Here is a 56,768-nt window from a genome sequence, read left to right on the forward strand (position 1 = left end):
TTCCGGTGAGGCGCTGGAACGGCCGCACCGCCTGCGCCGACGAACACCGGTGCCGCCCTCGCCCCAGGCGGAACCGGTCGACGCCCGGCTCGTGGCCTAGCCGACAGATCCGCAGAGATGCCCCGGTCCGCGCGCGGCGGGCCGGGGCGTCTGTGCCTACAGGCCTGCGGCCTCAGTCGGTGATGATCGACGGGTCGCTGACGCCGGGCAGGCCGTTCTCGACATGGCCGACGAAGCGGCGCAGGAAGATCGGCATGGTGTCGGAGGTGACGGTCAGGTCGTACCAGCGGCGGCTCTCCGTCAGGTCGACCGTGAGCCGCACGGTGGCGCCGGCGGGCACCTTCACCGCGCGGGGCTGACCGCTGTAGCCGTCGTTGAGCCTCAGCTGGGCGGTGAGGGAGCCCTTGTTGGTGAAGGTGAGCTCGATGTGGTCGCCCGTGTGGCGCGCGGTGACCTCGGGCCCCGCCTGCTTGCCTGGCCCGCGGAAGACCCGCAGGAAGCCGTTGGGGCCGTGCACGGTCAGGTCGTAGAAGTTGCTGGAGTACGCCGTGTTCCAGGTGTCCGAGACGGTCTTGCCGGCCTCGGTGGTGTACGTCCAGGGGCCGTCGGTGCGGTTGCCGCCGGTGACCCAGAACTGGGCGCCGGCCCGCGCGCCGGAGGCGAAGGTGAGCGTGTACTTCCCGGCCGCCGCGTCCAGGGCGCCGTCGACCGCGGGGGCGTACCGCAGCGGGCGGGCCGGGCGCAGGCCGCGCTCCTGGCGGGGCAGGCTCGGGTCGGCGGGCGGGGTCGGGCTGTAGTCGGGGTGACGTTCGCGGTCCTTGGGGGCGTACTCGCCGGTGTCCGGCAGGGACGCCGGGCGGCTGTCAGGGCGGGAGAAGTCGAAGGCCGAGGTCAGGTCGCCGCAGACGGCGCGGCGCCACGGCGAGATGTGCGGTTCGCGCACCCCGAACCGGCTCTCCATGAACCGGATGACCGAGGTGTGGTCGAAGGTCTCCGAGCAGACGAACCCGCCCTTGCTCCACGGCGACACCACCAGCATCGGCACCCGCGGGCCAAGCCCGTAGGGGCCGGCCGGGCGCCTGCTGTCGCCCGCGTAGAGGTCGAGCGAGACGTCGACGGTCGACCTGCCCTGCGCGGCCGACTGCGGGGGCAGCGGGGGCAGCACGTGGTCGAAGAAGCCGTCGTTCTCGTCGTACGTGATGAACAGGGCCGTCTTCGCCCACACCGCCGGGTTGGAGGTGAGCGCGTCCAGGACCTGGGCGATGTACCAGGCTCCGTAGTTGGAGGGCCAGTTGGAGTGCTCGGAGAACGCCTCGGGCGCGGCGATCCAGGAGATCTGCGGCAGCTTGTCCGCCTGGACGTCCGCCTTCAGCCGGTCGAAGTAGCCCTCCCCCGCCTTGGCGTTCGTGCCGGTGCGGGCCTTGTCGTACAGCGGGTCGCCGGGCTGCGCGTTGCGGTACTTGTTGAAGTACAGCAGCGAGTTGTCGCCGTAGTTGCCGCGGTAGGCGTCGGAGATCCAGCCCCAGGAGCCGGCCGCGTCCAGGCCGTCGCCGATGTCCTGGTAGATCTTCCAGGAGACGCCCGCCCGCTCCAGGCGCTCGGGGTACGTCGTCCAGTCGTAGCCCAGTTCGTCGTTGCCGAGGACCGGGCCGCCGCCCTGGCCGTCGTTGCCGGTGTGGCCCGTCCACACGTAGTAGCGGTTCGGGTCGGTGGAGCCGATGAAGGAGCAGTGGTAGGCGTCGCAGACGGTGAAGGCGTCGGCGAGGGCGTAGTGGAACGGGATGTCCTCGCGGGTCAGGTACGCCATGGTCGTGGTGCCCTTGGCGGGCAGCCACTTGTCGTAGTTGCCGCCGTTGTACGCCTGCTGCCCGTCGGTCCAGCCGTGCGGGAGGCCCTCGAGGAACTGCATGCCGAGGTCGTCGGCCTCCGGGTGGAAGGGGAGCACCTCCCGGGTGCCGTCGCTCTGGTGCCAGACCGACTTGCCGTTGTCGAGCCGTACCGGGTGCGGGTCGCCGAAGCCGCGGACGCCCCGGAGCTTTCCGAAATAGTGGTCGAACGAACGGTTCTCCTGCATCAGGACGACGATGTGCTCGACGTCCTCGATCGTGCCCGAGCGGTGGTTGGCCGGGAGCGCGGCCGCACGCTCGATGCTGCCCGCCAACGCGGTGAAGGCCGTGGTCGCGCCCGCGAGTTGGAGGAATTTGCGTCGGTTGACCTCAGGCATGTGTGGGGGACACCAACCTCTCGTGCTGATGGAATGTGCGCGAAAGGAGTGTTCCAAGAGCAGCAAACGTCAGGGAAGGGTGTGGTGGCGTTTGCGTGAAAGTCACCCGTACGCAGAGGGGCGGGGCGCGCCCGGCCCCCTTGCGCCGATCGCCGCCCTCGGGTACCTCAGCCCTCGGGGGTCGACACCACCGTCAGGTGGCCCGCCGGTCGGCGGTTGCGCCGGTGGCCCGCGCGAGGGGCGGGGCGACGGCCCTGGGGGAGCATCGTCAGGCGCGTGTAGCCCAGGACATGGAGGGACTTGGGGGTCTCGTCGACGATGCGGCAGTCGGTGGCGCCCCAGCTGGGGTCGGGGTGGAGCAGGGGCCGTACGGCGCCGTCGTGCTCCACGGCCGCGTCGCCCATGGCGCGCATCCAGTGCGGCAGGCCCTGGCGGTAGGCGGCCTCCATGAGCGGGTCCTGGGCGATCTCGCGGCGCACGGCCTGCAGGGCGGGGTCGTGGCCGTGCCGCTCCAGGGCCGACGCCAGGTGGGCCAGCATCGGCAGACACCAGCGGGCCTCGTGGTCGCCGAGGACGGACGCCGCGTCGGGGTGGAACAGGACGAACCTCAGGAAGTTGTCCCCGGGCATGGCCGACGGATGCGGGCCGACACCCCGGAAAAGTGTCTCGAACGCGCTGTTGGCCAGGACCACGTCCCAGCGGTGGTCGACGACGAGTGAGGGAAAGGGGACGGACTCCACGAGCGCGGCGTAGTCCCGCAGATACTCCTGGGCCTGGGGACTGACGGGGGCGGGCCACGGCGCCGGCCGCTGCCCACCTGCCTGATATGCCATCGGGAGGTCACCCCTCTTGCCTCTGCGGCCTTCTCGCGGCGCCCCGATCCTGCTGCTCAGACCGTAGGCATGTCAACTATCGTGGCATTCCGTGACTGTTGACGGCTGAAATTGGCCACAGTTGTGGCGAGCCCTGGATGTGAGTTCGAAGCACCCGCTACGCTCCGGGAAGTTCACGGAGACCACATGCGAGATGGCTGTGCGAGACGTAGGAGACACGTCGGTGACGGATGGCTACGAGGTTCCGGGCGGCACGGCGTCGGCTGTCCTGGCGGCCGTCGTCGCTCGTGTCACCGCGCTCGCCGACCGGCTCGGCGTGCCGCACACGGAGGTGTTCGACACGGCGCGGCTGTCCGTGGCCTCCGGTGTCCCCGAGCCGGTCGTGAAGGACCTCCTCCAGGGCCGCCAGGCGGGTGAGCCCGATGTGCAGGCCCGTTTCGTGCAGCGGCTCGATCTGCTGCGCCGCACGCGGCTCAAGCCCAACGGCCGCCGCTACACCCAGCAGGAGATCGCCGACGGCGCGGGCATGTCCCGGCAGCAGGCGGGGGCACTCATCAACGGCGACCGGCGCCCGACCATGGAGCACTGCGACGCCATCCAGCGCTTCTTCCGTGTCCACGCCGGTTTTCTGACCGCCGAGGACGGCGAGGCGCTCGCCGGTGCCCTCCAGCGCACCGAGCAGGATCTGCTGCAGAAGCTCGCCGACCGTGAGCGGGAGGCCGCCGCCTCGGCTCCCGAGGACCCGCTGGAGCGGCTGCTCCAGGACCACGGGGTGCGCGGCATCGCCTGGCGGGCCGCCCAACTGCCCACCGACCAGCACCGTGACAAGGTCGCGGAGTGGCTGGACATGCTCCTGGAGAGCGTCAAGCGCCCGGAGGCGTGAGCCGTTCGGCCGGATTGTCAGTGGTGGCGGGCAAGCTGGAGGGTGCGCAAGCGCATCCGACACGGGGAGACCGACCCATGACCACATCCGTGCTGACCGACCGTGAACGCACCGCCGTCCAGGCGTATCTGCGCCTGCTGCACACCGTACGGGCCGCCTTCGACCACTCAGGTGGTGACGGCCCTCCGGGCTCCGGCCGGCCACCCGTCGTGCCGCCGGCCGTGCTCGCCGAGGCGGAGCAGGCGCTGGCGGAGGCGGGTCTGAGAGGCAACGAGGAGCAGTTCTTCCGGCTGCTGCAGAGCTGCGAGCCCAGAGGCTGACAAGTCAGCCCTGCCCGGTCCGCCCGGCCGGCTCGATCCGCGTGCCCCGCTCGGGCGACTCTCGCGGCAGGATCGGGCGGGGGATGCCCGGCGGCCGGTCGCGGCGGCGCCATTCGCGGGGGTAGCCGAGGGAGACCTCCTCGAAGGGGACTGACTCCAGCACGGTGCTGCGGGGGATGTGCAGATGGCCGTACACCATGGCGGCCACCCGGAAGCGGCGGTGCCAGTCCGCGGTCAGCGTGGTGCCGCACCACATGGCGAACTCGGGGTACCACAGGATGTCCATGGGGTGCCGGTCCGTCGGATAGTGGTTGACCAGCACGAGCGGCAGGTCACCCGCCTCCTCGGCGAGCCTGCGCTCGGTCAGCTCGACCCGCGCCCGGCACCAGGCCTCGCGCGTGGGATAGGGGTCGGGGTGCAGCAGGTGCTCGTCGCTGCACACGATGCCGGTGCTGTGCGCGTAGGCCAGCCCCTCGGCCTTGGTCGCGCAGTCCTTGGGCAGGAAGGAGTAGTCGTACAGCAGGAACAGCGGCGCCACCAGGGCCGGACCGCCCGGGCCCTCCCACACCGGGTAGGGGTCCTCGGGGGTGAGCACGCCGAGGTCCCGGCACATCGCGACCAGGTGCTCGTAGCGGGCGACGCCGCGCAGGGTGACGGTGTCGCGCGGGTGGGTCCACAGCTCGTGGTTGCCGGGCGCCCAGACGACCTTGCGGAAGCGGTCCGCGAGCAGTTCCAGGGCCCAGTGGATGTCCTCGACCGTCTCCGCCACGTCCCCGGCGACCAGCAGCCAGTCGTCCTCCGAATCCGGACGCAGCTTCTCCACCAGCGCCCGGTTCTCCGCATACCCGATGTGCAGGTCGCTGATGGCCAGCAGCCGCCCGCCCCCGCCGGCCCTCGACGCCACGCGCCTGCCCCCTCGTCGGCCTCGGTCGGCCCTCGCCGTACCTCTTCGTCCACCGTTCGTCACTACAACAACACATCCCGCGGGCGAGCGACAAGGCGTTCGGGTCCGCGCGCCACGGGCACCCTCCGGGCCGCCGAATCCGTAACACGCGCGTTGCACGCGGCACCCCGGGAAAGCCGTATGATCCCCCCAACACCACCGCCCCGAAACTCCCTTCGCCAGGGCGGTTCGGTGACCCTCCCTCCATCCTGCCCGGGCACGGGCCGCTCCGCCCTGCCCGCGAACCGTGAAAGGCGGCCTGCATGGTCTCTCGCGTACGCGTCTGGCTCAACCGCACGTACGCGGAGAACGTGTTCTTCATGGATCAGCTGCGGCGAAATCCCAGCGACCGGGCCGTCGAGATCCATGCCACGCACGGTGACCCGGACTCGCCGGTGCTGGCCGCCGCCGACACCGCCGAGCTGGAGCCGGAGGGCCTGTCCCCGGCCGGGTACGTGGAGTACGCCCTGGACCAGTGCGCCCGGCGCGGCATCGACGTGTTCGTGCCCCGGCTGCACCAGGCGGCGATCGCCGCGCACCGCGCGGAGTTCGAGGCGATCGGTACGGCTCTGCTGGCGCCGCCGCCGGAGGCGATCGCCGTCTTCGAGGACAAGATCGTCGCGTACGAGGCGGTCCAGGCGATCGGGCTGCCCGTGCCGCCGTGGTGGCGGGTCCGCGACGCCGACCAACTCCTCGCCGCGGTGGAGGAGTTGGAGGCCGGCGGGCACAAGGCGTGCTTCAAGCCGGCCTCCGGGGCGGGCGGGGTCGGCTTCCGGGTCGTCACGCGCGCGCCCTTCTCGCTGGTGCACCTCAGCGGCTTCCCGAGCCCGTACGTGCATCTCGACCTGGTCGTCGAGGCGCTGCGGCAGGCCGAGGAGCCGGTGGACTGGCTGGTGATGCCGCGGCTGGAGCAGCCGGAGGTGTCGGTGGACTGCCTCACCGGGCCGGACAACCGGGTGCGGCTGGCCGTGGGCCGTACCAAGAACGGGCGGCGGCGCGGGTTCACGCTGCACGAGCAGTGGCTGGAGCCGGCGCGGAGGATCGCCGAGGGGTTCGGGCTGCGGTATCTGTCCAACATCCAGTTCCGGATGTTCGGGGAGGTGCCGGTGCTGATGGATGTCAACACGCGGCCTGCCGGGGGCCTGCATCAGCTGTCCCTGTGCGGGGTCAATGCGCCTTGGCTGGCTGTGCAGTTGGCGCTCGGGGAGGACCCCGGGGAGGTCCAGCCGCCGTTCCTCGGGCAGGACTACACGGTGGTTTCCGGGCCGCGGCCCTTGCGGGCTGTGTCCTTGCCTCAGCAGCGCGTCGAGGGGGCGGCGTTGTTGCCGGCCTTGCCGGCGCCGATGGAGTCCGTCGAGAGTGCGGCCACCGTCCTGCCGCTCTAGATCGTCCGCCGGGTGCGGGATTCGTGTGGTTGCTCGCCCAGTTCCCCGCGCCCCCGAACGGCCACGTCCTGCTCAGGTATGGACCAATCCCGCGCCTTCTCTTGACAGCGCGATTGGTCCATACCAACTTTGTTGGCGCACTTCTCTGCACCCCTGTGCACTCCCGAACACCCCACACCCCTCAGGGAGATCGCGTGCGCCACTCACTCCTCAGTCGCTCCAGACGCAGACTCCTCGCGCTGTGCGGGGCCGTCGGACTCGCGGTCGGCGGGGCCGTGGCCCTGCCCGGTACCGCTCATGCGGCCAACATCCTCAGCAACTCCGGCTTCGAGTCAGGGGCGTTGTCGCCCTGGTCCTGCTCCGGGAACCTCGGGTCGGTCGTCTCCTCCCCCGTCCAGGGCGGGTCCCGGGCCCTCCAGGGGGCCGCGAGTTCCAGTGACAACGCCAAGTGCGGGCAGACAGTCGCGGTCCAGCCCAACACGACGTACTCGCTCAGCGGTTGGGTGCGCGGCTCCTATGTCTACCTCGGGGTGGACGGCGGGGCCTCGACCTGGACGACCTCCCCGTCGGCGTACAGCCGGCTGAGTCTGTCCTTCACCACCGGCGCCTCGCAGACCAGCGCGCGGGTGTATGTGCACGGCTGGTACGGGCAAGGGACGTACTACGCCGACGACATCAGCCTCGACGGACCCGGCGGCGGGGGCGGCGGGGACACCCAGGCGCCGAGTGTGCCGGGCAGCCTGCGCTCCACCGGCAAGACGTCGTCCAGTGTGTCGCTGACGTGGAACGCCTCGACGGACAACGTCGGCGTCACGGCGTACGACGTCTTCAGCGGCTCCAACCAGGTCCTGAGCGTGTCGGGGACGAGCGCCACGGTCTCCGGGCTCGCGGCGAGCACGTCGTACACCTTCACCGTGCGGGCCAGGGACGCGGCGGGGAACAGCTCCGGCGCCTCCAACGCCGTGACCGTGACGACCGACGCCGGCGGTGGCGGGGGCACCGGCTTCAAGCAGGCCGCGCCCTATCTGTACCTCGGCTGGGGCGACCCGCCCAGCGCGACCTCGGTGATGAGCGCGACCGGGATCAAGTGGTACACGATGGCGTTCATCCTCTCCTCCGGCGGCTGCAACCCCGCCTGGGACGGCAGCCGGCCGCTGACCGGCGGCAACGACCAGAGCGTCATCAACTCCATCCGTTCCGCGGGCGGCGACATCGTCCCGTCGATCGGCGGCTGGAGCGGCAACAAGCTCGGCCCGAACTGCTCGACGCCGGAGGCGCTGGCGGGCGCGTACCAGAAAGTCATCGACGCGTACGGGCTGAAGGCGATCGACGTCGACATCGAGAACACGGACGAATTCGAGAACGCGGCCGTGCAGGACCGCATCCTGGGCGCGCTGAAGATCGTGAAGGCCAACAACCCCGGTCTGCGCACGATCCTCACCTTCGGCACCTCGACGACCGGCCCGACCTACTGGGGCAACCGGCTCATCGACCAGGCCAAGGCGCTCAACGCGAACATCGACGTGTTCACGATCATGCCGTTCGACTTCGGGGGCGGCTCCGACATGTACGGCAACACCGTGAACGCGAGCGAGGGGCTGAAGAACAAGCTGAAGTCGGCCTTCGGCTGGGACGACGCCACCGCGTACGCGCACATCGGGATCTCCGGCATGAACGGGCTGTCCGACCAGCAGGAGCTGACCTCGACCGCGATCTGGACCCAGATCCGCGACTGGGCGAACTCCCACCACATCGCCCGGCTCGCCTACTGGGCGGTCAACCGTGACCGGCCGTGCCCGGGCGGCGGCGTGACCAGCAACTGCTCCGGCATCAGCCAGAACAACTGGCAGTTCACCTCGATCACGGCCGGCTTCACCGGCTGACCATCGCGGTGCCGAGGGGCGTCCCCACCGGGGCGCCCCTCGCGCGCGTCTCTCACGCAGGGTCCTCGCCCAGCTCCTCGAACAGGGTGAGCTGAAGGGCGGCAGGGGCCTCGAGGCGGGAGTTCAGGGAGTTCCAGGGCGTGCGGGTCGGCTCGGCGATGACCTCCGCGCCGGCGGCGGCCAGCTTCGCGGTGACGGCGGCGGAGTCGCCGACCTGGAAGGCGACCCGGATCTGTCCGGCGACCCTGCGGCCGACCTCGACGTCGTCGATGAACGCGGCGTGGTTCGGGTCGGTGATCTCCAGGGTGGCCCGGCCCGCCTCCAGGATGGTGACGTGGCCGCCCGGCGAGGAGAACGCGGCGCGCTCGGGCAGCCCGAGGACGTCCCGGTAGAAGTGCAGCGCCGCCTCGTAGTCGTCGGCAGTGACGACCAGGCGCAGTTCGCGGACGGCGGGTTCGTCGGACATGGGGCTCCTTCTTGATCACGAGTGCCTCTCGGTGAACTCCACGCGGACTCCGGATGATTCCCGGCGCCGTGCTTCACCTCTTGACGACCCGCGCGACCGAGAGGACATTGAGCGCACCTCTGAGAGCGCTCTCAAAGCTCCCCGCACCGCGCGCCCCGCACCCCGCACCCCGTATCCGCAATCCCGTGTCCCAGACGTACGAGAGGCACCCCCACATGGACCGCACCTCAGGCACACCCGGACGCCGCCCGCTGCGGCGGGCCCTCGTCGCGGCCGTCGGCACGCTCGCCCTGGCCGCGGCCGCCGCCACGACCGTCACCTCCACGGCGAACGCCACCGCGCCGACGCCCCCGTCCGGCTGGACGCAGGTCTTCGCCGACGACTTCGACGGTCCGGCCGGGTCGGGCGTGAACACCGCCAACTGGCAGTACGCGACCGGCACGTCCTACCCCGGCGGCGCCGCCAACTGGGGCACCGGCGAGGTCGAGACGATGACCTCCAGCACCAACAACGTGGCGCTGGACGGCAGCGGCAACCTGCGCATCACCCCGCGGCGCGACGCGTCCGGCAACTGGACCTCGGGCCGTATCGAGACCAACCGCACCGACTTCCAGCCCCCGTCCGGCGGCAAGCTGCGCGTCGAGGCCCGTATCCAGATGCCGAACGTGACCGGCGCCGCGGCCAAGGGCTACTGGCCGGCCTTCTGGATGCTGGGCGCGCCCTTCCGCGGCAACTACTGGAACTGGCCGGGCGTCGGTGAGCTGGACATCATGGAGAACGTCCAGGGCCTGAACACCGTCTGGGCCACGATGCACTGCGGCACGAACCCCGGCGGCCCCTGCAACGAGACGACCGGCATCGGCGGTTCGACGAGCTGCCCCGGCACCACCTGCCAGGCAGGCTTCCACACCTACCGCATGGAGTGGGACCGCTCGACGAGCCCCGAGCAGATCCGCTTCTCCGTCGACGGCACCAACTACCACACGGTCAGGGCCGATCAGGTCGACGCGACCACCTGGTCGAACGCCACGAACCACGGCTTCTTCGTCATCCTGAACGTGGCGATGGGCGGCGGCTTCCCCGGCGCCTTCGGCGGCGGCCCGGACTCCGGCACGGTCCCCGGGCACGCGATGGTCGTCGACTACGTCCAGGTGCTGTCTTCCGGCGGCGGAGGCGGCACCACTCCGCCGCCCACCGGCAACCGTGACGCCTACTCCCCCATCCAGGCCGAGTCCTACGACGGCCAGTCCGGCGTGATGACCGAGGGCACCACCGACTCCGGCGGCGGCCAGAACATCGGCGCGGTCGCCAACGGCGACTGGGTCCTCTACCGGGGCGTCAACTTCGGCTCCTCGGCGGCCCGGCAGTTCTACGCCCGGGTCGCGAGCGGCGCGGGATCGGGCGTGAGCGGCCTGGTCGAGGTCCGCCTGGACAGCCGTACCAACGCACCCGTCGGCAGCTTCGCGCTCGGCAACACGGGCGGCTGGCAGTCCTGGCGCACGGTCCCCGCCAACATCAGCGGCGTCACCGGCACCCACGACGTCTACCTGACCTTCAGCAGCGGCCAGCCGGCCGACTTCGTGAACGTCAACTGGTTCGATTTCGGGCACTGAGCACCGCCCGCGAGGGGGCTTCACGCACGCGTGAGGCCCCCTCTACGCTGCGCGGGTGACGGAGATCGTGACGTACGTCGAGATGACCGGACGGGACGAGCTGGAGCCCGCGTCCGCGGTGCCCGGGCTGAGCCTGGAGCCTCCGGAGCGGGACTCGCCCCTGGTCGTCGACCTGCTGGCCGGTGTCGGCGCGCCGCACGGTTGGAAGAGCGCGCGCCGGACCCCCGAGGAGTGGGGTGCCTGGTTCGCCGCGGCTCCGGAGCGGACGTTCTGGCTGCTGTCCTTCGAGGGCACACCTGCGGGCATCGTCACCTACGACCCGCATCCGGGCGGCGAGGTGGAGATCAAGTCCTTCGGTCTGCTGCCCGAGTTCGTCGGCAAGGGCCTCGGCGGGTTCGCCCTGACGCTCGCCGTGCGGGGTGCCTGGGAGCTGGCCCCTGCGGTGAGCCGGGTCTGGCTGCACACCTCGTCGTCGGACCACCCCCGCGCGCTGCCCAACTACCGCCGCCGGGGGTTCCGTCCGTACCGGACCGAGGAGGCCGGACGCGGCTGAGACGCCTCAGCGCAGTTCCGTGCGGAAGGCCGCCGGGGTCATGTCCGTGTGCTGGTGGAAGAACTTGGAGAAGTTGGCCGCGTCGGGGAAGCCGACCGCGGCGCCGACGCGGCCGATGGGCAGGTCGGTGTGGGCGAGCAGGCGCTTGGCCTCCAGGACGACGCGTTTGTCGATGAAGCCCTTGGGGGTCTCACCGGTCGCGGCGCGCACCGCGCGGACCAGGGTGCGGCGGGAGATGGCGAGGCTGTCGGCGTAGGTGCTGACGCTGTGGTTGGTGGCGAAGCCCTTCTCCACGGCGTCCCGGAACAGGGTGAACGTGGTGTCGGAGGGGTGCCGCTCGGCCTCGGCGGAGCGGGCCGCGAGGTGGGCGAGGCGCAGCAGGAACGCGGTCAGGGAGTGGCGCAGCACGGCGGTGTGCAGGCTCAGCGGGAGGGTGCGGTCGTCCTCGTACTCGCGGCGGAGCTGGTCGAGGGAGGCCGTCAGAGCGGCGAGCTCGCTCTCGCCGGGGTGCAGCAGCGGCGGCAGGTCGTAGCGGTAGAGGCCGGTGGCCTCGACGGTGGCGCGCGGCAGGAAGCCGGGCTGCATGGTCAGGACGGTTCCGCGGTACTCGGCGGCGGTCGAGAAGCGGTGCACCTGTCCGGGGCGGATCCACAGCAGGTCGCCCGCCCGGGCCTCGTACTCGGCGAAGTCGATCATGTGGCGGACGGGGCCGGCGGAGAACAGCATCACCACGTGGAAGTCGATGCGGTGGACCTTGTCGAGCGGTGCGTCGGGGTGCCAGGTGCGGGCGCCGCCCATGGGGCCGACCTGCATGCCGACGCCGCAGACGCTGTGGTCGGAGGGGAAGGCGAAGGTTCTGATGCCGTCGCCGTCGGCCGCGTCCGCCCGCCGGGGGGTGGTTCTGTCCGCCATGTCCTTCTCGCGCTGACTCGTCCGTACGGGTGATGTCCCACTTTCACCAAAGGCTGACACACGCGGACCTGGCCTCGTAAAAGTCAGACTTTTAATGTCTAACGCGTCCGACCAGCAATCCCGCTCTTTCAGAGGACTTCTTGAAGATGAGCACGCAGACGCCCGACAGCTTCGAGTGGACCGAACTCGACCGGCGTGCCGTCGACACGGCCCGCCTTCTGGCCGCCGACGCCGTACAGAAGGTGGGCAACGGCCACCCCGGCACGGCGATGAGCCTGGCCCCGGCCGCGTACACGATCTTTCAGAAGGTGATGCGCCATGACCCGGCCGATCCGGAGTGGACCGGCCGTGACCGCTTCGTGCTCTCCCCCGGCCACACCTCGCTGACGCTGTACACGCAGCTCTTCCTCGCCGGCTACGAGCTGGAGCTGGACGACCTCAAGGCGTTCCGCACGCAGGGCTCCAGGACGCCCGGCCACCCCGAGTACGGCCACACGGCCGGTGTCGAGACCACGACCGGCCCCCTCGGCCAGGGCGTCGCCAACGCGGTCGGCATGGCGATGGCCGCCCGCTACGAGCGCGGCCTGTTCGACCCGGACGCCCCGCAGGGCACCTCGCCCTTCGACCACACGATCTGGGCGATCGTCTCCGACGGCGACCTCCAGGAGGGCGTCTCCGCCGAGGCCTCCTCCCTCGCGGGCCACCAGAAGCTCGGCAACCTCGTCTTCCTGTACGACGACAACCACATCTCCATCGAGGGCGACACGGCGACGGCGTTCTCCGAGGACGTCCTCGGGCGGTACGCGGCGTACGGCTGGCACACCCAGCGCATCGAGCCGACCGCCGAGGGGGACGTCGACGTCCACGCGCTGTACGCGGCCCTGAAGGCGGCGCAGGCCGAGACCGAGCGGCCGTCGATCATCGCGATGCGCACGATCATCGCCTGGCCCGCCCCGAACGCGCGGAACACCGAGGCCTCCCACGGCTCGGCGCTGGGCGAGGAGGAGATCGCCGCCACCAAGCGCCTCCTGGGCTTCGACCCGGAGCGCAGCTTCGAGGTCGCCGACGAGGTCCTCGCCCACACGCGCCGGGCGCTGGACCGGGGCGCCGAGGCGCACGCCGCCTGGGACAAGCGGATCGGCGAGTGGCGGACAGCCCTGCCGGAGCGTGCGGCGCTGTTCGACCGGGTCGTGGCCGGTCAGCTGCCCGAGGGCTGGGAGTCCTCGGTCCCCGTCTTCGAGGCGGGCAGGTCGGTCGCCACCCGTGCCGCCTCCGGCAAGGTCCTGCAGTCGCTCGGCGCCGTGCTGCCCGAGCTGTGGGGCGGCTCGGCCGACCTCGCGGGCTCGAACAACACCACGATCGACAAGACCTCGTCGTTCCTGCCCGTCGGCAACCCGCTGCCCGAGGCCGACCCGTACGGCCGTACCGTCCACTTCGGCATCCGCGAGTTCTCCATGGCCGCGGAGATGAACGGCATCGCGCTGCACGGCAACACGCGCGTCTACGGCGGCACCTTCCTGGTGTTCTCCGACTACATGCGCAACGCGGTGCGCATGTCGGCGCTGATGCAGCTGCCGGTGACGTACGTGTGGACGCACGACTCCATCGGTCTCGGCGAGGACGGCCCGACCCACCAGCCCGTGGAGCACCTGGCCGCGCTGCGCGCCATCCCGGGCCTGAACCTCGTACGCCCCGCCGACGCCAACGAGACGGCGATCGCGTGGGCCGAGATCATGCGCCGGCACTCCACCGAGCCGGCCCCGCACGGGCTGGCCCTCACCCGGCAGGGCGTGCCGACCTACGCGCCGAACCCGGACGCCGCGCGCGGCGGTTACGTCCTCGCGGAGTCCTCCACCGAGACCCCCGACGTGATCCTGATCGCCACCGGCTCCGAGGTCCAGCTGGCCGTCGGCGCGCGCGAGCGGCTGGAGGCCGAGGGGATCGGGACGCGGGTGGTGTCGATGCCGTCCGTGGAGTGGTTCGAGGAGCAGCCGCGCGAGTACCGCGACAGCGTGCTTCCGCCGTCCGTGCGAGCCCGTGTCGCGGTCGAAGCCGGGATCGCCCTCACGTGGTACCGGTTCGTAGGTGACGCAGGACGCATCGTCTCCCTCGAACACTTCGGCGCCTCCGCCGATGCCAGCACCCTGTTCGCCGAGTACGGCTTCACCGCACAGAACGTCGCCGCCGCGGCCAGGCAGTCGCTGGCCGCAGCGCGTGGTTGATCCGACCGCCAGAAAGAAGATGATCGAGAAATGACCGAAGCACCCGTCCTCAAGCGCCTCTCCGACGAGGGCGTCTCCATCTGGCTGGACGACCTGTCGCGCAAGCGGATCACCACCGGCAACCTCGCCGAGCTGGTCGCGACCAGGCATGTGGTGGGCGTGACCACCAACCCCTCCATCTTCCAGGCCGCCATCGGCTCCGGCGAGGGCTACGAGGAGCAGCTCGCCGACCTGGCCGTGCGGGGCGTCACGACCGACGAGGCCGTGCGGATGATGACCACCGCCGACGTGCGGGCCGCCGCCGACATCCTGCGGCCGGTGTACGACGCGACAGGCGGCCGGGACGGCCGGGTCTCCATCGAGGTCGACCCCCGTCTCGCACACGCCACGGCGGCCACGATCGCCGAGGCCAAGCAGCTCGCGTGGCTGGTGGAACGCCCCAACGTCATGATCAAGATCCCGGCGACCAAGGCGGGCCTGCCGGCCATCACCGAGGTGGTCGCGCAGGGCATCAGCGTCAACGTGACCTTGATTTTCTCCCTGGAGCGCTACCGCGAGGTCATGGACGCCTACCTCGCGGGCCTGGAGAAGGCGCAGGCCGCGGGCCTGGATCTGTCTAGCATCCACTCTGTGGCCTCATTCTTCGTGTCGCGCGTGGACGCCGAGATCGACCGCCGCCTGACCGCGCTGGGCTCCGACGAGGCCCTGGCGCTCAAGGGCCGGGCGGCGCTTGCCAATGCCCGGCTGGCCTACGAGGCGTACGAGGACGTCTTCTCGGCGGAGCGCTGGCTGGCGCTGGCCGGCACGGGCGCCAACAAGCAGCGCCCGCTGTGGGCGTCGACCGGTGTGAAGGACCCGGCGTACAAGGACACGCTGTACGTCGACGAGCTGGTCGCGCCCGGCACGGTCAACACCATGCCGGAGGCCACGCTGAACGCCACCGCCGACCACGGCGTGATCACCGGTGACACCGTGACCGGCGGCTACGCGCAGGCCCGTGCGGACCTCGCGGCCGTCGAGCGGCTCGGCATCTCCTACGACGAGGTGGTGACCCGGCTGGAGGACGAGGGCGTGGCCAAGTTCGAGGTGGCCTGGCAGGACCTGCTGGACACCGTGACGAAGTCCCTTATGAGCAAGGGAGTTGACGGGGAATGAGCAACGAGAGTGCGGAACCGGCGGTGGCGGCCCCGGTGAGTGTGCCGGCCACCGACTGGTCCAACCCGCTGCGGGACGGCAGGGACCGCCGGCTCCCCCGGATCGCGGGCCCCTCCGGGCTCGTCATCTTCGGCGTCACCGGCGACCTGTCCCGCAAGAAGCTGATGCCGGCCGTCTACGACCTGGCCAACCGCGGCCTGCTGCCGCCGGGCTTCTCCCTGGTGGGCTTCGCCCGCCGCGACTGGGAGGACCAGGACTTCGCGCAGGTCGTCCACGCCGCGGTCAAGGAGCACGCCCGCACGCCGTTCCGCGAGGAGGTCTGGCAGCAGCTCGCGGAGGGCATGCGGTTCATCCCGGGCGACTTCGACGACGACACGGCGTTCAAGACGCTGCACGACACCGTCGAGGAGCTGGACGCGGCCCGCGGCACCAGCGGCAACTACGCCTTCTACCTCTCGGTGCCGCCGAAGTTCTTCCCCAAGGTCGTGCAGCAGCTGAAGAAGCACGGCCTGGCGGACGCCCCCGAGGGGTCCTGGCGGCGGGCGGTCATCGAGAAGCCGTTCGGCCACGACCTGGGAAGCGCGCGGGAGCTGAACGCGCTCGTGCACGACGTGTTCGACCCGGAGCAGGTCTTCCGGATCGACCACTACCTGGGCAAGGAGACGGTCCAGAACATCCTGGCGCTGCGCTTCGCCAACCAGATGTTCGAGCCGATCTGGAACCGCTCCTACGTCGACCATGTGCAGATCACCATGGCCGAGGACATCGGCATCGGAGGCCGTGCCGGCTACTACGACGGCATCGGCTCGGCCCGTGACGTCATCCAGAACCACCTGCTCCAGCTGATGGCGCTCACCGCGATGGAGGAGCCCGCCTCCTTCGACGCGGGCTCGCTGCTCACCGAGAAGCTGAAGGTCCTCAAGGCCGTGAAGGTGCCGGACGACCTGGGCCGGCACACCGTGCGCGCGCAGTACGCGGGCGGCTGGCAGGGCGGCGAGAAGGTGCGCGGCTACCTCCAGGAGGACGGCATCGACCCGGCCTCCACCACCGACACGTACGCGGCGATCAAGCTGAACGTGGACAACCGCCGCTGGGCGGGCGTGCCGTTCTATCTGCGCACCGGCAAGCGGCTCGGCCGACGGGTCACGGAGATCGCGGTCGTCTTCCAGCGCGCCCCGCACTCCCCCTTCGACTCCACGGCCACCGAGGAGCTCGGACAGAACGCCATCGTCATCCGGGTGCAGCCCGACGAGGGCATGACGGTCCGGTTCGGCTCCAAGGTGCCGGGCACGTCCATGGAGATCCGGGACGTCACGATGGACTTCGCCTACGGCGAGTCGTTCACCGAGTCCAGCCCGGAGGCCTACGAGCGGCTCATCCTGGACGTCCTCCTCGGGGACGCCAACCTGTTCCCCCGTCACCAGGAAGTGGAAGAGTCCTGGAAGATCCTCGACCCGATCGAGGAGTACTGGGCGACGCACGGCCGTCCGGCGCAGTACGCGTCGGGCAGCTGGGGTCCCGAGGAAGCCGACGAGATGCTCGCACGAGACGGACGGAGCTGGCGCAGGCCATGAAGATCGACCTGACCGACACCACGGCAAGCAAGATCAACAAGGCGTTGGTGCAGGGCCGCCGCGCCATCGGGACCCCGGCTGTGGGCATGGTCCTGACGATGGTGATCGTCACGGACGAGGAGAACGCCTACGACTCGATCAAGGCGGCCGAGCAGGCCTCGCACGAGCACCCCTCGCGCACCCTGGTCGTCATCAAGCGGCACGCCCGCACCCCGCGCGACCGCACCGCCTCCCGCCTCGACGCCGAGGTGCGGGTAGGCGCCGACGCGGGCACCGGCGAGACCGTCGTGCTGCGCACCTACGGCGAGGTGTCCGACCACGCCGACTCGGTCGTGCTGCCGCTGCTGCTGCCCGACGCCCCCGTGGTCGTGTGGTGGCCCGTCGACGCCCCCGAGGTGCCCGCCAAGGACCCGCTCGGCGCGCTCGCACAGCGCCGCATCACCGACATGTACGCCGTCGAGCACCCGCTGCAGGCGCTGGAGACGCGCGTACGGTCCTACGCCCCGGGCGACACCGACCTCGCCTGGACCCGGCTGACGCCGTGGCGCTCGATGCTGGCCGCGGCCCTGGACCAGGCCCGCGAGAAGATCGTGTCGGCCGCCGTGGAGAGCGAGGCCGACAACCCCAGCGCCGAGCTGCTGGCCCGCTGGCTGGAGGCCCGCCTCGGCGTCGACGTCGACCGCGTGGTCACGGCGGGGCCGGTCGTCACGGCCGTACGCCTGGGCACCGAACACGGTGAGGTCGTCATCGACCGCCCCGAAGGCCCGCTGGCGACGCTGTCGCTGCCCGGCCAGCCCTCGCGCACCCTCGCCCTGAAGGTGCGCTCGACCTCCGAACTCATCGCCGAGGAGCTGCGGCGCCTCGACGCCGACGAGATGTACGCCATCGCCCTGCGCGGCGAGGCCGGCAAGGAGACCCCTTCTCATGTCTGACTCCCCCAAGCTGACGCGGCGCCCGGAGTGGACCGCCCTGGAGGACCACCGCGCCGAGGGGCAGCCGCATCTGCGCGAGCTGTTCGCCGCGGACCCCGGGCGGGCGGAGCGGTACGTCGTACGCGTGGGTGACCTGCGCATCGACTACTCCAAGCACCTGATCACCGACGAGACCCTCGCCCTGCTCCAGGAACTCGCCACCGCCACCGACGTGTTCGGGCTGCGCGACGCGATGTTCCGCGGCGAGAAGATCAACATCACCGAGAAGCGCGCCGTGCTGCACACCGCGCTGCGCGCCCCGCGCGACGCGGTGATCGAGGTCGACGGCGAGAACGTGGTGCCGAAGGTGCACGCCGTGCTGGACAAGATGGCCGACTTCGCCGGGCGGGTGCGCTCGGGCGAGTGGACCGGCCACACCGGCAGGCGCATCCGCAATGTCGTCAACATCGGCATCGGCGGCTCCGACCTCGGCCCGGCGATGGCGTACGAGGTGCTGCGGTCGTTCACCGACCGCGAGCTGACCGTCCGCTTCGTGTCGAACGTGGACGGCGCCGACCTGCACGAGGCGACCCACGACCTCGACCCGGAGGAGACGCTGTTCATCGTCGCCTCCAAGACCTTCACCACGATCGAGACGATCACCAACGCCACCTCCGCGCGGACATGGCTCGTGAACGGCCTCGGCGGCGAGGAGAAGGCGGTCGCCAAGCACTTCGTCGCCCTGTCGACGAACGCCGAGAAGGTCACCGAGTTCGGCATCGACACGGCCAACATGTTCGAGTTCTGGGACTGGGTCGGCGGCCGGTACTCCTACGACTCGGCCATCGGCCTGTCCCTGATGATCGCCATCGGCCCGGACCGCTTCCGCGAGATGCTCGACGGGTTCCACCTCGTCGACGAGCACTTCCGAAGCGCCCCCGCCGAGGCCAACGCCCCGCTGCTGCTCGGCCTGTTGGGCATCTGGTACGGCAACTTCCACGACGCCCAGTCGCACGCGGTGCTGCCGTACAGCCACTACCTGTCGAAGTTCACCGCCTACCTCCAGCAGCTCGACATGGAGTCCAACGGCAAGTCGGTGGACCGTGACGGCGACCCCGTGGAGTGGCAGACCGGCCCGGTCGTGTGGGGCACGCCCGGCACCAACGGGCAGCACGCCTACTACCAGCTGATCCACCAGGGCACCAAGCTGATCCCGGCGGACTTCATCGGCTTCGCACGGCCCGTGGCCGAGCTGAGCGACGAACTCAAGGCGCAGCACGACCTGTTGATGGCGAACTTCTTCGCCCAGACGCAGGCGCTGGCCTTCGGCAAGACGCCCGAGGAGGTGCGCGCGGAGGGCGTGGCCGAGGAGCAGGTGCCGCACCGCACCTTCCGCGGCAACCACCCCACCACCACGATCCTGGCGCGTGAGCTGACCCCGTCGGTGCTCGGCCAGCTGATCGCCCTCTACGAGCACAAGGTGTTCGTGCAGGGCGCGGTGTGGAACATCGACTCCTTCGACCAGTGGGGCGTGGAGCTGGGCAAGGTCCTGGCCAAGCGCATCGAGCCCGCTCTGACCGAGGGCGCGGACGTGCCCGGTCTGGACGCCTCCACCGCCGCCCTCGTCGCGGCCTACCGCGACCTCAAGGAAGTGAAGTAACCATGCAGCTCGGTCTCATCGGTCTCGGCAAGATGGGCGGCAACATGCGCGAGCGCATCCGCCGCGCGGGCCACACCGTCATCGGCTACGACCGCAACCCGGACCTCGCCGACGTCGGCAGCATCGCCGAACTGGTCGACAAGCTCGAGGGCCCCCGTGTGGTGTGGGTGATGGTCCCGGCCGGCGGCCCGACCCAGTCGGTCGTCGACGAGCTGGGCAACCTGCTCTCCCCCGGCGACATCGTCGTCGACGGCGGCAACTCCCGCTGGACGGAGGACGAGAAGCACGCCAAGGAGCTCGGCGCGAAGGGCATCGGCTTCGTCGACGCCGGTGTCTCCGGCGGTGTGTGGGGCCTGGAGAACGGCTACGCCCTGATGGTCGGCGGCGACGCCGCGAACATCGCCCGGGTCCAGCCGGTCTTCGACGCGCTCAAGCCGGAAGGCCCGTACGGCTATGTCCACGCGGGCCGGGTCGGCGCGGGCCACTTCGCCAAGATGGTCCACAACGGCATCGAGTACGCCATGATGCAGGCCTACGCCGAGGGCTGGGAGCTGCTGGAGAAGGTCGACTCCGTGGACAACGTCCGCGAGATCTTCCGCTCCTGGCAGGAAGGCACCGTCATCCGCTCCTGGCTGCTGGACCTCGCGGTCAACGCCCTGGACGACGACGAGCACCTGGACAAGCTGCGCGGCTACGCCGAGGACTCGGGCGAGGGCCGCTGGACGGTCGAGGCGGCCATCGACAACGCCGTGCCGCTCCCGGCGATCACCGCCTCCCTCTTCGCGCGGTTCGCCTCCCGCCAGGAGGACTCCCCCCAGATGAAGATGATCGCCGCGCTGCGCAACCAGTTCGGCGGCCACGCGGTCGAGAAGAAGTAGGTCCTGTCGTGGGGGATCTTCTGCTGGTCCGCCACGGCGAGACGGAGTGGAGCGCCACGGGACGCCACACCAGCTTCACCGACCTGCCCCTCACCCCCAACGGTGAGGGGCAGGCCAAGTCCCTGGCGCCGCTCCTGTCGGGCCGGACCTTCTCATCCGTCCTCACCAGCCCGCTCGCCCGCGCGGTGCGTACCGCCGAACTCGCGGGCCTGACCGGGGCCGTCACCGACCCCGACCTGCACGAGTGGGACTACGGCGGCTACGAAGGCATAACCACCGCCGAGATCCACCGCACCCGCCCCGACTGGGACCTGTGGCACGACGGTGTCGCGCCCGGCCCCGAACACCGGGGCGAGAGCCCGGCCGAGGTCGGCCTGCGCGCCGACCGCGTCCTGTCCCGGGCCGCCGACGCGCTCACCGACGGCGACGTCGTCCTCGTCGCCCACGCCCACTTCCTCCGTGTCCTCACGGCCCGCCGCCTGGGGCTGTCCCCGGCCGAGGGCCGCCTGTTCCAGCTCGGCACGGGCACGGTGAGCCGGCTGTCGACCGAGCATGACCGGCCCGTCATCGCGGAGTGGAACACCAGGCCGTAAGCGCTGAGTTGACACCCGCTGTCCGGCCGGGTCAGAGTCGCCGCTGATGGAGATCAACGACCTGACCCCGGCCGAGCAGCGGGTGTGGCGGGCCTTTCCGCAGGGCCGGGCCGTGGACTTCCGCGAGACGGACGACCCCGAGCCCGCCGCCTGGGGGCCCGAACGGACCGTGCGCGCCGAGGTGTTGCGGGCGCTGCTGCTCAACGGCCCGCAGCCGGACGGTGAGATACCGGCGCTCGATCTGATGGGCGCCCGTGTCACCGGGCGGCTCGACCTCCAGTACGCGACGATCGAGCACCCGGTGCGGCTGCGGCACTGCCGCTTCGACGAACCGCCGCGCTGCCATGCCGCCCGGCTGCGTGAACTGAACCTGAGCGAGTCCGTGCTGCCGGGCCTGCTCGCCCCGACCGTCCACGTCGACGGCGCGCTGCGGCTGACCCGGGCGCGGGTCGACGGGACCGTCCGGCTCGGCGGTGCGCAGATCAGCGGCAGCCTCTACCTGGAGAGCGCCCGGATCGGCACACTTGATGCCGAGGAGCCGGTCCTCCAGCTCAACCAGGCTTCACTCGGTGCCGACCTGTGGGCGCCGGGGCTGCGCACGCGGGGGCAGATCCGGCTCAACGGCGCGAGTGTCGCCGGCTCGGTGAACCTCAGCGAGGCGCGGCTCAGTCACCCGGGAAACGCCGCGATGGACGCCGAGACCCTCACCGTCGAGGGCGACATGCGCGTCCGCTACGCGGAGGTGGAAGGGTGGATCGGGCTGCGCGGGGCGCGGATCGCAGGGCGGCTGGACCTGTCGTACAGCCGGCTGTCGCATCCCGGCGAGTCCGGACTCAGGACCAGCAGTTGCGCCATAGGCGAGCTGTGGCTGCGCGGCCCCGCCATGGAAGGAACCTTGAACCTGCGCCGGACTCAGGTCGACGTGCTGTTCGTGGAACCGGAGGCCGTACCGGAGGTCGTGCTCCTCAACGGGCTCGTGTACTCCTCCCTCATGCCGCACGAACCCGCCGAGCGCCGGCTGCCGATGCTGGAGCGGGACCGCGACGGGTATGTGCCGCACTCCTACGAGCAGTTGACCGGCGCCTACCTCCGGATCGGGGACGAGCACGCGGCCCGGCTCGTGCAGCTAGCCAAGCAGCGCAGGCACCGCACGACCCTGCCGTGGTACGGCCGGCTGTGGGGCGTTGTCCAGGAGGCGACCGTCGGCTACGGCTTCCGGCCGCTGCGGGCGGCGGGCTGGCTGTTGTCGCTGCTGGCCGTGGGCTCGCTGGTGTACGGGCTGCACCATCCGGAACCCCTGAAGGCCGGGGAGGCACCGGACTTCAACCCGGTCTTCTACACCCTCGACCTGCTGGTGCCGGTGATCTCCTTCGGACAGGAGGGCGCCTTCGCGCCGCGCGGGTGGTACCAGTGGCTGTCGTACGTGCTGGTCATCACCGGGTGGATCCTCGCCTCCACGGTGGTGGCGGGTGTGAGCCGGTCGGTGAGCCGGCAGTAGCCGGTCAGGCCGACGGGATGCCGTACGCGTGCTCCACCCTCAGGCGCAGGACCAGTCGTCGGTCGCGGACCATCGCGGCGCGGCAGTCGTCCCAGTCGGGGTGTTCGCCCTGGACGTCGCGGTAGAGGCGGATGAGTTCCTCGACCGTGTCGTCGTGCGGGTCGGCGGCGACGGGCGTGAGGTCGGCGGTGCCCTCGGCGACGGTGTAGGCCCGTCGGTCGGCGCTGGTGACGTGGTAGGACGCCCGGGGGTCGCGGCGCAGGTTGCGGGTCTTGGCGCGGTCGTCGGTGATCGACACGCGGATGATCCGCTCGTCGGGATAGTAGGCGTGGCTGACATTGGACAGCTGAGGGCGGCCGTCCCGCTTGAGGGTGACGAGCACCCCACTGTGGCCCTCGGAGAGCAGCTTGAGCAGTGCGTCCTGAGTCATGCCTGCTCCAACCCGCCTGTGGGCGCACCGTATTCCCGAGAATGAGACCCATGAGTAGACAGTGTCTACCGCTCGCTGGTAGACACTGTCTATGCATGATTCGGAGACGGGCCTGCGCGCCCGGTTGGTCGAGGTCGGCGTGGAGCTGGTGGCGCGCGAGGGCGTCCAGGCGCTGACCCTGCGGGAGATCGCCCGCCGGGCGGGGGTCTCGCACGGGGCGCCGCGCCGCTACTTCCCCACCCACCTGGAGCTGCTGTCGGCCATCGCCCGGCGTGGTTTCGCGGACCTCGCCGAGCGCACCGAGCGGGTTCTGGGCGACCAGGGCCCGCGCGAGCAGGTGGCAGCGCTGGCCCGTGTGTACCTGGAGTTCGCGCTGGACCACCGCGGCATGTACGAGCTGATGTTCCGTCACGACCTGCTGGAGAGCGGTCATCTGGGGCTGCGCGACACCAGTCTTCCGCTGTTCGCCGCGCTGGTGGAGCGGGTCGCGGCGGTACGGCCGGACGCCGACGCCCGTGTCGTCGCGGGCGCGCTGTGGGCGAACCTGCACGGGATCGCCCAGTTGTGGGGCTGGGGAAGCCTCCAACTGGCCACCGACGTGAAGGACTTCGGGCCTGTGCTGGATGCCGCCCTGGACGCCCACCTCGGCCCTGCGAGCGACCGGTGAGGGCCCGGCTGACGCTGGCGAGCAGCGTGGCCGGTGCGGTGATCGTCGCTCTGGACGGCACGGTGCTCACGGTCGCGCAGCCCACGCTCCAGCGGGACCTCGGGACGAGCTTCGCGCAGGCGCAGTGGACCAGCACCGGGTATCTCGTCGCGGTGGCCGGGCTGCTGGTGTTCGGCGGCCGGCTCGGCGACCGCTACGGGCACCGGCTCCTGTTCGGCCTGGGCATGCTGGGCTTCGCCGCGACCTCGGCCGCGATCGGGCTCGCGCCGGGCATCGGGTGGGTGATCGCCCTGCGGGTCGTGCAGGGCGTGTGCGGGGCCCTGCTGCAACCGGCCACGCTGGGCATGCTGCGCACCGCCTACCCGCCGGACCGGCTGCGCACGCCGCTCGCCGTCCGCACGGCGGCCATCGGCCTGGCGGCCGCGGCGGGGCCCCTGCTGGGCGGGGCCCTGGTGACGCAGTGGGGCTGGCGGTCGGTGTTCTTCCTGAACGTGGCCCCGGCCCTGCTCTTCGGCGTCCTCGCCCTCACCGGCGTGCGCAGGGAGAGGGAGCGCCCTCGCCGCACGCCCCGCCTGGATCTCCCCGGCGCTCTGCTGCTGGCCGTGGCGCTCGGGTGCCTGGTGCACGCGCTCGTCGGGGTGCCCGACTCCGGGTGGACCGCCGCGAGCGGTGTCGCCCTGGCCGTGGCGGTCGCCGCGGGGGTGGGCTTCGTACGGCATGAGGGGCGGGCCGACGATCCGCTGGTGCCGGGGTCCCTGGTGGGGGCGCGGGCCATCGGGGCGGCGCTCGGGGTGCTGGTGGTGGCGTCGGCCGCGCTGCACGGGACGCTGTTCGCCTGTGTCTACCTGCTCCAGGACACCCTCGGTCTGGACCCCTTCGAGAGCGCGGTGCGCAGTCTGCCGCTCGCGGTGCTGATGGTGGCGGCCGCCGTGCTGTGCCCCCTGCTGCTGCGGCGGCAGGGCGCCCGGCGGGCCACCGTCGCGGCCATGGCCGTGCTCGCCACCGGCATTCTGCTGCTCGCCGGGGCGTCGTCCACGCTGCCGCTCTGCACCGGGTTCGCGCTGGTGGGGGCCGGGTTCGGCACGGTGATGGTGGCGGCCACACAGGTCGTCGTACGGCGGGCTCCCGCGGCGTCGGCCGGGGTGGCGGGCGGCCTGCAGCAGACCGCGCTGAACGTCGGCCCGGTGCTGGGCGTCGCCGCGGCGGCCGCACTCGTCGGGGCCGGCGGTCTGCGGCTGCCGCTGCCGGTGCTGGCCGGTGTGGCCGCGGCCGGGGCGGTGGCGGCACTGCTGCTGCCGGGGGTGGAGAGCACCGCACATGCTGAGCGGGCCGAGCCTGCCGAGTCCGCGGGGCGCGCGCCGGGCGCGCGTCACGGTGGTGAGGAGGCGCACTTCACGGGCTCCGTGCGCGATCATGGGTGCTGAGGGCCTCCCGGCGGGGTAGTCCGTTCGCACCCCGTCGAACGGAACCGGAGGAGAGCGCGATGGCACAGCTGCGGCAAGAGGCCGAACCGAACGAGGCAGGGCTCGACGCGGAGGCGCTGGGCCGCCTGGACCGACACTTCGCCCACGAGGTCGACGAGGGCCGCCTGCCCGGCTTCCTGGTGGCCGTGGCGCGCGGCGGCAAGGTCGCGCACCTCACGACGTACGGGAAGCGGGACATCGCGGCGGGGCTGCCCGTGGAGGCGGACACCCTGTGGCGGATCTACTCGATGACCAAGCCGGTGACCGCGGTGGCCGCGCTGATGCTGGTCGAGGAGGGGCGGCTGTCGCTGGACGACCCGGTCGCCCGCCATCTGCCCGCCTTCGCCGACCCGCGCGTGTACGTCGACGGGTCCGGGCCGGAGGTGAGAACCCGGCCGGCCGCCGGACCCATACGCGTGCGGCATCTGATGACCCACACCGCGGGCCTCACCTTCGGCTTCTACCACACCCACCCGGTCGACGCCCTGTACCGGGAGGCGGGCCTGGAGTCCTCCGTGCCGCCGGGCAAGGACCTGGCGGAGACGATCGAGGTGTACGGGAGCCTGCCGTTGCAGTTCGAGCCGGGCACCCAGTGGAACTACTCCGTGGCCAGCAACGTGCTGGGGCGGATCATCGAGATGGTGTCCGGGCAGTCGCTGGACGAGTTCTCCGCCGAGCGGATCTTCCGGCCGCTCGGGATGACGGACGCCGGTTTCCAGGTGACGGACGAACAGGCGCCGCGGCTCGCCGAGTTGTACGGCGAGCAGGAGGGCGGCGGCATCGCGCCGGTGCCGGGGCTGCCGTTGCGCGGCGGGCGGCCCCGGTTCCTGTCCGGCAGCGGCGGGCTGGCGATGAGCGCCCACGACCTGCACCGGTTCATGGAGATGCTGCGCCGCCGGGGCGAGTTGGACGGCAGCAGGCTGCTGGCGCCCGGCACGGTGGACCTGATGACCCGAAACCACCTGCCGGGCGGCGCCGATCTGCGCTCCTTCGGCAGCCGGCCCGCCCATGACGTGCCCGGCAACGAGGGGGTCGGCTTCGGGCTCGGAGTCTCGGTGGTCATCGACCCCGGGCGCACCCCGACGCCCGCCGGGCTCGGCACGTACGGCTGGACCGGCGTGGCGTCCACGGCGTTCTTCGTCGACCCGGGCCGTGATGTGACGGTGCAGTTCCTGACGCAGGTGCGGCCGCGCGGCACCAGCAGCGTCTTCCCCGCCGTACGGCGGCTGGCCCACGAGGCGATCAGGGACTGAGCTGCGCCACCGCGTCCAGGTGGGGCAGCCGGTGGTCCATCCGCTCCCGCTTGGTGCGCAGATAGGTGATGTTGCTCTCGCACGGCGGGATCAGCAGCGGCACCTCCTCGGCGACCCGGATGCCGTGCCGGGTCAACGCCTCCCGCTTGAGCGGGTTGTTGGACATCAGCCGCACCGAGCGCACCCCGAGGTCGCGCAGGATCTCCGCGGCGACGCCGTAGTCGCGGGCGTCGACCGGCAGACCGAGGGCGAGGTTCGCCTCCACGGTGTCCAGGCCCTCCGCCTGAAGTGCCATCGCGCGCAGCTTGGCCAGCAGGCCGATGCCGCGGCCCTCGTGCCCTCTCAAGTAGACGACCACGCCCCGGCCTTCGGCGGCAACGGCCCGCAGCGCCGAGTCGAGCTGGTCGCCGCACTCGCAGTGCCGCGAGCCGAAGGCGTCGCCGGTCAGGCACTCGGAGTGCAGCCGGGTCAGCACGTCCTCGCTGCCGAGGTCCCCGTGGACCAGGGCGACCTGTTCCTCACCGCGGTCGTGGTCGAGATAGCCGACCGCGGTGAATTTCCCGTACACCGTGGGGAGCGGGGCATTCACCACGCGTTCCACTCCGGTGCGGGGTGCGGACTTCTGGGCGAGTACGCCGAGCTTTTCTGTCATGATCTGTTCCTCAGCAGAGACGAAAGGCCGTGAAAAAGATGAGGGTCGGGGAGATATCGCCGTACGGTGTCGTGCCGGCGGACACCACCGAGGACGTGCGGGCGCGGAATGCGCGGATCGCGGTGCTGCCCGTGGGGAGTTTCGAGCAGCACGGTCCGTATCTGCCGCTGGCCACCGACACGCTCGTCGCCTGCGCGATCGCCGGGGAGATCGCCGCGGCGTACCCGGTGCACCTCCTTCCTGCGGTGACGGTGTCCTGCTCGCACGAGCACGCGGCCTGGCCGGGGACGGTCAGCATCTCCTCCGTGACCCTTCACGCGGTGGTACGGGACATCGCGGCGTCGCTCCGCCGGTCGGGCGTCGACACGCTGGTGCTGGTCAACGGACATGGCGGCAACTACGTCCTGGGGAATGTGGTCCAGGAGTCCTCCGCGCGCGGGGAGCGGATGGCGCTGTTCCCGGCCGCGGAGGACTGGGAGACGGCACGGGAGCGGGCCGGGGTGCACACCTCGCTGCTCACCGACATGCACGCGGGGGAAATAGAGACCTCCGTCCTTCTGCACGCTCATCCTCAAATGGTGCGGCCCGGTTACGAGTCGGCTGATTTCGTCGCCGACGACCGGCGGCATCTGCTCACCGTGGGAATGTCCGCCTATACCGATTCGGGCGTCATAGGCCGTCCTTCCCTGGGCTCGGCGGAAAAGGGAAAGGCGTTGCTGGCTAGCCTGGTGGAATCCTTCGGCGCGTATGTCGCGCTGCTGGACGACGCGTCGTAGGCGCGGGTGCGCGGGCCGGTGCCCCGGCGCGCGGCGACGACCGCCGCGCCGGGCAGGCTCGCCGCGAGGCTCAGCACGCCGTAGACGACAGCGACCGCGAGCCCCTCGGCCGCGCCCAGGCCGGCGGCCGCGAACGCCCACGCGGTGACGCCCTCGCGGGGGCCCCAGCCGCCGACGTTGAGCGGCAGCCCCATGGCGAGCAGTGCGAGCACCGCGAGCGGCAGCAGCGTGAACGCGGGCGCGCCGACTCCGGCGGTACGGGCCGCCAGCAGGAAAAGCGCGAGATGTCCGGCCAGCACGACGACGGAGGACCCCAGCACCCCGGGGCCGTTACGGCGGGACAGCAACGCCTCGCGCACCTCGGCCAGCAGGGCGCGGCTTCGGGTGACGGGGTGCGGGTGGCTCATGCGAGCTCCCGCACGGCCCGGCCGCAGGGCGAGGGTGATCGCGAGCGCGCCCGCCCCGGCGATGCCGGCCAGCTCCAGCAACTGCCGGGTCTCGGCGCGTACGGGGGACGGTACGGTCGCCAGGACCGCTCCGCCCACGACGGCGAGCACCAGTTGTCCGGCGGTCCGTTCCAGCACCACTGTCCGCACGCCCCGGCCCAGGTCTCCCGCGCTCCGGCCGTGCCGCACGGCCCGGTGGACGTCGCCCAGGACCCCGCCGGGCAGGGCCGCGTTGAGGAACAGCGCCCGGTAGTAGTCGGCGACGGCCGCGCCCAGCGGGAGCCGGATCCCGAGGCCGCGCGCCACGAGCTGCCAACGCCAGGCGCTGCACACGGTGGTGACCAGGCCGATGCCCAGGGCCCCGAGCAGCGCGGGTCCGTCGATGCGCCGCAGCCCGTCGACGAAGACGCCGGTGCCCAGCCGCCAGGTGACGACGGCCAGGACGGCGAGCCCGGCGAGGGTGCCGGCGTGGGTGCGCAGCAGCCGGCGCGCCGGCGTCCCGGTCGCTCGCGTCATGAGCGCGTTCCCGACGGCCGGGGCAGGGCCAGCAGGTCGGCGTGGTGGACGGTGACGTGGAGTTCGCCCAGGGCGAGGGAGGCGAGGCGGGACGCCAGATACGTTTCGGCGCGGGCCCGCAGTTCGGGGCGTTGCTCGACGGCTGCGCCGACCCAGCCGCGCAGCCACTGGGCGGTGAGGGCGGCGTCCGTGTCGCCGAGCCGCCAGGGGCTGGGCCGTATCTGGACGGTCGCGCCGCGTTCGGTGAACGCCTCGCACGCCGCGGTGACGGCGTCGGGGCCGAGCAGGCCGGTGCGCCGCTGGTGGGCGTTGAACGCGTCGGCGATCGTGGCATCCAGCGGGTCGGCCGGGGTGAGGTCGATCCGGCCGACGACGGACAGCGTCAGCAGCGCCGGGCAGCCGGCCCCCGCGCAGGCGGCGGCCAGGGCCTCGGTCTCCTCGGCGGTGAGGACGTCCAGCAGCGCGGACGCCGTCACCAGGGAGGCACCCGCGAGGGCGTCCGGGGTGAGCCGGGCGACGTCCCCGCGGCGCGTCTCGACGGTGACCCGGCTGCCGTCGGCGGCGGCCTTGGGGGAGGCGACGGCCGCGAAGTGCAGCAGATAGGGGTCGCGGTCGTGCAGCACCCAGTGCTGGGCGCCGTCCAGCCGGGGAGCGAGCCAGCGACCCATCGACCCGGTGCCGCACCCCAGGTCGTGCACGACCAGTCCGCCCGGTCCCCGGCCCGGCAGGTTCGCCAGCCGGATCCGCAGCGGGTCCAGCAGCTCCGCCGACCGTGCCGCCGCGTCGGCGCCCTCCCGCAGCTCCAGCCACTCGGGCGCGTACCGCGGCGGCTCGTCGGGCCGGGTCTCCCGCAGCCGTACGGTGTCCCGCTCGGGCGGACCCTCGACCGGACCGGCCCCGGGGATGACAGCGGCACCCGCGATCGTCGGCTTGCTCATGCGGCCCTCCATGGTGCGGTCGGGAGCCGGTGCAGGACGCCGGCGAGGGTGCGGGCGGTGGTGGCCCAGCCGCCGAGAGCGGTGCGGCGGGAACGGGCGGCGGACTTCAGGCGTCGGCGGACGTCCGGTTCGCCGAACCAGCCGCGGAGTTCGGCGGCGAGAGCGGCCGGGTCCTCAGGGGGGACGAGGATGCCGGGGACACCGCCGTCGGGGGCCCGGCCGACGGCCTCGGGGACACCGCCGACATCGGTGGCCAGCACCGGGATGCCGCGCGCGAGGGCCTCGGTGACGGCCATGCCGTACGTCTCGGCGTACGACGTGAGGACCATCAGGTCGGCGGCGGCGTAGCTCGCGTCCAGCGCGGCGCCCGCCTGCGGTCCGGCCAGGCGGACGCGGTCGGCGAGGCCGTGCCGGTCGATCAGAGCGCGCAGGTGGGTGACGTACGACGGGTCCTGGGACAGCGCTCCGACGCAGGTGCAGCTCCACGGCAGGTCGCGGGCCGCGGCGAGGGCCTCGACCAGGCGGTGCTGGCCCTTGCGCGGGGTGACGGCGGCGACGCACAGCAACTGCGACACCCCGTCCGTGCCGGGGGCGAGCGGGGCGATGTCGGCGCCCGGCGGGGCGGCGTGGACGCGGTCGGGGGCGAGGCCGTGGTGGGCGACGAGGCGGCGGACCGCCCAGTCGCTGGTGGCGATCACCGCGGCCGCCGCCCGCAGCACCTCCCGCTCGCGGGCGTCGAGTTCGGCCGCCACCTCGGGCGCGAGCCCCGTCTCGTCGCCGAGCGGCAGATGCACCAGCACGGCGAGGCGCAGGCGGGAGGCGTGGGGGACGACGACCGCGGGGACGCCGCAGGCCACCAGGCCGTCCAGCAGGACGACCGCGCCGTCCGGCAGCCGCCGCAACAGCTGGGCGAGTTCGGCGCGGTGGGCCGAGTCAGGGCGGGGCCAGGTGCCGGGCACGAGGTGCCGGCGCACCTCCCAGCCGAAGCCGGGCAGGTCCAGGCCGATACGCCGGTCGTAGGCGTTGCCGCCGCTGGGGGTGGCCGGGTCGGCGACGCCGCCCGGCATCACGAAGTGCACGGTCCGCAGGGTCATGGGCACGAGTTCCGTGCCGGGCGCGGACGGGCGGTCCACGGTCGTGTCGGTCACAGGTCACGCTCGTAGCTCGCCCAGGCGACGTGCGACTCGTGCAGCGTGACGGTGAGGCCCGCCAGGCCCTTGGCGCCCTCGCCCAGGGCGCCGTCGTGGATGCGTTCGGCGAGGCGGTCGGCGACGACCTTCGCCAGGAACTCGGTGGAGGTGTTGACGCCCTTGAAGTCCGGTTCGTCGTCGAGGTTGCGGTAGTTCAGGGCGGCGACGACCTCGCCGAGCTCGCGGGTGGCCAGGCCGATGTCGACGACGATGTTGTCCTCATCCAGGTGCTCGCGCCGGAAGGTGGCGTCCACCAGGAACGTCGCTCCGTGCAGACGCTGCGCCGGGCCGAAGACCTCGCCGCGGAAGCTGTGGGCGATCATGAGGTGATCGCGGACGGTGATGCTGAACAACGGACGACCCTCCAGGTGCGGCGCGTCTGGTCCCCCGCCGTTCCCTGCCGGGGGATGCCGTGTAGTACGGCTCATCGCTTTCCCGTGTTCAGCCCCCTCTCACTCTTTTCTCAGGTCAGCGGCTCATGCGGATATCTCACCCGGTGGCACAGCGCCGGGATCTCCCCCGAGGCGAGCCGCGGCATGACGTCCGGGAGTTCGTCGAAGGCGGACTCGCCGGTGATCAGGGCGTCCAGGGCGGGGTCGGCGAGCAGGTCGAGGGCGAGGGCGAGCCGTTCGGCGTAGCCGCGGTGCGCGCGGGCCGGGGAGACGGTGCCGACCTGGCTGGCGCGCAGGGTGAGGCGCCGGGAGTGGAAGGCCTCGCCGAGCGGCAGGCTCACCTTCCGGTCGCCGTACCAGCTCAGTTCGATGATCGTGCCCTCGGGCGCGAGGAGTTCCAGGCCGCGGGCCAGGCCCTGTTCGGTGGCGCTGGCGTGGACGACGAGGTCGCAGCCGTCGAGGGCGTCCTCGGGCGCCGCGTAGCCGACGCCGAGGGCCTCGGCGGTCTTCGCGCGGGCCGGGTCGGTGTCGACGAGCTGCACGCGGACGCCGGGGAAGCGGGCGAGGAGCGCGGCGACGGAGCTGCCGACCATGCCGCCGCCGATCACCGCGATCCGGTCGCCGACCAGCGGGGCCGCGTCCCACAGGGCGTTGACGGCGGTCTCCACGGTGCCGGCGAGCACGGCGCGCTCCGCGGGTACGGCGTCCGGTACGGGGGTGACGGCCGCGGCGGGGACGACGTAGCGCGTCTGGTGCGGGTGGAGGCAGAACACGGTCCGGCCGAGCAGACGTTCGGGGCCCTCCTCCACCACACCGACGCTGAGGTAGCCGTACTTCACCGGGCCGGGGAAGTCGCCCTCCTGGAACGGGGCGCGCATCGCCTCGTACTGACTGCGCGGCACCCCGCCGCGGAAGACCAGTGTCTCGGTGCCCCGGCTGATCCCGGAGTACAGGCTGCGCACCAGCACCTCGCCGTCGGCGGGGTCCGGCAGGGCCACTTCGCGTATCTCGCCGTCGCCCGGAGCGGCGAGCCAGAACGCCCGTGCGGTGCGGTCCATCGGCATCCTCCTGAACGATCGGGAAGCTGTTCCCGTACGGGGATGTGCAGGCCGCGCACACGGTACGCGGCGTTGATCGACTCTGTCACACGGCCGGAGGATGTGCGGTGGCCCTGAACGACCTTTACGACGCGAGGCCGGTCCAGCAGGAGACCGCTGTGGGGGCGGGGGTGCAGCTGCTGCTGCTCGCCCTGCTCGGTACGGCGATCGGCATGGGCCCGGCGGGCTGGCTGACCGGGCTGGTCTTCGCGTTCGCCACCTGGGCGGTGCTCTCCCGCGCGCTGCACCGCACCCGGCCGCGCTCCTTCGGCCCGGCCAACCGGGTGACCCTGGGCCGGGCGATCCTGGTCGGCGCGGTGACGGCGCTGGTCGCCGACTCCTTCCAGAGTCCGCCGCCGCTCACGCTGTTCGTCGGACTCACTGCGGTGGCGCTGATCCTGGACGGAGTGGACGGCAAGGTCGCCCGGCGCACCGGCACGTCGACGCCGCTGGGGGCGCGGTTCGACATGGAGGTCGACGCGTTCCTGATCCTGGTGCTGAGCGTGTACGTGTCCATGGCGCTCGGGGCGTGGGTGCTGCTGATCGGCGGCATGCGGTACGCGTTCGTCGCCGCGGCCCGCCGGTGGCCGTGGCTGAACGCGCCGCTGCCGCCGTCGACCGCCCGTAAGACGGTCGCCGCCGTGCAGGGGGTGTTCCTGCTGGTGGCGGCCTCGGACCTGCTGCCGCGTCCGGCTACGGCCGGGGTGGTGCTGGTCGCGCTGGGCGCGCTGGTGTGGTCCTTCGGGCGGGATGTGGTGTGGCTGTGGCGCCGCTCGCGGCCGCGGGCCGACGCTGTCCCGCCGCAGCAGGTCCTTCAGACGTCGGCCCGCTAGGGGTGTCCTGCGGGTGCTCGGGCGCGGCCCGTCCGTGGCTGCGGTTCCCCGCGCCCCTTCAGGGCGCGTCCCCTAGGGGCGCGGGGAACTGCGCGAGCACCACCTGCCATCCGCGCCCGCGAGGGCGCATCGGTCACCGGCCCGTCGGGATCTCGAAGTGCACGACGCCGTTCTCGCGCTCGTCGTGCACGACCGTGCCCAGCGACCGCCAGAACTCCTCCGCCCCGGGCACGGCCGGGTCGGTGTGCAGATACACCGAGCGGTAGCCGCCGTCGGCGGCCGCGAAGGCGAGGAGTTCGCCGACCATACGGCGGGCCAGTCCGCGCCTGCGGTGCTCGGGGCGGACGTAGACGCGACGCAACTGGGCCGTCTCCCCGGACGGGTAGCGCTCGGCGAGGTGCTTCGGGTTCGGCGGATGGGCGGGCCCGCGCGAGTCGAGCGCGCCCGTCGCGACGACGGCCCCGTCGGCCGGGTCAAGCGCCACGAGGAGGGTGTGCCGGGCGGGGGTCAGATAGGCACCGGCCGGGTCGACGATGTCGCCGTGCCACCGGGGCACGTACCCGGTGCCGAAGTCGCGGTAGACGGTGTCGAGCATGAGAGCCCGGGCGCCGTCGACGTCCTTCGGAGTTGCCGCTCTGATGTAGTAGTCGAGTTGAAGCACTTGCATACCCTATGCAATAAGTGCACTCCAACGGCGACACCGAAGAGCGGTCAGCCCTTCTGCTCCACCCGCACCCAGTCCACCTCCGCCTGCACTCCCCCGCCCGCGATCCGGTCGACGCTGGACTGCGGCAGGCCCCAGTAGGGGCTCGTGACCTTGTTCCAGCCGGCCGGGTAGGCGCCGCCGAGGGCGAGGTTGAGGATGACGTACTGGTTGTGGTCGTAGACCCACTGGCCCCGGGTCGCCTCCAGGGTGTCCCGGGTGGTCTCCTGGACCAGGCGGTCGTCGACGTAGAAGCGCAGGGCGGTCGGCGTCCACTCCACCGCGTAGGTGTGCCACTGGTCGACCTGGCCGCCGTTCGGGAACACCTGGCGGGCGCCGATGTTGCCGTCGGCGGAGTAGCCGGGGCCGTGCAGGGCGGTGCTGGTCCAGTCGGCGTAGCCGATGGCCTCCATGATGTCGGTCTCGCCGGAGGCCGGCCAGGACACCGACGGGTTGTCGACGTTGCTGCCCAGCATCCAGAAGGCGGGCCAGAAGCCGTCGCCGACGGGGAGCTTCATCCGGGCGCTGACCCTGCCGTAGGTGAAGTCGAACTTGGTGTTGGTGTCGATGCGGCCGGAGGTGAAGTCGTAGGTGCCGCCGCCCGCCTGGGTGCAGCCCTTGCAGTACTTGGCACGCAGGACCAGGTTGCCGTTCTCGGTGCGGATCGTGTCGGGCGAGTCGACGTAGGCCTGCGACTCGCCGTTGACGGAACCCATCTCGGTGCCGGTGCGCACGACACGCCACTTGGAGCGGTCGAGGGAGGTGCCGGTGAAGTCGTCGAAGAAGGTGGTGCGGTACGTGCCCTGCTGCTCGCCGGGGAGCGCGGGGTAGGCGGCCGAGGCGCTGCCGCCGGTGCCCCAGACCTCGAACTCGTAGAGGGAGTAGCCGAATTGGGCGGTGTACGGGGCGGGGTTGTAGAAGGAGCGGCGTTCCTTGCCGAGCATCCGGACATAGCGGCCGGTGGCCGGCTGCGGCAGGCGTACGGTGTCGCGCCGGCCGGCCGCCTCCCCGGGGGCCTTCACGTCGGCGCGGCGGGCGGCGACCTCGGCGGCCGAGGGGCGGTACACCGTGCGCCAGGTGCGGTTGTCGTCGGAGATCTGGAGTTCGTAGTCGACGGCGTAGGCCGCCTCCCAGTACAGCTCGACGGTGTCGGTGGTGGAGGTGGCGCCGAGGTCGACGGAGACCCACCGGTCGGTGTTCCAGTCGCTCGACCAGCGGCTGAAGTCGCCGCGCAGGTCGGCGGGGCGGCCGCCGTCGGTGATGAAGGCGGGTGAAGTGCCCGCGTGCTGGTAGAAGTTGGCGTACGCGGGGTGGTGCAGGGCGAGGTTGGTGCGGGTGGTGGAGGCGGGGGCCGGGGCGCCGCCGTACACCTTGAAGGAGTACAGGGAGTAGCCCCACGGGGTGCCGCGCTCCACTCCGCGGAGTCTGAGGTGACGGCCCGTCACCTCCTTGGGGTACGTGTGGAAGGTGACTGAGCCGCCCGTGCCGGCGGTCTCGGTGTGGAAGGTGCGCCAGTCGGTGCCGTTGTCGGAGACCTCCAGGACGTAGCGCTTGCCGTAGGCGGCCTCCCAGTCCAGGGCGACGCGGTCGATGCGCAGGCGCTGTCCGAGGTCGACGCGGATCCAGGCGTCGTCCGCGAAGTTGCTGGACCAGCGGGTGCCGGCGTTGCCGTCGAAGGCGAGGCCGGGTGCGGTGCCGGCGTTCTCGCTGCCGGAGGAGGTGACGGCGGCCGGGTTCGCGGTGTACGCGGCGGCCGCGAGGTCGGTGTCCCAGGCGGCGGCCTCGGCGGCGGGTGCCGCGGTTGCGGGGGCGGAGGTGAGGGCGGGCGTCCCGGCGAGGAGGGTGAGGGTGGCCAGGGCGGTCAGGAGGGTGCGGGACGTGCGCTTCGACATGCGGCTCTCCCTGCGTGAATTGAGATTGGCGTGTACCTGACATTCGATGACACTCGATGGGCTGAAGCCGCTGTGGGCGCGGGTCCCGGTCCGCGCCCACAGCGGGGCCTGTCCGCTCAGGCGGCCTTCGGCACCCGGTCCCGGTGGCCGCGGATGATCTCCGCGTACCGGTGGCCGGTGCCCTTGATGGTGCGCGCCTGGGTGCGGTAGTCGACGTGGACGAGGCCGAAGCGCTTGTCGTAGCCGTACGCCCACTCGAAGTTGTCCAGCAGCGACCACGCGAAGTACCCGGCCAGCGGGGCACCCCTGCGGGCGGCGGAGGCGCAGGCGGCCAGGTGCCGCTCCAGGTAGTCCTGGCGGCCCGGGTCGTCGATCGTGCCGTCGGGGCGGACGGTGTCCGGGTAGGCGGAGCCGTTCTCGGTGACGTAGAGCTTGCGGGCGCCGTACTCCGCGGTCAGCCGCAGCAGCAGCGTCTCGATGCCGGACGCGTCGACCTCCCAGTCCATGCCGGTGCGCGGGACACCGGGGCGGCGGACCGCGCGGGCGTACGGGGCGGGGCCCGTGGGGTCGTCGGCGACGGTCTGCGGGAAGTAGTAGTTCAGGCCCAGCCAGTCCAGCGGGGCGGCGATGGCCGCCGAGTCGCCCGGCTTCTCGGGCAGTTCGACGCCGTACACCTCGCGCATGTCGGCCGGGAAGCCGCGGCCGTGGACCGGGTCGAGCCACCAGCGGTTGGTGTGGCCGTCCATCCGGCGGGCGGCGGCGAGGTCCTCGGGCCGGTCGGAGGCGGGGTGGATGGTGGAGAGGTTGTTGACGATGCCGACCTGCGCGCCCGGCGCCACCGCCCGGATCGCCTTGCTCGCCAGGCCGTGGCCGAGCAGCAGATGGTAGGAGGCGCGGACCGCGGCCGTCAGATCGGTCAGGCCCGGGGCCATCAGGCCCTCCAGATGGCCGATCCAGGCCGAGCACAGGGGCTCGTTGAGGGTCGTCCAGTGGGTGACGCGGTCACCGAGACGTGCCGCGACCGTCTCGGCGTACGCGGCGAAGTGCTCGGCGGTGTCCCGCTCGGGCCAGCCGCCGCGGTCCTGGAGCACCTGGGGCAGGTCCCAGTGGTAGAGGGTGACGGACGGGGTGATGCCCGCGTCGAGGAGGGCGTCGATCAACTGGTCGTAGAAGTCGAGGCCCTTGGGGTTGACGGGGCCGTCGCCGCCGGGGACGATCCGGGGCCAGGCGACCGACAACCGGTAGGCGTTGGTGCCGAGTTGCCGCATCAGGGCGATGTCCTCGCGCCAGCGGTGGTAGTGGTCGCAGGCGATGTCGCCGGTGTCGCCGTTCGCCACCTTGCCGGGCGTGTGCGAGAAGGTGTCCCAGATCGAGGGCGAACGGCCGTCCTCCGCCACGGCTCCCTCGATCTGATAGGCCGCTGTTGCCGTGCCCCACAGAAAGTCGTGCGGGAGTGCGGCGAGGTCGATGGTCACGGAAGTCCTTTCGGGAACGGTCACTTGACGGCCCCTGCCGTCAGGCCGGCGACGAGATAGCGCTGCAGCAGGAGGAACCCGGCCACGACCGGGACGCTGACGACGAGCGAGGCGGCCATGATCTGGTTCCAGTACACGTCGTTGAGCGTGGAGTAGCCCTGGAGGCCGACGGCGAGGGTGCGGGTGGCGTCGTTGGTCATCACCGACGCGAACAGCACCTCGCCCCAGGCGGTCATGAAGGCGTACACGGCGACCGCGATGATCCCCGGCACGGCCGCCGGCACGACCACCCGGAACAGCGCACCCAGCGGCCCGCAGCCGTCGACCAGCGCCGCCTCGTCGAGATCGCGCGGCACCGAGTCGAAGTACCCGATCAGCATCCAGATCGAGAACGGCAGCGAGAAGGTGAGATACGTGAGGATCAACCCGCCCCGCGAGCCGAACAGCGCGATGCCGGTGGCGTTGCCGATGTTGACGTAGATCAGGAACAGCGGCAGCAGGAAGAGGATGCCGGGGAACATCTGCGTCGACAGCACGGTCACCGTGAACACGCGTTTGCCGCGGAAGGTGTAGCGGCTCACCGCGTAGGCGGCGAACACCGCGATCACCACCGAGCAGACGGTCGCCGCGCCCGCCACGATCAGCGAGTTCACGAAGTACTTGGCGAGCGGGACCGTCGACCAGATGTCGATGTACGGCCGGATCGTCAGCCCGCTCGGGATCCAGCGGAACTCTCCGGTGACGTCCGCGAGCGGCTTGAGCGAGCTGGAGACCATGACGTACACCGGCACGAGCACGAAGCCGGTGAGCAGGGTCAGAAAGACGCGCCGCGTCCACAGGAAGGAACGCGGGACCGCCATCGGGGACCTAGGCACGGGACGGCCTCCGGGTGCGCGAGGTGAGGGCGAGGTAGATGCCCGTCACGACCAGCAGGAAGAGCAGCAGCAGGACGCTCATCGCCGAGCCGGTGCCGAAGTTCCAGGTGACGAAGGACGCCTGGTAGATGTGGACGGAGATCAGGTCGGCGGCCTCGGGGGCGGCCTTGCCGAACATCACGTACGGCGTGTTGAAGTCGTTGAACGTCCACAGGAACAGCACCAGGACCAGCACCTGGTTGACCGGCCGCAGCGACGGCAGGGTGATCCGGCGGATCTGCTGCCACACGCCTGCGCCGTCCAGCGCGGCCGCCTCGTACAGCTCGCGCGGGATGTTCTGCAGGCCGGCCATGACGATGAGGAAGGCGAACGGCCAGCCCTTCCACACCGAGACGACGAGCAGCGCCCAGAAGCTGTTGTCGCCGATGAGCCAGAAGGAAGGCTCGTCGGTGAGGCCGAGCTGGTCGTGCAGGACGTGGTTCACCAGGCCGTTGTCGTGCTGGAACATGAACACCCAGGTGATGACGGCCGTGTAGACCGGCAGGGCGTACGGCACCAGGAACAGGGCGCGCAGCAAGCCGCGGCCCTTGAAGGTGTCCTGCATGAACACCGCCGCCGCGGTGCCGATCAGCCAGCACAGGCCGACCGACAGCAGGGTGAACCCGCAGGTGACGAGGAAGGAGTGGAGCAGTGCCTCGCCGACGGGGGCGTCGAAGTCCACCGACATCGAGTAGTTGTCGAGCGCGTTCCAGGGGGCCGCGCCCCAGTCCCGGAGGGTGAACTGGGTGAGCTCCTTGAAGCTCATCACGAAGCCCATGACCATCGGCACCAGATGGACCAGGAGTTCGAGGACCAGGGCGGGCAGGAGCAGCAGATACGGCAGCCAGGCGCGGTGGCTGCGCCCGGTGCGGCGGCGGGGGCCGCGTGCCGCACCGGGGTCGGCCTTCGCCACCGGGCGGTCGACCGCCTGGGGGGTGGTGGTGGTCATCGGGCTCACTTCGCCGGCATCTGCTGCTGGGCCTTCTCCAGCGCGGACTTCACCGACGCCTCGGTCACCGGGCGTCCGGCGGCCACGTCCGCGAACAGCTCCTTCACGGCCGTGCCGACCGCGGTCTCGAACTGCGACTCGTCGGCGACCTGCGGCAGTGCGACCGCGCTCTTGGCGAGGGTGTCCTTCAGGACGGCGTTCGCGGGGGTGTTGAACGCGGGGTCCTGCTGGGCGGCCCCGACGGGCGGGATGGAGCTGTAGGCCTGGTTGAGGATCTTCTGCTCGGCGTCGCTGGTCATGAACTTCACGAACTCGGTGGCGCCGGAGAGGTTGTCGGTGTTCTTGAACACCGCGAGGTTGATGCCGGCGACCATCGAGTTGGCCTGGGCGCCGGCGCCGGGGGTGCCGGACTGCACGGGCACGGGGGCGATGCCATAGGCGTCCTCGCTCATGCCCTGCGACTTGAGGTTGGCGGACGCCGACTGCCACAGCAGCATCGCCGTCTTGCCCTTGGCGAAGTCGCTGACCGACTGGTTCTGCGCGTACTCGGCGTTGCCGACCGGGATGGCCTTGTCCTTCGCCATGAGGTCGACGTACTGCTTGACGGCCGTGACCACGTTGTCGTTCGTGAAGTCCGGCTTGCCGTCGGCGGTGAAGAAGTCGGCGCCGTGCTGCTTGGCGAACACGAAGACGTGGTGGACGTTCTCGGTGGGGTTCGCGCCCTCGGCGCCCAGGACCTGCTTGCCGTCGGCCGCTATCTTCTTGCCGGCCTCGACCAACTCGGCCCAGGTGGCCGGGGGTCGGGAGACGCCCGCGTCGGCGAGGATCTTCTTGTTGTAGTAGAGGGCGTACGCCATCGAGTACAGCGGGACCGCGGCCGGGTCCTGGCCGGACGCGCCGGTGGAGCCGAGGGCGGACTCCACGAAGCGGTCGCGGCCGCCGATCTTCTCGAAGTTCTTCTCGTCCCAGGGCAGCAGGGCGCCGGTGGCCTGGAGGGAGGCGGACCAGGTGTTGCCGATGTTCAGGACGTCGGGGCCCTGGCCGGAGGTGGTGGCGGTCAGGATCCGGTTGAGCAGGTCGGACCAGGGCACGACCTCCAGCTCGACCTTGATGCCGGTCTGCTTCTCGAACTTGTCGAGCTCCGGCTGGAGGACCTTCTTGTCGACCTCCACGCTGGCGCCCTGGTTGGACGCCCAGTAGGTGAGCGTCTTGGGCGAGTCGTCGGATCCGCCGCCGGTGGGCGAACCGCCCCCGCAGGCCGCGGTGGCGAGGGCGAGCGAGAGGGTGACGGCGCATGCCGCCGCGGCTCTGAGGTTGCGCATGGTTCGGCTCCCGAGTGCCATCAGGACTTAATTTAGGACGTGAGTTAAACCTCCGGAAGAAGGCGCGTCAAGAGGTGCGGCAGGATCGGCGTGGTTCCCGCCGCATCCCGCTGCATCTCTTGACGCGCTCGTTCGGGCTGTTGAGGCATTCAGTGGCGAGCGGTCACGCCACGACTGCGGAGTGTTCACTTCCTGAATCGGGAGCGGTGCTCGCGCGGGGGCCGAGGTGCTCTGACTCTCGGTGGGCAGCCGGGGCCTGGACTCTCAGCCGTGAACCAGGCCCCCGGCCGGGCTCAGCCGTGGGCGGCGGCGGCCAGGACCGCCTCCCGTACGGCCGGAGCGATCTCCTCGGCCCAGCGGCCGAGCGTGACGTCGTACGGGTTCGGGTCACCGTCGACGCGGAAGTGCACGAATCCGGCGGCGCCGTGCTCCAGGACCGCGCCGGTCAGCTCCTCGATCCACTGGCCGACCGAACCGCCCACCCAGCGGCCGTCCTTGTCGCGCGGGGCGTCGAGGGGGCGGCCGGTGATGAGGCCGGGGAGGTTGTAGACGGTGACGATGTCGGACGGGTCGCGGCCGACGGCCGCCGCGGCCTCGTCGATCAGCGGGCGGGACTCGCGGTAGCGGTCGCTCAGCCAGTCAGCGGCGTATCCGGGCAGCCACCCGTCGGCGACGCGCCCTGCGACCGCGAGCGACTTCGGGCCGACCGACCCGGCCCACACCGGCGGGGCCGGCACGGGCGCCGGGTCGAGGTCGTGGACCTGGTAGAACTCGCCCTCGAACGTGACCCGTTCACCTCCGCCGCAGAGCTTGCGGATCAGGGTGATCGCCTCTTCCATCGCCCGTACGGCAGCCCCGGCACCGAGGCGGGGCGCACCCATCTTCTCGATGTCGTCCCACAGCCCGCCCGCGCCCATGCCCAGCACCAGCCGGCCTCCGGTGAGCGCGGAGAGCGAGGTGATCTGCCGCGCGAGCATCGGCGCGGGCCGGGTGGGCAGGTTGCTGACGCTGACCAGCCCGGAGATCTGCCGCGTGCGGCCGAGGGCGACTCCCAGGATGGAGTAGCCGTCGAGCCGCCCGCCGAAGTACGGGTGGTCGGAGACGGTGAACAGGTCCAGCCCCATACGGTCGGCCTGCTCCGCCTGACGCAGTGTCTCCTCGGCCTCGTGGACTGCGGTGAGGCCGCCGGTGCCGAAGAGCGGCTTGCTTGTGGTCATGGTGAGTACCCCCGTGACATTCAGTTCGTAGTACGAACTATATTCGGGGGTGCGCCTGCTTGTAAACCACGTACGCCTCGGCGGCCCCACCCGCACGGGGTGGAGCCGCCTGGCGCGCTACCGCGTCGCCGTCAGGGCCGTCGCCGGGGCCTGGGCGTACCCGGTGGGGCGGGCCGTGAAGGTGCCGCGGCCCTGGGTGCGGCCCCGGAGGCGGCCGGCGTAGCCGAATAGTTCGGCCAGGGGCACCGTGGCGGTGACGAGCGCGGTACCGGTGCGCGTGGTCGAGCCGGTGACGCGGCCGCGGCGTGCGGCGAGGTCGCCGAGGACCCCGCCGACGGCGTCCTCGGGCACGGTGACGGTCACCTCGGCGACCGGCTCCAGCAGGACCATCCCGCAGGCGCGCAGGGCCTCGCGCAGACCCAGGCGGCCCGCCGTACGGAACGCCGTCTCCGAGGAGTCCTTCACATGGGTCGCCCCGTCGGTGAGGGTGACCCGCAGCCCGGTCACCTGGTGCCCGCCGAGCGGCCCTTCGGCGAGGGCGTCCCGGCAGCCGGCCTCCACGGCACGGACGTACTCCTGCGGGACACGGCCGCCCACGACGGCCGAGCGGAACTCGAAGCCGGGGCCCGGCAGGGGCTCGACGTCCAGGACGACATGGGCGAACTGGCCCGCCCCGCCGTCCTGTTTGACGTGCCGGAACACCACACCGGACACCCCGCGCACGACCGTCTCGCGGTAACTCACCCTCGGGCGGCCCACGGTGACCTCCAGGTCCAGTTCGCGGCGCATCTTCTCCACCGCGACCTCCAGATGCAGCTCTCCCATGCCCGACAGCACCGTCTGGCCGGTCTCCGCGTCGGTGCGCACCCGCAGCGACGGGTCCTCCTCGGCGAGCCGGGCCAGCGCGGACGCCAGCCGGCCCGTGTCCCGGGAGGTGCGGGCCTCCACGGCCACGGAGACGACCGGGTCGGCGACGCCGGGCGGCTCCAGGACGATCGGGTCGTCCGGCGCGCACAGGGTCGTGCCCGCACGGGCCGACTTCAGCCCGACGACGGCCACGATGTCACCGGCGACCGCACGCTCCAGCGGGGCGTGCCGGTCGGCCCGCACGCGCAGGATGCGGCCGATGCGCTCGGTGCGCCGCGCGCTCGCGTCCCACACCGCGTCCCCCTTCTCGATCGTGCCCGAGTACACCCGCAGGAACGTCAGCCGCCCGGTCGGCGTGGCCTGCACCTTGAACGCCAGCGCGGCCGCCGGTGCCGCCGGATCGGCCGGGCGCTGCCGCTCGACGCCCTCGTACTCGCCGCGCACCGGCGGCACGTCCAGCGGGGACGGCAGATACGCCACGACGGCGTCCAGCAGCGGCTCGATCCCGCGGTTGCGGTAGGCCGAGCCGCACAGCACCACCACGCCGTCGCCGCTGCGCGTCAGGTCGCGCAGGGCGGCCGTCAGGGTCGGCGCGGACAGGGTCTCCCGGCCGCAGAACTCCTCCAGCGCGGCCGGGTGGCGCTCCGCCACAGCCTCCTCCAGCAGCCGCCGACGCCGTAGGGCCTCGTCGTACAGGTCCTGCGGCACCGTGCCCTCCTCGGGCGCCTCGGCGCCGTCGGGCCAGACCAGCGCGCGCATCCCGACCAGGTCGACGACGCCGGTGAAGCTCTGCTCGCTGCCGATGGGCAACTGCACCACCAGCGGCGCGGGATGCAGCCGCTCCCGGATGGAGGCGACGGCCCGGTCGAGGTCGGCGCCCGCGCGGTCCAGCTTGTTGACGAAGGCGATCCTCGGCACACCGTGCCGCTCGGCCTGCCGCCACACCGACTCGCTCTGCGGCTCGACGCCCGCCACCGCGTCGAACACGGCGACCGCGCCGTCCAGGACGCGCAGCGAGCGCTCCACCTCGTCGGCGAAGTCGACGTGGCCGGGGGTGTCGATCAGGTTGAGCCGGTGTCCCGCCCAGGTGCAGCTGACGGCCGCGGCGAAGATGGTGATGCCCCGGTCGCGCTCCTGCGGGTCGAAGTCGGTGACGGTGGTGCCGTCGTGGACCTCACCGCGTTTGTGGGTGGTGCCGGTGGCGTACAGGACGCGTTCGGTGACGGTGGTCTTGCCGGCGTCGACATGGGCGAGGATGCCCAGGTTGCGGACGGTGGCGAGAGAGTTGGTGACGTTGGTGGTCACGGCCGTTGCCTTTCGGGAACTGCTGGAAAAGGGCGGCGCGATTCACCGTGACGGGACGTCAGGATGCTTGATGCACAGGGGTGTTAGTCGTCACGGCGTCCGGTGCCGGCCGCGCAGCGGGCACCGGGCGGACGAGGACACCAGGATCACCTCGGACCGGGAGCGGGGAACGACGACAGCGGTGCGGTCACGCACGGCCCGGCTCCCCTCGCTCGACATGGTCACGCGCCGCCGGTGATGCGGCGGCGCGCGGTGATGTGGTGATCGTAGGGAAGCGGGGCGGGCGCGGGCACGTGGTTTTTCACCGCATGGACGTCATACGGTGCTCAGGTCGGGCGCGTAGAAACGCCGGCGCACGCGCCTCAGCCAGGCCTCGGCCGCGGCCTCGTCGGGCTGCGCGGGCAGGGCGCTGGGCGTCTCGGCGAAGGCCGCCTCGAAGTGGCTCAGCAGCGGTGTGGCCGCCTCGGGGTCGGCGGCGACCTGTTCGCCGAAGCGGTGGTAGGCCTCCGGGTCCTCGACCCGGACGGTCAGCGCGCCCGTCCGGTACAGCTCGTAGCCCTGTTCGCACAGCCGCTTGAGATGGCGGGCGTGCTTGGCGGTCCGTCTGCGGGTGTCGGCGGAGAAGGAGCCGTCGCCTCGGCCGAGGAGCCTGCGGAACTGCTGGGTGGCGTAGCCGAGGTAGGCGTCGCGGACGCGGCCCGCGCTGAGGAAGGAGGCGCGGATGCCGATCAGCTCGTCGCCGAGCGGGGTGCGCACCTCGTACAACTCGTCGGGCAGCCAGACGAGTTCCATGACGGTCGGGTTGCCGCCGAGGGCGAGGCGGCACCATTTGGCGGCCTCGTGCAGGGTGCGGTCGGGGGAGGTGGTGACGTGCGACTCCTTCGGGGTGCGCAGGCCGTGCAGCTCCTCGGTGGGCGCCGCGAACAGGCCGAGCCGGTCCACGTCGGAGCCCTCGTGGGCGAGGCCGTACGCGGTGGAGCCGACGACGCCGGACAGCAGGATGTTGGTGACGGTCATGGCAGGCCCCCGGGTGATGGTGCGGAGCAGCCATGATGACCTGCGGGCGAGAGCAGGGGCCTGGGATTTTCGGATGGCCGGATCGCGTCGCCGGTCATCTTTCGGGTGGCCAGATCGTGTTGCCGGTCACCTTTCGGGTGGCCGGATACCGTCGCCGTTCGCCGAGCGTTCACGGCGACCTCATGCCGAGGTCTTCAGAACCCGCCCGGGGCCCCACTAGCGTCCAGGCGTCGCCACACCCGACCCGACGAGTGAGGTTGCGATGTCTCTCGGACACTACTTCGCCGGCCTGGCCCTGCTGCCGGTGCTCGCGCTGCCCGCGACCGCGCATGCCGCGGAGCAGGTGCCGCCGCAGAAGACGCACTTCGACCTCCAGGCGCACCGCGGCGGCATCGGCATGACGACCGAGTCGTCCCTGGAGGGCTTCGCGAAGGCGCTGCGGCTCGGCGTCTCCACGCTGGAGCTGGACACCCAGATCACCCGCGACCGCAGGGTCGTCGTCACCCATGACCGGCAGGTCAGCGCCGCCAAGTGCAGGGACACCGCGCCGGTCGTGCCGGGCGACCCGCTGTACCCGTACGTCGGCAAGTACATCAAGGATCTCACCCTGGCCCAGATCAGGACCATGGACTGCGGCTACCAGCAGCTGCCCGGCTTCCCCGAGCAGGAGCAGGTCAGAGGCCTGCGGATGGTGGAACTGAAGGACGTACTGGGCCTGGTCAAGCGCTACAAGGCCCGGCAGGTCACCTTGAACGTCGAGACGAAGGTCGAGGCGGGTGCGCCCGAACAGACCGCCCCGCGCGAGCTGTTCGTACGCCGCGTGTACGAGGAGATCCACGCGTCCGGCATCGAGGACCAGGTCACCGTCCAGTCCTTCGACTGGGGCGCGCTGAAGGCCATGCACGAACTCGCCCCGCGCTGGCCGCTGGTGGCACTGACGAACTACGACTTCCTCCAGGTCGGCAAACCCGGCAGGAGCCCCTGGCTCGGCGGCATCGACGCCGACGACTACGACGGCGACTTCGTGAGGGCCGCCGCCACGATCCCCGGCCTGCGGGCCCTGTCCCCCAACTACGGCTTCCCGCAGAACGGCAAGATCGGCGACCCCGGCTTCCGCCTCTACCCCGACCGCACGATGATCACCGAGGCCCACGCCCGCGGCCTGAAGGTCGTCCCCTGGACCTGCGACCACCCGGCGACGGTGGAGGCCCTGATCGACCTCGGCGTGGACGGCATCATCACGAACTATCCCAACCGGGTCCGTCAGATCATGGCCGAGCGGGGGATGCGGCTGCCCAAGGCGTACGGGCCTCGTTGACCCGCACGGCCCGGGCATACGCGCAGGGCCGGTCGGGAGCGATCCCGACCGGCCCTGCGTCGATGGTGTCCGAGGGGGGACTTGAACCCCCACGCCCGATAAAGGGCACTAGCACCTCAAGCTAGCGCGTCTGCCATTCCGCCACCCGGACAAGGTGTCTGTCGCCTTGCGCGGGGCGTTCCCCGCGGCGACATGGACAACAATACCAAGGATTTGGAGTGCCTCTCACCTGCATATCCGCACGTCGGCGGGGTGCGGGGCGCCTCCGTACGCTCCGAGCGCGGATCTTCACCGGCAGTGACCGAAGATCATCCCTCGGCGCCGCTCTCCCAGGTCAGGAGCCGAAGGGCACGCAGCAGCGCGGCGGCCGTCTCCTCGCCGAGCGGCGCGAGGAAGCGCCGCTCGGCCGCGCATCGGGCGGCGTCCGCGCGCGCGAGGCACTCCCGGCCGGCCGGGGTCAGCCGGACGACGTTCTTACGACGGTCCAGGGCGCTGCGCCGCCGCTCCACCAGCCCGTGATCCTCGAGCCCGTCGATCAGGGCGGACATCGTCGACCGGTCGACCCCGACCCGGCCGGCCGCCTCCCCCTGCGACAGCGCATCGTCCCCAGCCAGCACCCCCAGCACGGCGACCTCATGCGCGTCCACGCCGAACGGCACCAACGCCTCCGCCGACACCCTGGCCAGTCTCACCTGGGCCTGCCTCAACAACGGCCCGAGCCGGGGCTCCACGCACTCGGTTCCCTGCGGATCGACCATGTGTGGAATGTAGCGGCCCGGGGCTGAAGGTGTGGGAGTTGTGGAGGCTCGCGCCCCGCACCTCACGGCATCAGCTGCCGGTCCGGGAAGTTTCCCGGCAGCCGCTCCCCCGCCGGGCCGCGGGTCACGGCCCGGACCAGCAGTTCGCCGCCGACGAAGGCGCCGCGCCAGGACGCCCCGTGGCCGCCGAACAGCTCGTCGCGGTCGCCGCGGGAGCGGGGCGTGCCGTGGCCGACCTTGAAGGCGCGGATCTGCGGCGCGAGTCGGTCGAAGACGGCCCGGTCGTCGGTGGACAGGGTGGCGACCAGAGCGCCGCCCGACGCGTTCATCGCGGCCAGCAGCTCGGCCTCGGTGTCGACCAGGACGATGGTGTCGACCGGCCCGAAGGGTTCCGCGTGGTGCAGTGGGGACGACGGCGGCGGCCCCAGCAGCGTGACCGGCTGGACGTAGGCGGAGGTGTCCTGGCCGGGCAGGAAGCGGGTCTCGTCGGCCTTGCCCCGGTAGAGCGGGACGGCGCCTCGTGAGACCGCCTCGGCGACCTGGTCTCCGAGTTCCTTCGCCTTGGCCGCGTTGATGAGCGGCCCGAAGTCCAGGTCCGGGTAGGGGTCGTCGGGGTGTTCCACGGCGAGCGGGTGTCCGACCCTGAGGGTGCGTACCGCCGGCAGGTACGCCGCCAGGAACTCGTCGAACAGCTCACGCTGGACGACGAACCGCGGATAGGCCGTGCAGCGCTGCTTGCCGTAGTCGAAGAGCTTGGGGATCACCGCCGTGAGCGCGTCCCAGTCCGTGTGGTTCCAGATGCCCCAGGTGTTGAGTCCTTCCTGTTCGAGTACATGCCGCTTGCCGAGGTCGGCGACGGCCGTGGCCACCGCGGCGCCGGTGTCGCGGCCGCCGACGAAGGAGACACAGCCGATCTCGGGCGCGCGCACCAGCGCCTCCGACAGCTCGCCTCCGCTGCCGCTGACGAGGGTGACGGGTATCCCCTCGCGCGCGGCGAGCGCACAGGCCAGGGTCAGACAGGCGACACCGCCGTCGGTCGGGGTCTTGGCGATGACCGCGTTGCCTGCCAGTGCCTGTACCAGCAATGCGTGAACGAGCACGCTCATCGGATAGTTCCAGCTCGCGATGTTCGACACCGGCCCGTCGAGCGGGGCCCGCCCCTCGACCATCTCCTCGATGCCGTCGACGTACCAGCGCACACCGTCGACGGCCCGGTCGACATCGGCCCGCGCGAGCCGCCAGGGCTTGCCGATCTCCCAGACGAGCAGCAGTGCGAGCAGTTCGCGGTGTTCGGTGAGCGCGTCCAGTGTGGCCGCGACCCGGGCGCGGCGCTCCTGGAGCGGGACATGCCGCCAGGCCCGGTGCTGGTCGAGCGAGGCGCGGACGGCCTGCCGGGCGATGCCCCGGTCGAGGAGGGGCGGTCCGGCGACGGGACTGCCGTCGACCGGCGTCACGGCGGGCAGCACCCGCCCGTCCGCCTGCCACATGGCGTTCCAGAGATTGAGGACACGGTCGTCCCGGAAGGCCTCCGGCGCGACGGCGAGACAGCGCTGCCACGCGTCGGCCCAGGAGGTACCGGACTTGAGGGTGCGGATGGCTGCCATGGCCGGCCCCTCTCACACCGCGCCGTCGAGCACAGCCCGTACGAGCCGCGCGGTCTCCGTCGGTGTCCGCCCGACCCGCACGCCCGCCGCCTCCAGCGCCTCCTTCTTGGCCCGGGCGGTGCCGGAGGACCCGGACACGATGGCGCCCGCGTGCCCCATGGTCCTGCCCTCGGGCGCGGTGAAGCCGGCGATGTAGCCGACGACCGGCTTGGTGACGTGGTCGCGGATGTGGGCGGCGGCCCGTTCCTCAGCGTCGCCGCCGATCTCGCCGATGAGGACGACGAGTTCGGTGTCCGGGTCCTCCTCGAACGCGGCGAGGCAGTCGATGTGGGTGGTCCCGACGACCGGGTCCCCGCCGATGCCGACGCAGGTGGAGAAGCCGGTGTCGCGCAGCTCGTACATCAACTGGTACGTCAGCGTGCCCGACTTGGACACCAGCCCGATGCGCCCGGGCTTGGCGATGTCGGCGGGGATGATGCCCGCGTTCGACCGGCCGGGGGTGATCAGCCCCGGGCAGTTGGGGCCGATGACGCGGGTGCCGCGGGCCTTGGCGTACGAGGTGAAGGCGACGGAGTCGTGGACGGGGATGCCTTCGGTGATGACGACGGCGAGTTTGATGCCGGCGTCGGCGGCTTCGGTGACGGCGGCCTTCGCGAAGGCGGGCGGCACGAACACGACGGTCGCATCGGCGCCGGTCGCCTCCATGCCCGCGGCGACCGAGCCGAAGACGGGGACGGCACGGCCGTCGAAGTCGACGGTGCGGCCCGCCTTGCGGGGGTTGACGCCGCCGACGACGTTCGTGCCGGCCGCGAGCATGCGGCGGGTGTGCTTCATGCCCTCGCCGCCGGTCATGCCCTGGACGAGGACCTTGCTGTCCTCGGTGAGAAAGATGGCCATGGTGTCCGGTCCTCTCAGGCTGCGGTGGCGAGTTCGGCGGCACGGCGTGCGGCGCCGTCCATGGTGGTGGCCTGTTCGACCAGCGGGTGGGCGTGCGCGTCGAGGATGGCGCGCCCGCGGGCGGCGTTGTTGCCGTCGAGCCGCACGACGAGCGGTTTCGTCAGCCGTACGCTGTCCAGGGCCTGGACGATGCCGTCCGCGACCGCGTCGCAGGCGGTGATGCCGCCGAAGACGTTGACGAAGACCGACTTCACGGCCGGGTCGGAGAGGATGACGGTGAGGCCGTCGGCCATGATCCGGGCGGAGGCGCCGCCGCCTATGTCCAGGAAGTTGGCGGGGCGGGCGCCGCAGCCCGCGACGACGTCGAGGGTCGACATGACGAGTCCGGCGCCGTTGCCGATGATGCCGACCTCGCCGTCCAGCTTGACGTAGTTGAGGCCCTTGGCGGCGGCCGCGGCCTCCAGCGGATCGTCGTGCGCGGCGGCCTGCTCGCCCCAACGCGCCTGCCGGAAGACGGCGTTGTCGTCGAGCGTGACCTTGCCGTCGAGGGCGAGGATGCGGCCGTCCGTGGTGCGCACGAGCGGGTTGACCTCGACGAGGAGCGCGTCCTCGCGGACCAGCACCTCCCACAGCCGTACCAGCACGTCCACACTCTGCGGCGGCAGCCCGGCCGCCTCGGCGATCCGGCCGGCCTTGGCCGAGGTGACGCCCTCGGCGGGGTCGACGGGGATGCGGGCGACGGCCTCCGGCCTGCTCGCCGCGACCTCTTCGATGTCCATGCCGCCCTCCGCGGAGGCGATGGCGAGGAAGCGGCCGGCCGCGCGGTCGAGGACGTAGGAGACGTAGAACTCGCGCTCGATGTCCACGGGTTGGGCCAGCATGACCGTGCCGACCCGGTGTCCCTTGATGTCCATGCCGAGGACCTGCCGGGCGGTGAGTTCGGCGGCGGCCGGGTCGGCGGCGAGCTTCACCCCGCCCGCCTTGCCGCGTCCGCCGGTCTTCACCTGCGCTTTGACGACGACCCGGCCGCCGAGTGCGCGGGCGATCTCGCGGGCCTTCTTGGGTGAGTCGGTCACTTCTGCCTCTCGGCACCAAGATGCCGTGTTCCTCGAAGAGTTCCCTTGCCTGGTGCTCGTACAGGTCCATTCCGGCTCCTGACTGAAAAGTGCCGCACGCCCCCTGGACACCACCCACCGGATGCGGGATAACAAGCTTCATACAGTATTCGTCGACTGTATGCAATGCACGAAGTGCGTTCCCACCCCCTACGAAGGGACAAGGACCTCGCCATGCCCGACGACACCCAGGACGTGATCTCCGGTGGTCACCTCGTTGCCAAGGCGCTGAAGGCCGAGGGCGTCGACCGCATCTACACGCTGTGCGGCGGCCACATCATCGACATCTACGACGGCTGCGTCGACGAGGGCATCGAGGTCGTCGACGTACGCCATGAACAGGTCGCCGCCCACGCCGCCGACGGCTACGCGCGCATCACCGGCAGGCCCGGCTGCGCCGTCGTCACCGCCGGCCCCGGCACCACCGACGCCGTCACCGGTGTGGCCAACGCCTTCCGGGCGGAGTCACCGATGCTGCTCATCGGCGGCCAAGGGGCCCTCACCCAGCACAAGATGGGCTCCCTCCAGGACCTGCCGCACGTCGACATGATGACGCCGATCACCAAGTTCGCCGCGACCGTCCCGGACACGGCCCGCGCCGCGGACCTGGTGTCCATGGCGTTCCGCGAGTGCTACCACGGCGCGCCCGGCCCCTCCTTCCTGGAGATCCCGCGCGACGTCCTCGACGCCAAGGTCCCGGCGGACAGGGCGCGCGTGCCCCGGCCCGGTGCCTACCGCGCCTCCACCCGCTCGGCCGGCGACCCGGAGGCGGTGGAGAAGCTGGCCGACCTCCTGGTCCACGCCGAGAAGCCCGCGATCCTGCTGGGCAGCCAGGTGTGGACGACCCGCGCCACCGAGGCGGCCGTCGAGCTGGTGCGCACGCTCAACATCCCCGCGTACATGAACGGCGCGGGACGCGGCACCCTCCCGCCCGGCGACCCCCACCACTTCCAGCTCTCCCGGCGCTACGCCTTCTCCAACGCCGATGTCATCGTGATCGTCGGCACCCCCTTCGACTTCCGCATGGGCTACGGCAAGCGGCTCTCCCCCGACGCCACGGTCGTCCAGATCGACCTGGACTACCGCACCGTCGGCAAGAACCGCGACATCGACCTCGGCATCGTCGGCGACGCCTCCCTCGTGCTTAAGTCCGTCACCGACGCCGCCTCCGGACGCCTCAACGGCGCCGCGTCCCGGCGCAAGGAGTGGCTCGACGAGCTGCGCGCCGCCGAACAGACCGCGCTGGACAAGCGGTTGCCGCAGCTCAGGTCGGACGCCTCCCCCATCCATCCGTACCGCCTGGTCGGCGAGATCAACGACTTCCTCACCGAGGACTCCATCTACATCGGCGACGGCGGCGACATCGTCACCTTCTCCGGGCAGGTCGTCCAGCCCAAGTCGCCGGGCCACTGGATGGACCCGGGCCCGCTCGGCACCCTCGGCGTCGGCATCCCCTTCGTGCTGGCCGCCAAGCAGGCGCGGCCCGACAAGGAGGTCGTCGCCCTCTTCGGCGACGGGGCGTTCTCCCTCACCGGCTGGGACTTCGAGACCCTCGTGCGCTACGACCTCCCCTTCGTCGGCATCGTCGGCAACAACTCCTCCATGAACCAGATCCGCTACGGCCAGGCCGCCAAGTACGGCAAGGAACGCGAGCGGGTCGGCAACACCCTCGGCGACGTCGCCTACGACAAGTTCGCGCAGATGCTGGGCGGTTACGGCGAGGAGGTGCGCGATCCCGCCGACATCGGCCCCGCGCTGCGGCGCGCCCGTGAGTCGGGCAAGCCGTCGCTGATCAACGTCTGGGTCGACCCGGACGCGTACGCCCCCGGAACCATGAACCAGACGATGTACAAGTGAGGTGGCCGCCATGACTGGTACGCCGACCAAAGCTCTCCAAGGCATCCGCGTCCTGGACATGACCCACGTCCAGTCCGGGCCCTCCGCGACTCAGCTGCTCGCCTGGCTGGGCGCTGACGTCATCAAGCTGGAGGCCCCGACCGGCGACATCACGCGCAAGCAGTTGCGCGACATCCCGGACGTCGACTCCCTCTACTTCACCATGCTCAACTGCAACAAGCGCAGCATCACCCTCAACACCAAGACCGAGCGCGGCAAGGAGATCCTCACCGAGCTGATCCGGCGCTGCGACGTCATGGTCGAGAACTTCGGACCGGGCGCGGTCGACCGTATGGGCTTCACCTGGGACCGCATCCAGGAGATCAATCCGCGGATCGTCTATGCCTCCATCAAGGGGTTCGGGGACGGCCCGTACACCGACTTCAAGGCGTACGAGGTGGTCGCGCAGGCCATGGGCGGGTCCATGGCGACCACGGGTTTCGAGGACGGGCCGCCGCTGGCGACGGGGGCCCAGATCGGGGACTCGGGGACGGGTGTGCACGCCGTGGCGGGGATCCTCGCGGCTCTTTTCCAGCGCGAGAACACCGGGCGTGGGCAGCGGGTCAACGTGGCCATGCAGCACGCTGTACTCAACCTGTGCCGGGTGAAGCTGCGGGACCAGCAGCGCCTGGCACACGGGCCGCTCGCTGAATATCCCAACGACGACTTCGGAGCTGAGGTTCCCCGCTCGGGAAACGCGTCCGGCGGCGGCCAGCCGGGTTGGGCGGTCCGGTGCGCGCCGGGCGGCCCGAACGACTACGTGTACGTCATCGTGCAGCCCGTCGGCTGGCAGCCGCTCAGCGAGCTCATCGGCCGGCCCGAGCTGGCCGACGACCCCGAGTGGGCGACGCCCGAGGCCCGGCTGCCCAAGCTGGGCAAGATGTTCCAGCTGATCGAGGAGTGGTCCTCGACCCTGCCCAAGTGGGAGGTGCTGGAGAAGCTCAACGCCCACAACATCCCGTGCGGGCCGATCCTGTCCACCAAGGAGATCATCGAGGACACCTCGCTGGCCGCCAACGAGATGGTCGTGCGCGTCCCGCACCCGCAGCGCGGCGAGTTCGTGACCGTCGGCAGCCCGCTGAAGCTGTCCGACTCCCCCGTCGAGGTGAGCACTTCACCGCTGCTCGGCGAGCACAACGAAGAGGTGTACATCGGCGAGCTGGGCCTCGGCGACGAGGAACTGCGCCTGCTGAAGTCGAACGGGGTGATCTGAGGTGATGGCCGAGGACCGCGAGGTCAGGGTGCGCGCGCTGCTGGACGCCGTGCGCGCCGAGGGCCGCTTCGCGCTCACCGCGCCGGAGGGCCAGGTGATCGCCGACGCGTACGGGATCGCCGTACCGGGCGAGGAACTGGCTCGGGACGTCGACGAGGCGGTGGCGTGCGCCGCGCGCTTCGGCGGGCCGGTCGTGATGAAGATCGTCTCGCCGGACATCCTGCACAAGACCGACGCCGGAGGTGTGGTCGTCGGGGTCGAGGGGGCGGCGGACGTACGGGCCGCGTTCCACCGGATCGTCGACAACGCGCGCGCCTACGACGCGGACGCGCGCATCGACGGCGTACAGGTGCAGGAACTGCTGCCGCAGGGGCAGGAGGTGATCGTCGGCGCGGTGACGGACCCGACGTTCGGGAAGGTCGTCGCCTTCGGGCTGGGCGGCGTGCTCGTGGAGGTCCTCAAGGACGTGACGTTCCGGCTCGCACCCGTGGACGCCGACGAGGCGCTGTCCATGCTGGACTCGATCCGGTCGGCGGAGATCCTGCACGGGGTGCGCGGCGCGGCGGCCGTGGACCGGTGGGCGATCGCCGAGCAGATCCGCCGGGTCTCCCAACTCGTCGCGGACTTCCCCGAGATCGCCGAGGTCGACCTCAACCCGGTGATCGCCGGCCCGCAGGGCGCGGTCGCCGCCGACATCCGCGTGATCCTCTCCGAGTCACCGCCGACGCCACGCCGCCGCTACACGCGCGAGGAGATCCTCACCTCCATGCGCCGGCTGATGCAGCCGAGAGCGGTCGCCGTGATCGGCGCGTCCAACGAGCAGGGCAAGATCGGCAATTCGGTGATGCGCAACCTCGTCGACGGCGGCTTCGCCGGGGACATCCATCCGGTGAACCCCAAGGCCGATGACATTCTGGGCCGCAAGGCGTACAAGAGTGTCACGGACGTTCCCGGTGAGGTGGATGTGGCGGTCTTCGCGATCCCCGCCAAGTTCGTGGCGGCGGCCCTGGAGGAGGTGGGGCGCAAGAGGATCCCCAACGCCGTGCTCATCCCGTCCGGGTTCGCGGAGACAGGCGAGCACGCGCTCCAGGCGGAGATCGTGGCCATCGCCGAACGGCACGGCATCCGTCTGCTCGGCCCGAACATCTACGGCTACTACTCCACCTGGCAGGACCTGTGCGCCACGTTCTGCACGCCGTACGACGTCAAGGGCGGGGTGGCGCTCACCTCGCAGTCGGGCGGCATCGGCATGGCCATCCTGGGCTTCGCGCGGACCACGAAGACGGGCGTGTCGGCGATCGTGGGCCTCGGCAACAAGTCGGACCTGGACGAGGACGACCTGCTGACCTGGTTCGGCGAGGACCCGAACACCGACTGCATCGCGATGCACCTGGAGGACCTCAAGGACGGCCGGGCCTTCGTCGAGGCCGCGCGGGCGACCGTACCGAAGAAGCCGGTCGTGGTCCTCAAGGCGGGCCGTACGGCGGCCGGGGCGAAGGCGGCCGGGTCGCACACGGGGGCGCTGGCCGGCGACGACGCCGTGTACGACGACATCCTCCGGCAGGCCGGGGTCATCCGGGCGCCCGGGCTGCAGGACATGCTCGAGTACGCGCGCGCGTTGCCGGTGCTTCCGCCGCCCCAGGGCGACAACGTCGTGATCATCACGGGCGCCGGCGGCAGCGGCGTGCTGCTCTCGGACGCGGTCACCGACAACGGCCTGTCGCTGATGGAGATCCCGCCGGACCTGGACGCGGCGTTCCGCGCGTTCATCCCGCCGTTCGGGGCCGCCGGCAACCCGGTGGACATCACCGGTGGCGAGCCGCCGTCGACGTACGAGGCGACGATCCGGCTGGGCCTTCAGGACCCGCGCGTCCACGCGCTGGTGCTGGGCTACTGGCACACCATCGTCACTCCCCCGATGGTCTTCGCGGAGCTCACCGCGCGCGTGGTCGAGGAGTTCCGCAGGCGCGGGATCGAGAAGCCGGTCGTGGCGTCGCTGGCCGGGGACGTCGAGGTGGAGGAGGCGTGCCAGTACCTCTTCGAGCGGGGGGTCGTGGCGTACCCGTACACGACCGAGCGGCCGGTGGCGGTGCTCGGCGCGAAGTACCGCTGGGCACGGGCGGCGGGTCTGTTGGGGGGCGGTTCATGAGGTGAGTGAGCACGGGGCCGGCCGACGGTGCGCGTCGGCCGGCCCCGGGACCCGTGCGCGCACGAAACGCATTGGACAGGGGGCGCTGGCCAGAGCTTTCGAACGCTAGGGGTGCTGACGACATGACAACCACCGACCTCTCCACGTCCGTCCCCTACAGGGAGGTGACGGACCGCAACGGGCGCGTGTACCGCGTCGGCGAGTCGGACATCGACCTCATGGGCCGCGCGCGCAAGTGGATGGTCATCCTGCCCTGGGTGGGCATGATGGGCATCAGCTCCGCCGAGTACGCGTTCACCTCGGCGGAGGACACGCTCCACGAGGCGCATCTGTGGAGCAGCGGACACATCTTCTGGCTGATGGGCGTCTGGGTGTTCTTCCAGGCGGCCGTGGCCTTCCCGGCGGGGCAGCTGCGGGAGAGCGGCCGGCTGCCCGCCCGTACGGCGATGCTGATCGGCGCGGTCGGCACGCTGCTCGGCTATCTGTCGCTCGCGTACGCGCCGCATGTCACCGTCGCCTACCTCGGCTTCGGGATGTGCAGCGGCATCGGCGCCGGCCTGGTGTACGCGACGTGCGTGAACATGGTCGGCAAGTGGTATCCGGAGCGCAAGGGCGGCAAGACCGGCTTCGTCAACGGCGGCTTCGCCTACGGCTCCGTGCCGTTCGTGTTCCTGTTCACCTCGTACATGGATCTGTCCAACTACCAGACCGTGCTGGCCTCGGTGGGTGTCGGGCTGTGCGTGATGGTGGCGAGCGCCGGCTGGTTCTTCAAGGACCCGCCGAAGAACTGGTGGCCGCCGCACGTCGACCCGCTGCGGCAGACCGACGACCCGAAGATCCGGCGGGCGCTGGAGAAGAACCCGCCGGCCGTGAAGCAGTACAGCCCGAAGGAGGCCGCCCGTACCCCTGTTCTGTGGATGATGTGGTTCTGTCTGCTGTGCACGGCCGGGATCAATATCTTCGGCATCGCCTTCCAGGTCCCCTTCGGCAAGGACATG

At 71.5% G+C, this 56,768-nt stretch carries 48 protein-coding genes, 1 tRNA gene and 2 pseudogenes (2 of these 51 cut by a window edge); 25 read left to right on the plus strand and 26 right to left on the minus strand.

All coding sequences use genetic code 11. The features are described from left to right. Positions 1 to 100, plus strand: partial view of a hypothetical protein gene (locus RKD23_RS07325; protein WP_424852904.1) — the 3' portion only. The gene continues 884 nt to the left of window position 1, outside the view; 100 of the gene's 984 nt are visible here — the last part of the coding sequence; its start codon lies beyond the left edge, outside the window; it ends in the stop codon at positions 98 to 100. 72 nt (positions 101 to 172) lie between these two features. Here RKD23_RS07325 and RKD23_RS07330 read toward each other — a convergent pair whose 3' ends face one another. Together RKD23_RS07330 and RKD23_RS07335 are read right to left on the minus strand one after the other, a co-directional pair. Beyond that, positions 173 to 2,224, minus strand: a complete 2,052-nt coding sequence (locus RKD23_RS07330; RefSeq protein ID WP_424852905.1) for a phosphocholine-specific phospholipase C — start codon at positions 2,222 to 2,224, stop codon at positions 173 to 175. 167 nt (positions 2,225 to 2,391) lie between these two features. Beyond that, positions 2,392 to 3,057 (minus strand): hypothetical protein, encoded by a 666-nt coding sequence (locus RKD23_RS07335; protein WP_424852906.1) that lies wholly within the window; start codon positions 3,055 to 3,057, stop codon positions 2,392 to 2,394. Positions 3,058 to 3,280: 223 nt separating this feature from the next. Here RKD23_RS07335 and RKD23_RS07340 point away from each other — a divergent pair, with 223 nt between their 5' ends. Together RKD23_RS07340 and RKD23_RS07345 are read left to right on the plus strand one after the other, a co-directional pair. Continuing rightward, a complete protein-coding gene (locus RKD23_RS07340) occupies positions 3,281 to 3,940 on the plus strand; it encodes a helix-turn-helix domain-containing protein (protein ID WP_424852907.1) in 660 nt (219 codons plus the stop codon). Positions 3,941 to 4,017: 77 nt separating this feature from the next. Beyond that, positions 4,018 to 4,260, plus strand: coding sequence for a hypothetical protein (locus tag RKD23_RS07345; RefSeq protein ID WP_424852908.1), 243 nt, complete (start codon positions 4,018 to 4,020; stop codon positions 4,258 to 4,260). A 4-nt stretch (positions 4,261 to 4,264) separates the two neighbouring features. On the opposite strand, the gene RKD23_RS07350 is transcribed toward RKD23_RS07345, so the two are convergent. After that, positions 4,265 to 5,164: a metallophosphoesterase family protein gene (locus RKD23_RS07350; RefSeq protein WP_424852909.1), complete on the minus strand. Its 900-nt coding sequence runs from the start codon at positions 5,162 to 5,164 to the stop codon at positions 4,265 to 4,267. A 302-nt stretch (positions 5,165 to 5,466) separates the two neighbouring features. On the opposite strand from RKD23_RS07350, the gene RKD23_RS07355 reads away from it, so the two are divergent. Both RKD23_RS07355 and RKD23_RS07360 read left to right on the plus strand, forming a co-directional pair. Next, entirely contained in the window at positions 5,467 to 6,588 is a 1,122-nt protein-coding gene (locus RKD23_RS07355) for an ATP-grasp domain-containing protein (protein ID WP_424852910.1), read from the plus strand. A 194-nt stretch (positions 6,589 to 6,782) separates the two neighbouring features. Further along, entirely contained in the window at positions 6,783 to 8,471 is a 1,689-nt protein-coding gene (locus RKD23_RS07360; RefSeq protein WP_424852911.1) for a carbohydrate binding domain-containing protein, read from the plus strand. Between the two features lie 52 nt (positions 8,472 to 8,523). On the opposite strand, the gene RKD23_RS07365 is transcribed toward RKD23_RS07360, so the two are convergent. After that, the gene (locus RKD23_RS07365; protein ID WP_424852912.1) at positions 8,524 to 8,937 is read right to left on the minus strand and encodes a VOC family protein; all 414 of its coding nucleotides are present in this window, start codon (positions 8,935 to 8,937) and stop codon (positions 8,524 to 8,526) included. A 215-nt stretch (positions 8,938 to 9,152) separates the two neighbouring features. On the opposite strand from RKD23_RS07365, the gene RKD23_RS07370 reads away from it, so the two are divergent. Further along, positions 9,153 to 10,550 carry a glycoside hydrolase family 16 protein gene (locus tag RKD23_RS07370; RefSeq protein ID WP_424852913.1) on the plus strand — a complete coding sequence of 466 codons (1,398 nt, stop codon included), beginning with the start codon at positions 9,153 to 9,155 and terminating at the stop codon, positions 10,548 to 10,550. Positions 10,551 to 10,605: 55 nt separating this feature from the next. After that, positions 10,606 to 11,103: a GNAT family N-acetyltransferase gene (locus tag RKD23_RS07375; protein WP_424852914.1), complete on the plus strand. Its 498-nt coding sequence runs from the start codon at positions 10,606 to 10,608 to the stop codon at positions 11,101 to 11,103. A 6-nt stretch (positions 11,104 to 11,109) separates the two neighbouring features. On the opposite strand, the gene RKD23_RS07380 is transcribed toward RKD23_RS07375, so the two are convergent. Further along, a complete protein-coding gene (locus RKD23_RS07380) occupies positions 11,110 to 12,015 on the minus strand; it encodes a helix-turn-helix domain-containing protein (RefSeq protein WP_424852915.1) in 906 nt (301 codons plus the stop codon). A gap of 146 nt (positions 12,016 to 12,161) precedes the next feature. Between RKD23_RS07380 and tkt the strand changes: the two genes are divergently transcribed. Genes tkt through RKD23_RS07420 form a run of 8 tightly spaced genes read left to right on the plus strand, consistent with a single transcriptional unit; the run spans position 12,162 to position 22,506 of the window. After that, positions 12,162 to 14,237, plus strand: a complete 2,076-nt coding sequence (gene tkt / locus RKD23_RS07385; protein WP_424852916.1) for a transketolase — start codon at positions 12,162 to 12,164, stop codon at positions 14,235 to 14,237. Between the two features lie 30 nt (positions 14,238 to 14,267). After that, positions 14,268 to 15,392, plus strand: a complete 1,125-nt coding sequence (tal, locus tag RKD23_RS07390) for a transaldolase (protein ID WP_424852917.1) — start codon at positions 14,268 to 14,270, stop codon at positions 15,390 to 15,392. Further along, positions 15,389 to 16,966: a glucose-6-phosphate dehydrogenase gene (gene zwf / locus RKD23_RS07395; protein ID WP_424852918.1), complete on the plus strand. Its 1,578-nt coding sequence runs from the start codon at positions 15,389 to 15,391 to the stop codon at positions 16,964 to 16,966. Before tal ends, zwf begins: the two co-directional genes overlap by 4 nt. Then, positions 16,963 to 17,898, plus strand: coding sequence for a glucose-6-phosphate dehydrogenase assembly protein OpcA (gene opcA, locus RKD23_RS07400; protein ID WP_424852919.1), 936 nt, complete (start codon positions 16,963 to 16,965; stop codon positions 17,896 to 17,898). The genes zwf and opcA overlap by 4 nt, the downstream gene beginning before the upstream one ends. Then, positions 17,891 to 19,537 (plus strand): glucose-6-phosphate isomerase, encoded by a 1,647-nt coding sequence (gene pgi, locus RKD23_RS07405; RefSeq protein ID WP_424852920.1) that lies wholly within the window; start codon positions 17,891 to 17,893, stop codon positions 19,535 to 19,537. Before opcA ends, pgi begins: the two co-directional genes overlap by 8 nt. A gap of 2 nt (positions 19,538 to 19,539) precedes the next feature. Then, positions 19,540 to 20,415: a phosphogluconate dehydrogenase (NAD(+)-dependent, decarboxylating) gene (gene gnd, locus RKD23_RS07410; RefSeq protein ID WP_424852921.1), complete on the plus strand. Its 876-nt coding sequence runs from the start codon at positions 19,540 to 19,542 to the stop codon at positions 20,413 to 20,415. Positions 20,416 to 20,423: 8 nt separating this feature from the next. Next, positions 20,424 to 21,008, plus strand: a complete 585-nt coding sequence (locus RKD23_RS07415; protein ID WP_424852922.1) for a histidine phosphatase family protein — start codon at positions 20,424 to 20,426, stop codon at positions 21,006 to 21,008. Between the two features lie 46 nt (positions 21,009 to 21,054). Next, complete coding sequence (locus RKD23_RS07420) at positions 21,055 to 22,506, plus strand: membrane-associated oxidoreductase (protein ID WP_424852923.1); 1,452 nt, start codon at positions 21,055 to 21,057, stop codon at positions 22,504 to 22,506. Positions 22,507 to 22,510: 4 nt separating this feature from the next. On the opposite strand, the gene RKD23_RS07425 is transcribed toward RKD23_RS07420, so the two are convergent. Next, positions 22,511 to 22,936, minus strand: a complete 426-nt coding sequence (locus RKD23_RS07425; protein WP_424852924.1) for a PPOX class F420-dependent oxidoreductase — start codon at positions 22,934 to 22,936, stop codon at positions 22,511 to 22,513. Between the two features lie 91 nt (positions 22,937 to 23,027). Here RKD23_RS07425 and RKD23_RS07430 point away from each other — a divergent pair, with 91 nt between their 5' ends. Genes RKD23_RS07430 through RKD23_RS07440 form a run of 3 tightly spaced genes read left to right on the plus strand, consistent with a single transcriptional unit; the run spans position 23,028 to position 26,319 of the window. Then, positions 23,028 to 23,603, plus strand: a complete 576-nt coding sequence (locus tag RKD23_RS07430; RefSeq protein WP_424852925.1) for a TetR/AcrR family transcriptional regulator — start codon at positions 23,028 to 23,030, stop codon at positions 23,601 to 23,603. Next, positions 23,600 to 25,027 carry an MFS transporter gene (locus tag RKD23_RS07435; protein ID WP_424852926.1) on the plus strand — a complete coding sequence of 476 codons (1,428 nt, stop codon included), beginning with the start codon at positions 23,600 to 23,602 and terminating at the stop codon, positions 25,025 to 25,027. The genes RKD23_RS07430 and RKD23_RS07435 overlap by 4 nt, the downstream gene beginning before the upstream one ends. 59 nt (positions 25,028 to 25,086) lie before the next feature. Then, positions 25,087 to 26,319, plus strand: coding sequence for a serine hydrolase domain-containing protein (locus RKD23_RS07440; protein WP_424852927.1), 1,233 nt, complete (start codon positions 25,087 to 25,089; stop codon positions 26,317 to 26,319). Here RKD23_RS07440 and ribA read toward each other — a convergent pair. After that, positions 26,309 to 26,971: a GTP cyclohydrolase II gene (ribA, locus tag RKD23_RS07445; RefSeq protein WP_424852928.1), complete on the minus strand. Its 663-nt coding sequence runs from the start codon at positions 26,969 to 26,971 to the stop codon at positions 26,309 to 26,311. The genes RKD23_RS07440 and ribA overlap by 11 nt on opposite strands. A 38-nt stretch (positions 26,972 to 27,009) precedes the next feature. Here ribA and RKD23_RS07450 point away from each other — a divergent pair, with 38 nt between their 5' ends. Beyond that, positions 27,010 to 27,747 carry a creatininase family protein gene (locus tag RKD23_RS07450; protein WP_424858190.1) on the plus strand — a complete coding sequence of 246 codons (738 nt, stop codon included), beginning with the start codon at positions 27,010 to 27,012 and terminating at the stop codon, positions 27,745 to 27,747. Between the two features lie 113 nt (positions 27,748 to 27,860). Here RKD23_RS07450 and RKD23_RS07455 read toward each other — a convergent pair. From RKD23_RS07455 to RKD23_RS07475, 5 genes and pseudogenes are all read right to left on the minus strand, one after another. Beyond that, positions 27,861 to 28,709, minus strand: a pseudogene (locus RKD23_RS07455) (lysylphosphatidylglycerol synthase transmembrane domain-containing protein); the annotation flags it as partial. Then, positions 28,706 to 29,647, minus strand: coding sequence for a methyltransferase domain-containing protein (locus RKD23_RS07460; protein WP_424852929.1), 942 nt, complete (start codon positions 29,645 to 29,647; stop codon positions 28,706 to 28,708). The pseudogene RKD23_RS07455 and the gene RKD23_RS07460, both read right to left, overlap by 4 nt. Next, positions 29,644 to 30,795 (minus strand): glycosyltransferase family 4 protein, encoded by a 1,152-nt coding sequence (locus tag RKD23_RS07465; RefSeq protein WP_424852930.1) that lies wholly within the window; start codon positions 30,793 to 30,795, stop codon positions 29,644 to 29,646. Before RKD23_RS07465 ends, RKD23_RS07460 begins: the two co-directional genes overlap by 4 nt. Next, entirely contained in the window at positions 30,792 to 31,190 is a 399-nt protein-coding gene (locus RKD23_RS07470; protein ID WP_424852931.1) for a 6-pyruvoyl trahydropterin synthase family protein, read from the minus strand. The genes RKD23_RS07465 and RKD23_RS07470 overlap by 4 nt, the downstream gene beginning before the upstream one ends. A 110-nt stretch (positions 31,191 to 31,300) precedes the next feature. Beyond that, a complete protein-coding gene (locus RKD23_RS07475; protein WP_424852932.1) occupies positions 31,301 to 32,287 on the minus strand; it encodes a 3-hydroxyacyl-CoA dehydrogenase NAD-binding domain-containing protein in 987 nt (328 codons plus the stop codon). 107 nt (positions 32,288 to 32,394) lie between these two features. Between RKD23_RS07475 and RKD23_RS07480 the strand changes: the two genes are divergently transcribed. After that, on the plus strand, positions 32,395 to 33,159 hold the full coding sequence (locus RKD23_RS07480; protein WP_424852933.1) for a CDP-alcohol phosphatidyltransferase family protein: 765 nt from the start codon (positions 32,395 to 32,397) through the stop codon (positions 33,157 to 33,159). Positions 33,160 to 33,292: 133 nt separating this feature from the next. Here RKD23_RS07480 and RKD23_RS07485 read toward each other — a convergent pair whose 3' ends face one another. The 9 genes from RKD23_RS07485 to RKD23_RS07525 all read right to left on the minus strand — a co-directional run bounded on the left by RKD23_RS07485 (position 33,293) and on the right by RKD23_RS07525 (position 44,820). After that, on the minus strand, positions 33,293 to 33,754 hold the full coding sequence (locus RKD23_RS07485; RefSeq protein WP_424858191.1) for a GNAT family N-acetyltransferase: 462 nt from the start codon (positions 33,752 to 33,754) through the stop codon (positions 33,293 to 33,295). A 116-nt stretch (positions 33,755 to 33,870) separates the two neighbouring features. Next, the gene (locus tag RKD23_RS07490; protein ID WP_424852934.1) at positions 33,871 to 35,754 is read right to left on the minus strand and encodes a discoidin domain-containing protein; all 1,884 of its coding nucleotides are present in this window, start codon (positions 35,752 to 35,754) and stop codon (positions 33,871 to 33,873) included. A 116-nt stretch (positions 35,755 to 35,870) separates the two neighbouring features. Continuing rightward, positions 35,871 to 37,229: a GH1 family beta-glucosidase gene (locus RKD23_RS07495; RefSeq protein WP_424852935.1), complete on the minus strand. Its 1,359-nt coding sequence runs from the start codon at positions 37,227 to 37,229 to the stop codon at positions 35,871 to 35,873. Positions 37,230 to 37,249: 20 nt separating this feature from the next. After that, complete coding sequence (locus RKD23_RS07500; protein ID WP_404032106.1) at positions 37,250 to 38,089, minus strand: carbohydrate ABC transporter permease; 840 nt, start codon at positions 38,087 to 38,089, stop codon at positions 37,250 to 37,252. Between the two features lie 7 nt (positions 38,090 to 38,096). After that, positions 38,097 to 39,092 (minus strand): carbohydrate ABC transporter permease, encoded by a 996-nt coding sequence (locus RKD23_RS07505; protein ID WP_424852936.1) that lies wholly within the window; start codon positions 39,090 to 39,092, stop codon positions 38,097 to 38,099. Positions 39,093 to 39,097: 5 nt separating this feature from the next. Next, on the minus strand, positions 39,098 to 40,414 hold the full coding sequence (locus tag RKD23_RS07510) for an ABC transporter substrate-binding protein (RefSeq protein ID WP_424852937.1): 1,317 nt from the start codon (positions 40,412 to 40,414) through the stop codon (positions 39,098 to 39,100). A 293-nt stretch (positions 40,415 to 40,707) separates the two neighbouring features. Further along, positions 40,708 to 41,631 (minus strand): LLM class flavin-dependent oxidoreductase, encoded by a 924-nt coding sequence (locus tag RKD23_RS07515; RefSeq protein ID WP_424852938.1) that lies wholly within the window; start codon positions 41,629 to 41,631, stop codon positions 40,708 to 40,710. A 117-nt stretch (positions 41,632 to 41,748) separates the two neighbouring features. Beyond that, on the minus strand, positions 41,749 to 43,803 hold the full coding sequence (gene fusA, locus RKD23_RS07520; RefSeq protein ID WP_424852939.1) for an elongation factor G: 2,055 nt from the start codon (positions 43,801 to 43,803) through the stop codon (positions 41,749 to 41,751). A 315-nt stretch (positions 43,804 to 44,118) separates the two neighbouring features. Beyond that, positions 44,119 to 44,820 (minus strand): nucleotidyltransferase domain-containing protein, encoded by a 702-nt coding sequence (locus RKD23_RS07525; RefSeq protein WP_424852940.1) that lies wholly within the window; start codon positions 44,818 to 44,820, stop codon positions 44,119 to 44,121. 262 nt (positions 44,821 to 45,082) lie between these two features. Here RKD23_RS07525 and RKD23_RS07530 point away from each other — a divergent pair, with 262 nt between their 5' ends. After that, positions 45,083 to 46,138, plus strand: coding sequence for a glycerophosphodiester phosphodiesterase family protein (locus RKD23_RS07530; RefSeq protein ID WP_424852941.1), 1,056 nt, complete (start codon positions 45,083 to 45,085; stop codon positions 46,136 to 46,138). A gap of 63 nt (positions 46,139 to 46,201) precedes the next feature. On the opposite strand, the gene RKD23_RS07535 is transcribed toward RKD23_RS07530, so the two are convergent. From RKD23_RS07535 to sucC, 5 genes and pseudogenes are all read right to left on the minus strand, one after another. Next, positions 46,202 to 46,289, minus strand: a tRNA-Leu gene (locus RKD23_RS07535). Between the two features lie 157 nt (positions 46,290 to 46,446). Then, positions 46,447 to 46,896, minus strand: a complete 450-nt coding sequence (locus RKD23_RS07540) for a MarR family winged helix-turn-helix transcriptional regulator (protein WP_424852942.1) — start codon at positions 46,894 to 46,896, stop codon at positions 46,447 to 46,449. Between the two features lie 62 nt (positions 46,897 to 46,958). Then, complete coding sequence (locus tag RKD23_RS07545; RefSeq protein WP_424852943.1) at positions 46,959 to 48,500, minus strand: aldehyde dehydrogenase family protein; 1,542 nt, start codon at positions 48,498 to 48,500, stop codon at positions 46,959 to 46,961. Between the two features lie 12 nt (positions 48,501 to 48,512). Further along, positions 48,513 to 49,397, minus strand: a complete 885-nt coding sequence (gene sucD / locus RKD23_RS07550) for a succinate--CoA ligase subunit alpha (protein ID WP_424852944.1) — start codon at positions 49,395 to 49,397, stop codon at positions 48,513 to 48,515. Positions 49,398 to 49,411: 14 nt separating this feature from the next. Then, positions 49,412 to 50,543 (minus strand): annotated as a pseudogene (gene sucC, locus RKD23_RS07555) (ADP-forming succinate--CoA ligase subunit beta). 143 nt (positions 50,544 to 50,686) lie between these two features. Between sucC and RKD23_RS07560 the strand changes: the two are divergent. The 4 genes from RKD23_RS07560 to RKD23_RS07575 all read left to right on the plus strand — a co-directional run. After that, entirely contained in the window at positions 50,687 to 52,369 is a 1,683-nt protein-coding gene (locus tag RKD23_RS07560) for a thiamine pyrophosphate-binding protein (protein WP_424852945.1), read from the plus strand. A 10-nt stretch (positions 52,370 to 52,379) separates the two neighbouring features. Beyond that, positions 52,380 to 53,621 carry a formyl-CoA transferase gene (gene frc, locus RKD23_RS07565; protein ID WP_424852946.1) on the plus strand — a complete coding sequence of 414 codons (1,242 nt, stop codon included), beginning with the start codon at positions 52,380 to 52,382 and terminating at the stop codon, positions 53,619 to 53,621. A gap of 4 nt (positions 53,622 to 53,625) precedes the next feature. After that, positions 53,626 to 55,770 (plus strand): acetate--CoA ligase family protein, encoded by a 2,145-nt coding sequence (locus RKD23_RS07570; protein WP_424852947.1) that lies wholly within the window; start codon positions 53,626 to 53,628, stop codon positions 55,768 to 55,770. 122 nt (positions 55,771 to 55,892) lie between these two features. Then, positions 55,893 to 56,768: the 5' portion of an OFA family MFS transporter gene (locus RKD23_RS07575; protein ID WP_424852948.1), read on the plus strand. It continues 516 nt past the right edge of the window; 876 of the gene's 1,392 nt are visible here — the first part of the coding sequence; the start codon lies at positions 55,893 to 55,895; its stop codon lies off the right edge, out of view.

This window comes from Streptomyces sp. SAI-170 (assembly GCF_049739565.1).
In the GTDB taxonomy this organism is placed as follows: Bacteria; Actinomycetota; Actinomycetes; order Streptomycetales; family Streptomycetaceae; genus Streptomyces.

Bases quoted from the DNA above. Each gene is read 5' to 3' on its own strand.
- RKD23_RS07570 (WP_424852947.1), top strand. From the start codon at position 53,626: ATGGCCGAGGACCGCGAGGTCAGGGTGCGCGCGCTGCTGGACGCCGTG.
- zwf (WP_424852918.1), top strand. From the start codon at position 15,389: ATGAGCAACGAGAGTGCGGAACCGGCGGTGGCGGCCCCGGTGAGTGTG.
- RKD23_RS07335 (WP_424852906.1), bottom strand. From the start codon at position 3,057: ATGGCATATCAGGCAGGTGGGCAGCGGCCGGCGCCGTGGCCCGCCCCC.
- RKD23_RS07330 (WP_424852905.1), bottom strand. From the start codon at position 2,224: ATGCCTGAGGTCAACCGACGCAAATTCCTCCAACTCGCGGGCGCGACC.
- RKD23_RS07425 (WP_424852924.1), bottom strand. From the start codon at position 22,936: ATGACTCAGGACGCACTGCTCAAGCTGCTCTCCGAGGGCCACAGTGGG.
- RKD23_RS07560 (WP_424852945.1), top strand. From the start codon at position 50,687: ATGCCCGACGACACCCAGGACGTGATCTCCGGTGGTCACCTCGTTGCC.
- RKD23_RS07525 (WP_424852940.1), bottom strand. From the start codon at position 44,820: ATGACCGTCACCAACATCCTGCTGTCCGGCGTCGTCGGCTCCACCGCG.
- RKD23_RS07450 (WP_424858190.1), top strand. From the start codon at position 27,010: ATGAGGGTCGGGGAGATATCGCCGTACGGTGTCGTGCCGGCGGACACC.
- RKD23_RS07490 (WP_424852934.1), bottom strand. From the start codon at position 35,754: ATGTCGAAGCGCACGTCCCGCACCCTCCTGACCGCCCTGGCCACCCTC.
- RKD23_RS07540 (WP_424852942.1), bottom strand. From the start codon at position 46,896: ATGGTCGATCCGCAGGGAACCGAGTGCGTGGAGCCCCGGCTCGGGCCG.
- RKD23_RS07420 (WP_424852923.1), top strand. From the start codon at position 21,055: ATGGAGATCAACGACCTGACCCCGGCCGAGCAGCGGGTGTGGCGGGCC.
- tal (WP_424852917.1), top strand. From the start codon at position 14,268: ATGACCGAAGCACCCGTCCTCAAGCGCCTCTCCGACGAGGGCGTCTCC.
- RKD23_RS07510 (WP_424852937.1), bottom strand. From the start codon at position 40,414: ATGCGCAACCTCAGAGCCGCGGCGGCATGCGCCGTCACCCTCTCGCTC.
- RKD23_RS07515 (WP_424852938.1), bottom strand. From the start codon at position 41,631: ATGACCACAAGCAAGCCGCTCTTCGGCACCGGCGGCCTCACCGCAGTC.
- RKD23_RS07500 (WP_404032106.1), bottom strand. From the start codon at position 38,089: ATGGCGGTCCCGCGTTCCTTCCTGTGGACGCGGCGCGTCTTTCTGACC.
- RKD23_RS07345 (WP_424852908.1), top strand. From the start codon at position 4,018: ATGACCACATCCGTGCTGACCGACCGTGAACGCACCGCCGTCCAGGCG.
- gnd (WP_424852921.1), top strand. From the start codon at position 19,540: ATGCAGCTCGGTCTCATCGGTCTCGGCAAGATGGGCGGCAACATGCGC.
- frc (WP_424852946.1), top strand. From the start codon at position 52,380: ATGACTGGTACGCCGACCAAAGCTCTCCAAGGCATCCGCGTCCTGGAC.
- ribA (WP_424852928.1), bottom strand. From the start codon at position 26,971: ATGACAGAAAAGCTCGGCGTACTCGCCCAGAAGTCCGCACCCCGCACC.
- RKD23_RS07485 (WP_424858191.1), bottom strand. From the start codon at position 33,754: ATGCTCGACACCGTCTACCGCGACTTCGGCACCGGGTACGTGCCCCGG.
- RKD23_RS07505 (WP_424852936.1), bottom strand. From the start codon at position 39,092: ATGACCACCACCACCCCCCAGGCGGTCGACCGCCCGGTGGCGAAGGCC.
- RKD23_RS07475 (WP_424852932.1), bottom strand. From the start codon at position 32,287: ATGGACCGCACCGCACGGGCGTTCTGGCTCGCCGCTCCGGGCGACGGC.
- RKD23_RS07365 (WP_424852912.1), bottom strand. From the start codon at position 8,937: ATGTCCGACGAACCCGCCGTCCGCGAACTGCGCCTGGTCGTCACTGCC.
- RKD23_RS07370 (WP_424852913.1), top strand. From the start codon at position 9,153: ATGGACCGCACCTCAGGCACACCCGGACGCCGCCCGCTGCGGCGGGCC.
- pgi (WP_424852920.1), top strand. From the start codon at position 17,891: ATGTCTGACTCCCCCAAGCTGACGCGGCGCCCGGAGTGGACCGCCCTG.
- RKD23_RS07530 (WP_424852941.1), top strand. From the start codon at position 45,083: ATGTCTCTCGGACACTACTTCGCCGGCCTGGCCCTGCTGCCGGTGCTC.
- RKD23_RS07430 (WP_424852925.1), top strand. From the start codon at position 23,028: ATGCATGATTCGGAGACGGGCCTGCGCGCCCGGTTGGTCGAGGTCGGC.
- opcA (WP_424852919.1), top strand. From the start codon at position 16,963: ATGAAGATCGACCTGACCGACACCACGGCAAGCAAGATCAACAAGGCG.
- sucD (WP_424852944.1), bottom strand. From the start codon at position 49,397: ATGGCCATCTTTCTCACCGAGGACAGCAAGGTCCTCGTCCAGGGCATG.
- RKD23_RS07460 (WP_424852929.1), bottom strand. From the start codon at position 29,647: ATGAGCAAGCCGACGATCGCGGGTGCCGCTGTCATCCCCGGGGCCGGT.
- tkt (WP_424852916.1), top strand. From the start codon at position 12,162: ATGAGCACGCAGACGCCCGACAGCTTCGAGTGGACCGAACTCGACCGG.
- RKD23_RS07440 (WP_424852927.1), top strand. From the start codon at position 25,087: ATGGCACAGCTGCGGCAAGAGGCCGAACCGAACGAGGCAGGGCTCGAC.
- RKD23_RS07380 (WP_424852915.1), bottom strand. From the start codon at position 12,015: ATGGCGGACAGAACCACCCCCCGGCGGGCGGACGCGGCCGACGGCGAC.
- RKD23_RS07355 (WP_424852910.1), top strand. From the start codon at position 5,467: ATGGTCTCTCGCGTACGCGTCTGGCTCAACCGCACGTACGCGGAGAAC.
- RKD23_RS07545 (WP_424852943.1), bottom strand. From the start codon at position 48,500: ATGGCAGCCATCCGCACCCTCAAGTCCGGTACCTCCTGGGCCGACGCG.